Raw genomic sequence first — 57,671 nt, forward strand, 5'->3', positions numbered from 1 at the left:
TTGCCATAGGCATTGGCGCCAGCGAGGATGAGCGTGCCGGCGCCCTGCTTGAGGAGATCGCCGGCGCCGCTGATCGAACCCTGAAGGCCGAGGGTCACACCAGAGGCCACGTCGAAGCCGCCGCCGGTGCCGAGGGTGACCGTGCGCAGGCTGTCGAAGCTCGCCGTCGCCGCCAGCGTGCCGCCATTGAGGCTCAAGGCCCCCGATGCGGCGCCGAGACTGTTGTCGGCCGCGACCGACAGCACGCCGCCATTGATGGCCGTCCCGCCGCTGTAGCTCTTGGCGCCTTCGAGAACCAGCGTGCCGTCGCCGGCCTTGACCAGGCTGCTACCGGCGCCGTCGACGATGTCCGAGGCGATCGTCGCGGTGACGTCCCTGTCGATGTTGAAGGTGCCGCCGCCGGCAACCGCGATTTTCAGCGCATCGCCCTCGAGCCGGTAGCCGTCGGTCGAGAACTGTAGCGTGTCGAAGCTCTGCACACCCTGCACTGTCACCGTGCCGGCCGTGCCGGCGAAGATCCCGACCGAGCCCGCCCAGCTGCCATTGGCGCTGCCGTCGCTCGTGGTCCAGTTGCTGCCGAAGTTGCCCCAGGTGCCGGCTCCGCCATCCACACGGCCGTTCCCGGTCGTGTCGGCGCCGTCCCAGAACTGCATGGTCTGGCCGACACCGAGGACCGACAGGTTGACCTAGCCGGGTACGTCGTAGTGGAGATCGGCAACGCTGGTCGTCGGCAGGAAGCCACCGGTGCCGGTCACCGTTCCATCCGCAAAGGTTCCCGACAGGGCGCCGCCATAGTCGAACAGCCGGTAATAGCCGGCGGCGGCGACCTGGGCATCGAGCGACCCGCCGAGCGTCAGGTCGCCACTGACGACGACGCGATCGTTGCCGGAAGACCCGGGAGTGTTGAGCCGGAAGCGCGAGGTCGAGCCGGCATCGAGTGTGAGGTTGCCGTTGACGGTGAGCGTGCCGGCGGCATTGGCGCCGCCTGCCGCCAGCGTGCCGCCGGAGGCGATCGTCACCAGCGAGCCCGCTCCCGAGCCGACCGTGCCGGCGCCGCCGAGCGTGCCGCCCGAACCGACCGACACCGATCCGCCGAGCTTGCCGCCGGTGGCATTGCCGACCAGCAGCGTCGCGCCGATCACCGTGGTGGTGCCGAAAAAGTCTGTACTGTCGCCGGTCATCAGCACGCTCCCGCCGCCAGTGACGGCGAAGGCGCCGCTCCCGGAGAGGCTGCCGGCATAGGTGTCGGCGCTGCTCTGCTCGAAGGTCAATGTGGCGCCGCTGATGACCAGCGCATCGCCGGTGAAGCGGCCCGCCGCCGTCGCCAGCCCGCCGGCATTGATCTGCCACAAGAGCGACGACGTGCCGGTCAACGTCAGTGTGCCAGAGCCCTGCTTGAACAACGTGCCGTTGACGCCGCCGAGACCGGCGATGTTGCCGGCGAAGGCCGCATCGGCGGCCTGTACGAAGACCACCCTCCCGGCGTCGGCAATGTCGCCAGAGATCGACGCAACATTGCCGATCAGCGTGCCGGCCTCGACTCGCGTATTGCCATAGGCATTGCTGCCATTGAGGATGAGATCGCCGGCTCCCGCCTTGACGAGATCGCCGCGGCCGCTGACCGTGCCGTTGAGGGTGAGGCTCCCGCCGCCTGCGATATCGAAGGTGCCGCCGCCGGCCCCCAGGCTGACCGTGCGCGACGTGTCGAAGCCGGTCGTCGCTCGCAACGTGCCGCCGTCGAGGCTCAGGCCCCCAGATGCCGCGCCGAGACTGTTGTCGGCGGCGATCGACAGCACGCCGCCATTGATGGCCGTTCCGCCGGTGAAGCTCTTGGCGCCGGTCAGTACCAGCGTGCCGTCACCGGCCTTGACCAGCCTGCTGCCGGCGCCGTCGACGATGTCCGAGGCGATCGTCGTGGTGACATTCCTGTCGATGTTGAACGTGCCGCCGCCGGCGACGGCGATCGAGAGCGCATCGCCCTGCACCCGGTAGCCATCGGTCGAGAACTGCAAGGTGTCGAAGGCCTGCGTCCCCTGCACCGTCACCGTGCCGGCGGTGCCGGCGAAGACGCCGACCGAGCCGGACCAGCCGCTATTGGCGCTGCCGTCGCTCGTGGTCCAGTTGGTGCCAAAGCTGCTCCAGGTGCCGGCACCGCCGTCGACGGTGCCGTTTGCCGTCGTGTTCGCGCCGTCCCAAAACTGCATGGTCTGGCCGGCGCCGAGGACCGACAGGTTGACCTGGCCGGGCGTGTTGTAGCGGATGTCGGCGACGCTGGTCGCCGGCTGGAAGGTGTCGGTCCCGGTCACCGTTCCGCTCGCATAGGTGCCCGTCAGGGTACCGTCATACTCGATCAGCCGGTAATAGCCGGCCGCCGCGACACGGGCGTCGACCGTGCCGCCGAGCGTCAGGTTGCCGTTGACGTGGACGAGATCGTTGGCGGCGGCGCCGCTTCCGCCCGCCAGGCCAGGCGTGTTGAGCCGGAAGCGCGAGATCGAGCCAGCGGCGAGGCTGAGATCGCCGTTGACGGTGAGCGTGCCGGCGGCATTGGCGCCGCCCGCCGCGAGCGTGCCCCCCGAGGCGATCGTCACCAGCGAGCCCGTTCCGGAGCCGACCGTGCCCGCACCGCCGAGCGTGCCGCCCGATCCGACCGACACCGATCCGCCGAGCTTGCCGCTCGTGCCATCGCCGACCAGCACGGTCGCGCCGGTGACGGTGGTGGCGCCGGCGAAGCCCGAGCTGTCGCCGGTCATCAGCACACTGCCGGTGCCAGTGACTGCGAAGGCCCCGCCGCCGGAGAACACGCCGGCATAGGTCTCGGCACCGACCTGGTCGAAGGTCAATGTGGCGTTGAAGGCGCCGGCCTCGATCCTTGCATTGCCGGAGAAGCGCCCCGCCGCCGTAGTCACGCCGCCCTGGTAGATAGTCCAGTCGAGCGACGACGTGCCCGCCAGCGTCAACGTGCCCAGGCCCCCTTTGCGCACCGTACCGTTGACGCCGCCGAGGCCAGCGATGTCGCCGGCGAAGCGTGCGTTGGCGAATTGGGCGAAGTTGAGGGTGCCGGCGTTGCCGATATTGCCAGAGATCGATGCGGCATCGCCGATCAGTTCACCGGCCTCAATCTGCGTATTGCCGTAGGCATTGGCCCCATAGAGATAGAGGGTGCCGGCGCCCCGCTTGATGAGATCGCCGGGGCCTTTGACGGTGCCATGGAGCTGGACGGACCCGTTTCGGAGATCAAAGCTGCCGCCGTTCATGCCGAGGGTCACCGTGCGCGAGCTGTTGAAGCTGGCCGTCGCCGCCAGCGTGCCGCCGTCGAGGTTGAGCCCGCCCGATGCGGCGCCGAGGCTGTTGTCAGCCGCGACCGACAGGACGCCGCCATTGATGAACGTCCCGCCGGTGTAGCTGTTGGCGCCGGTCAGGGTCAGCGTGCCGGCGCCCACCTTGGTGAGAGCGCCGGCGCCGGTGACCGCGCCGCCGAGGCCGAGGCTCGCGCCGGAAGCGACATCGAAACTGCCGCCGCTCGCGCCCAAGGTGACCGAGCGCGAGCTGTTGAAGCTCGCCGTCGCCGCCAGCGTGCCGCCGTCGAGGGAGAGGCCGCCCGATGCAGCGCCGAGATTGCTGTCCGAGCTGACCGACAGGACGCCGCCATTGATGAAGGTGCCGCCAGAATAGGTGTTGGCGGTGCCCCCGAGAGTGAGCTGTCCGCCTGTGAGTTTGAGCGCCAGTGTCCCGGCGCCGCCGTCCGCGATCAGGCCCGAGAAGACGGTCGCTCCGACCCGCGACGTGTCGATGGTCAGGGTCCCGTCGGCGGTGCCGCCATTGACGATCTGGCCGCTGCCTGTCTGGTCGCTGGTCAGGCCGCCGACGGTCGTGCTGTTGCCATTCAGCCTGACCGTACCGCCAACGTCTCCGAGCGAATTGTCGAAATGGAGATTCGTCCCTGTCGTCAGCGCATTGTCAGCGAGGACGTCAAGCGTGCTATTCTTGTAGAAAGTCTGCTTCCCGCCGCTGACGGCGTTCGCGACCGACGCGTTGAGGATGCTGCTGTCGGTGAAAGCCTGGGTGCCGCCGCTGACGGCGTTGGCCGCCGACGCGTTGAGCTTGCTGGTGTAGATGAAAGTCTGTCTCCCACCACTGATGGCGTTCGCCGTCGACGCGTTGAGCGCGCTGCTGTCGTAGAAAACCTGCTCCCCGCCGCGGACGGCGTTCGCCGCCAAGGCGTTGAGCCTGCTGCTCTCGAAAAACTGCTGGACCCCGTTGGTGACGGCGTTGGCGACCGACGCGTCGAGCGTGCTGGTGCCGCTGAAACTCTGCGTTCCGCCGCTGAGGGCGTTCGCCGCCGACGCGTTGAGCGTGCTGGTGTCGAAGAAATACTGGGTACCGTCTCTAACGGCGTTGGCGACCGACGCGATGAGCAGGCTGCTGTTGTTAAAAGTCTGGGTCCCGCCGGTGACGGCGTCTGCCGCCGTCGCGTTGAGCGTGCTGTTGTCGTAAAAATTCTGGGTTCCGTCGCTGACAGCATCGGCGACCGACGCGTTCAGCGCGCTGTTGTCGCGGAAAGTCTGGGTGCCGCCGTTCACGCCGTTGGACGCCGCTGCTTTGAGGAAGCTGGTGTCGTTGAAAGTCTGCGTCCCTCCGCCGATGGCGCCCGCCGCCTTCGCGTCGAGGAAGCTGTTGCCAGAGAAATTCTGGGTTCCGTCGCTGACCGCGTTCGCCACCGACGCGGCGAGAGCGGTGTCTCCGCTGAAATTCTGGGTCCCGCCGCTAACGGCGTTTGCTGCCGTCGCGTTGAGCCAGCCCTCGTCGTAGAAATATTGGGTCCCTCCGCTAACCGCGTTCGCCGCCGTTGCGTTGAGCGTTGTGAAATTGATGAAGGTCTGGGTCCCGCCGCTAATGGCGTTTGCCGCCGTCGCGTTGAGCGTGCTGGTGGCGTTGAAATTCTGTGTCCCGCCGCTGACGGCGTCCGCCACCGATGCGTTGAGGATGCCGTGGTCGTAGAAAGTCTGTGTCCCGCCGCTGACGGCGTTCGCCGCGGAAGCGTTGAGCCGGCTGTTGTCGTAGATAGTCTGGGCCCCGCCGCTCACGGCGTTTGCGGCGGATGCGTTCAGCGTGCTGGAGTTGTAGAAAATCTGGGTCCCGCTGGCGATGGCATTGGCGATTGAGGCGTTCAGCGTGCTGCTGTCGTGAAAATTCTGCGTCCCGCCACTGATGGCGCCTGCCGTCGATGCGTTGAGTGCGACGCTATTGTAGAAGAGCTGCTGACCGCCGCTGACGGCGTCTGCTGCTGTCGCGTTGAGGGTGCCGCCGTAGAAAGTCTGGGTCCCGCCGCTGACGGCATGTGCCAGCGAGGCGTTGAGGACGCTGCTGTCGTAGAAAATCTGCATCCCGCCGCTGATCGCGTTGGCGACGGAGGCGTTCAGCGTGCTGCTGTGGTAAAAAATCTGCATCCCGCCGGTGGCGGCGTTCGCGGTCGACGCGTTGAACGCGCTGTTTTGGTAGAAATTCTGTTGGCCGCTCGCAAAGGGACCGCTGGTCGTGTCGTTTCCCGAGTAGTTCTGGGCCAGCGCGTGGGACGCGGGGACGAGGCAAGTGCCGAGGGCAAGCAACAGCCGCGCGGCGAGGGCCACGCGCCTCATGGTCTGCTTGATATCCAAAATACCGCCCCCGCTTAAGTCCTCCACAAACGAATTCGAGTAGCGGGACAAGGCAGCGCCGACATGATCAGAACTGACCATAGGCCGCGGGCTCCTCCGAACTTCCCACTGCCAGGAAACACTGACTCCACGACTGGCCCAGTGCCGTGCGCTCGACGCGCACGCGTGCATGAGCTGGACCGGCGTGCGAGAACACGGCGTAAGACGCTTATCGACCACTGCCCCTGAGCGACTAAGCGATTATGCGCCTGCCGCTTTGCGGCACCGCGGTTCCCGCTGCGCTGTTCGAGCTCGCATGCGGCTTCGGCCTGACCGAGGCGATGCACGTGACGGGGCCGAGAACCGTTTGCACAGATCTCCCCCTTGTCGGGGGGCGCCGATACGACTTTGCGGCGATGGGTTGTGGTTTCTCGATTGGGCGTCCCGCGCCTGTCGGAACCAGTCGCGACATCATTGAGCGAAACCGAGATCTGAAAGCCTCGCGGGATCTCGGCAGTCTTGCCGGCGATCCTGAGCGCCTTGCCACTGCGCAGGCCGGCGTGGTGGCGGCGTCGCAGACGGTGTTGATGATGTATCCAGTCGCTTGACCGATTTTGCGAGTTTCGTGGCGCAGGCTTTGTGACCGACGGTGCTGGCTTCTGCGACAACCGACATCATCGGTGTGTCGAACACCGTCCCAGGACAGGTCGCCATGCTCTTGAGAATTCGCAATCGCGAGCCGGATCGAGGCAGACAGGCATCTCATTTTGAAGGTGATGCCGACAGCGGCATCTCGGGCGGCGGCAGGACTTCCTTTCAGATCGTTGCAACCGCGTCTTCAGGACAGCGAACATGCCGACAGGCACTCTCAATGCGCAGTTCGAGCCAAGCCGCGTCAAACGCCTGATCGTCGCGACCGCCGGACACGACAGGCATCTCGATGCATTGAGCAGGGCTGCCGAATATCTCACGAGTCGCGAGCGCTATGGTCGCTTCCTGAGAGCTCAGCATCATTTTCATGCTGATGTCGACGCGCTCTATCGCGATCCAAGGCTTGGCCGGTTGATCCCGCACCTCGCCGATCAGCCGCGCCTGAGGGCGATCGAGCACGATCTGCTCGATCTCGGGCTCGATCCGGCCGAGGACATGTCGGTGCCTCAATTCGATGGCGCGGCCACGATCGATGTGCCAACCGCGCTCGGGTGGCTCTGTGTCGTCGAGGGCTCCAAGCTCGGCGCGGCCTTCCTCCTGAAGTTGACGAAGCGGCTTGACCTGTCGGAGTCCTTTGGCGCGAGTCATCTCGCGCCCGCATCCGGGCAAAATGGGCTCGACTGGACGACATTTACGGACGCCGTCGACGCGGTGCAGCTCTCCAATATCGAGGAACTGCGGGTCCTCGCCGGGGCACGCGCGGCCTTTGCCCGCGCCCAGGGACTTGCGGACGAGCTTCTGCCGCGGATCCCCTCGACGTGACGTCTCGGGGACGCGGTCGCAACCATGCACCGCCCGATAGACGATCGCGTCCTGTCGCTGCTCGCCGAGAAAAGGCCGTTGCGGGATCGACCGCGCCACGCGCTCCCACGCTGGCGGATTTCATAAATAGAATGACCGAGAGCTTATGACGCGCACGAAGTCGTCGCAGTAATACTATCTAAAAAGCCGCCAGGGACGAACGCCCGCATGCCGTTACTAACCTTGGCCCGTGTACCATCAACGCTGCGGGCCGCGCCGCACCCTGGCTCCGCAGCGTTGATGTGCACGACATTGACAGGCTTCGGTCGAGACGGGTTGGCGTCCTTTTCCCGGTAATATCGCAAAGCCGCCGATTCAGGCGCGGATCGCTCACTGCGCAGCACGGTTGGACTGAGACCATCCATCCCCAGCCTCGAATCGCCTCGACGAGGCCTCGGCGGCCAGCACGGCGCGCTACTCAGTGGGCGCTCTTGCTTTGTGTCGAGTTATTCTCGGCATCGGCGCGTTTGACGATCTCCCCCAAGGTCGCGATCAAATTGCGAACGCTGCCGATCGGCATCACGAGGCGCGCCCGGACCACGTTGACAGGGACGAGCGCCGGCGCCTCCTTCATCAAATTCGCGATATCGAGACGCGTATGGGTGAATGTCAGCGTCACCATGTTGGAGGTGATCGTCGCGTTGTAAGGTCCGATCGTCAGTGTTTCCTGGACATTGTCTGGATCAATCACCGCGATCTGGGTCTTCGTTGCCGGCTGATCTGCTTGTGGGACAGGCCGGAGGACTTGCGATGCTTGCTTCTTCTTCATCCGAAATCCGCCTTTATGAGAGCGCGAAACAGACAGCTGAGCGTGGTTTTGCAGGGACTGCTGCGCCCTGCCCCGTTGCCTAAACGCTCCCTGGGTTGACGATCGTCCCGCCCGATGCCGTAGGGTCACCACGCGCGCTCGGAGGGACGGGTGCTGGATCTGGTGCGGAGAGGTCCTGAGGATGCCGTTGCAACGCGCGCGACGTTGAAACGGCGTGCCCATGCGCTGCTTCGCGAGGGGCGCTCCGGCAGGCAAGCTCATCGCATGTCTGAAATTCGGCACCGACTTCGGTTTAATCTAATCGGCTCTGACCGATCACAAACATTGGGCCATCCATCTCATGGAATCGGCCATTCCGAGGGCAGGACTTGCAGCCCTCACGGAATCAGAATGCATCGCATGCGATGGGTCGAACGATTGATCCCTCACAATCAGGAAAACAGCGCCGGTGAGCCGCGTCGACGGCAACCGCACGGGCGTTCACAGGCGGCAATAGCAGCCGCCCTGATCCGGTCGACTCAATGGTCTGGTGCGTGCCGCGTTTCTCACTGTTGAGAGGTCGGAGCGAGAAAGGTGTCGACGAGTTCTTGGAAGCGGGAGAATGCGGCGCGGCCACCTGCAATCACGCGTTCGTCCTCGGCGTCGGAGAGCTCGACAGCGTCGAATGCGGCTGTGAACGTCTTCCAACGCAGACCACGCCCCTCGGGAGCGGCGGCGAGATGCCGTGCGCCAAAGGTTTCGGAGAGCCCTAGCGCTTTGGCCCAATTCAGCAGGATTGCCGCACCGAGCTTGGAGCCCTCGGCGACACAGAGCCAGCCCAGCGCCGTCGGCACGTCAATGCTGGCTGAATCGAAACGAGGCTCAGTGATGACGACGGCGGGATCGAGCCCGAGATCGAGCAGGTCCTGCTCGATCAGTCGCAGCCGCGCTTCGTCGGCGAGGTTCGGAATCAGCTGGCTAAGCCGGGACTCGACATTGAGCGTGTCGAGCTCGTGATGAAATTGATGCTGGATCTTGAGCAAGCATCCATAGCGTTCACGATTGGCGAAGGGCTGCGCGGCCCGAATCGATGCATCAAGCCGCTCGTGCTGACCGCTCGTTGCGGTAACCAGCCGCTTGACGCGGCTCGTTTCAAGACGTGGGTCGCCTTCGACTACGGTCATTTTGTTCTTCTTGGCCCGAGGTGAAATCGAAGGCGGTGAGCGACATGTCGTTGGGCGCATGCGCGTCGCCCGGTCTTCTCGACCGAGGCGCGTCGGTCTGGGGTGTCTCCGGAGGAAGCGGGGTCCCAGCTCGGCGGCGGCGGATAACGCATCGCAATGTCTCGCGTTGAAAGGATGATGGAGGCCTCGCCCCGGATTTGAACCAGAGCTGTGGGGATTTGCAGTCCCCCGCGTAACCACTCCGCCACGAGGCCAGGCGGTCTCCGTTTCGAGGCTGCCAAAGGACTTCCCGTCGTTTGCAATGCCAATAATGCCGTGACGCCGGGCAGCCGTTGCGCGGCATCGAACGCGCCGCTTCAGTCGCACCGGCCGCCCGGTTCCGCGAACGCAGCTCGGAGACGCGGCAACTCAGCATTGATAAAGGACCAAGCCACGGCCCATCACAATGATCGCGTCATGAAATCCATGAAGTCGGCCATATCGCGTCCCGGTCCGGCGCCGCTTCGTCAGCACCGGGAGGTCCTGCCGCGGCGGCGCGACAACGCGGCTCCTCTGGCCAGAGTCGGCGGGTTCGCGCAGTCAACCGCTTTGAGCCCGTGCCTCGTGGTTCGGTGGCCCGGCCGCCCGGAAGGCTCTCGGCGTCTGGCCAGTCATGCCTTTAAAGAAGCTGCAGAACGCGCTATCGCTGGCAAACCGGAGTGAGGTAGCGACATCCGTCGTTCTGTAATTGCTACTCAACATTTCGATGGCGCGGATGAGCCGCCAGCGCTGCCGCCACTGCTGATAGGCCATCCCGGTCTCGCGCTGGAAAATGCGACCGATGGTTCTCACGCTGGCGCCCCGACGCGCGGTAAACTCCTCGAGCGTGGGCGGCAGGTCTTCGAATTGATCAGGCGACAGCCCGATGCGCGGGTCGCGAGGGAGCGGCAGAATCATTTGCTCGTCCGGCGCTTCGATAATCTCGGACGCCGCCAGCGCCAAGAGGTGAGTCCATTTGCCGCTCGTCCAGTCCGTCGTCAAAGGTGCCGCTGCAATACGTTCGAGCGCCGCGCCGAGAAGGCCGTTTATTGCAAAGACTCGCGGTTGATCGGGGAGCGTCTCGTCGATCCCCGGATCGAACCAAACGGAGCGATATCCGACCATCCGGGCCACCCGCGTACGGTGGATCATCCCTGCGGGGATCCAGGCCGCCCGCCCCGGCGGCAACATGCACATCCAGCGGAGTTCGTCGAGATAGAGGCGAATGTAGCCGTGATGGATGAACAGCAGCTGCCCCATGCGGTGCTTGTGGTCACCGCCATCGCGACATCTGACGTCGGCAGCAACGCCGACAACAAGCTGGTTGAGCGCGTCGGGATCGAAGGAGTCGAGTGTGTCAAGCCAAGGCATGACGACACCGATTGGTCATGGGCGACGACAGATTTTCTTGGGCCAATGTGCAAGATGCGGAGCCGGGCGCGATCGTCTCGAACTGGCCGCCAACGGCATGCCGCGGCGCGCCAAAAACGCGAAAGCTAAGATCGGCATCAGCGATTGAACGCACTTACCCGGTCTCTGTCCTGTGAGGTGAAGGGCGAAGGCTCGGTTGGCCGTGGGGACAAAACGCAAGCCCCCAGAATGGCGGACTCGCCCAGAACAGCGCCTGCGGCAGCGGGCGTCGTGAGAACGGGGCGCAGGGTGCTGAGGGGCTGGAGGCCAGCACCCTGCGCCATTGCTCCCGCGGTACGGGAGGCTTTTGACGCCGGCGAGGTGTGCGCGGGACTCAACTCAGCACCGCCCGCTTGGCCGACGTCCGTTCAAGCAAGAACGACGAGTTCGACGCGTCGGGCAGGATTGCGTTGATCGAAGCGAGATCGCCATTTACGCCGCGAGCTTCCAACGCAAACTCCTCCCATTCCGATTCAAGCGCTCTTGCTCACGAATCCGTAGTCTGGCGTTCACCGTGGCGCATGATCAGAAGTGACCATCTGAAGCCGTGGCCTTTGTCGTCGTGGCGAGGCTGGTTCGGTTCCAGGGCGGGTGAGATGCCGCGATCGATCGTCCTGGGCGAGAGGATGGCTTCCAGCCGACGATTGCCGAGCCTGGGCCATATCTGGTTTTTCAGAGCGGCCTTTTCGGCAAAGCTAGGTGGGAACCACCGAGTAGTTCCCACTCCCGATGGTTTTGCTGGCGGGGCTGGTGGGCGCCGTGACCGGATGGTGGGCGGACAAGACAGCGCAATGACGCTCCTGTCGCCGCTTGCGAACAGACTGGCGCTCATGCGATCCGCCCGGCCACACGTGAGGCACGTCGTCGAGACGCCGGCGCAACGTCAAAACGGGAATGAGGTTGCTCCTCGCCTCATGCGCCCCCCGAAGGCCAGGCGATTCACGAAGGGACTACAGCCCCGGGGCGCGGAAGAGTGCCGCCGGACCGGCAAATCGGCGGGCCTCAGCCGTCACGCGACCAGACGGTTGAGCGCACAGCGCGACCAAAGCGCGTGCAGTCCGACGACGAGCCGGTCGATATCGGAATCCGAGTGCAGCGGCGTCGGCGTGATGCGCAGCCGTTCGGTCTTTTTCGGCACTGTCGGATAGTTGATCGGCTGCGCGTAGACCCCAAACTCATCGAGCAACTGATCCGCGATCGCTTTGCATTTGATCGCGTCGCCGACCATGACGGGCACAATGTGGCTAGGGTTGCGCAGGTGTGGAATGCCACGCTGATCGAGCAGCTGGCGGAGCCTGCGGACACGCTCCTGATGGAGGATGCGCTCGAACGGGCTCGCCTTCAGATGCTGGATCGAAGCCACAGCGCCAGCCGCGATCGCTGGCGGCAGCGACGTCGTGAAAATGAAGCCGGAGGCGAAGGAGCGGATGAAATCGCAGAGGGACGCTGAGGCGGCGATATAGCCGCCCATGACACCGAAGGCCTTGCCGAGCGTCCCTTCGATAATAGTCAGACGATTCATCAGTCCCTCGCGCTCGGCGATGCCACCGCCACGCGGACCGTACATGCCGACGGCATGCACCTCGTCGAGATAGGTCATGGCACCATATTCGTCGGCGAGGTCGCAGACGTCCTTGATCGGCGCAATGTCACCGTCCATCGAGTAGACGGATTCGAACGCAATGAGCTTGGGTGCATTCGGATCCGCAGCCGCCAGCTTGGCGGCGAGATCGTCGATGTCGTTGTGTCGCCACACGACCCGCTCGCACCTCGAATATCGGACGCCCTCGATCATCGAGGCGTGGTTCATTGCGTCTGAAAAAATGATGAGGCCCGGGATTTTGGCGCCCAGCGTTCCAAGGGTTGCCCAGTTCGAAATATAGCCGGAAGTGAAGATGAGCGCGGATTCCTTGCCGTGGAGATCGGCGAGCTCTCGCTCGAGCAACACATGGTGGTGGTTGGTGCCCGAAATATTCCGCGTGCCTCCCGCGCCAGCGCCACAACGATCGAGGGCCTCCTGCATGGCGTCGATCACCTTGGGATGCTGACCCATGCCGAGGTAATCGTTCGAGCACCAGACGGTCACGTCCTGTTCGCCTGACGTCGTATGGCGCGTGGCACGGGGAAAGTCACCGCAATTGCGCTCCAGATCGGCAAAGACGCGGTAGAGACCCTCCTGACGCAGAGCCTCGAGCGCGCTCTTGAAATAAGCCTCGAAATCCATGACGAGCCCCTAAGCTTTGACATCGTTTCGACCGTCGTCGGCCGGTCCGGCAATAATTGTCCTCGGCCAACCGGTCATATGATCGTTTGAGAAGCCGGATGTGTCCGGAGCCGCCATCCGCGGGCTGGTGGAACGATACTTTTGTGAAGCATCACTCACTCTGATCAGAACTGATCATTGCGGCCGCGAAACGCTGGTTTGCAGTTAAGGGTTCGTTATGGCCGTCGGTCGCCGCCGCAGGTGCCCGCTCGAATGACACCTGGGGTCGTGCCGTCGATCATGCGACGAGGTCGACGTGTGTGCCTGACGACAAAAGCGAATGCAGAGCGTCAATCAGTTGGTCGAAATCGCCGTCCGAATGCAACAGCGTTGGCGTAATGCCGAGACGCGCACTCCTTTGCGGCTCGCCCGGATGGTTGATGGGGAGGGCGTAGACGCCAAAGTCATCGAGCAATTGATCCGAGATCGATTTGCATTTGACAGCGTCACCGACAATCACGGGCACGAGGTGGCTGGCGTTTCGCGCATGCGGAATGCCCTGGTGATCAAGGAGCAGGCGGAGCTTGCGGACGCGCTGCTGGTGCATGATGCGTTCGACGGGGCTCGCTTTCAGGTGCCGGATCGAGGCGACGCCGCCGGCGGGAATTGCCGAAGGCAGCGAACTCATGAGGATAAATCGGGAGGCGGAGCTGCGGATGAAATCACAAAGGTAAGTCGAGGCCGCGATATAGCCGCCCATGACGCCAAAAGCCTTTCCGAGCGTGCCCTCAATGATGGTCAACCGATCCATCAAACCCTCACGGTCTGCGACACCCGCGCCGCGCGGGCCGCACATGCCGACGGCTTGGGCTTCGTCCAGATAGGTTATGGCATTGTATCTGTCTGCCAGGTCGCAGATCTTCTGAATAGGAGCGACGTCTCCGTTCATCGCATAGATCGACTCGAAGGCGATCAGCTTCGGGGCCGCCGGATCCGCTGCCGCAAGCTTCGCCTCAAGGTCGTCGACGTCATTATGACGCCACGCGACCTTCCGGCATCTCGCACAGCGAACGCCGTCCATTATGAAAGCATCGGTCAAGGCGTCGAAAAAGATGATGAGGTTTGAAAGCTTGGTGCCGAGCATTCCCAATGTCGCCCAGCTCGCCGCATAAGCCGACGTGAAGACCAGCGCGGCTTGCTTGCCATGCAGATTGGCGAGTTCCCGCTCGAGCATGACATGATAGTGAGTAGCTTCCCAGATGCGCCCCGCGCGCCTGCTGCGGACGCTACAGTAATCAACGGCCTCCCGCATGGCTTCGATCACGTTGGGATGCTGACCCATGCCGAGGTAATCGTTAGAGCACCAGATGGTCACCTTCTGCTCGCCGGCCGCCGTTTGCCGCGTCACATGCGGCAGGTCAGCCTGATGGCGTGCCAGATCGGCAATCACGCGGGAGCGCCCCTCCTGATCCAAGGACTGCAGCGCGGCGTTGAAGTATGTTTCGAAATCCATGACAAGGTCCGCTGCTGTGAAACACTTCCTTGGTTGTCGGCGGATGCGGCGGAGCGCTCGGATGCGGCCGGCAAGTGCGGCTTCCTCAAAGGGCTGTGCGTTCACCGCGAAAAGCGCGCGGTCCTGCGCACGCTGCGTCGTCGCGCAGCGAGGATTTTCTTTGAGGTCGGCGATTACTTCATCGACATCGATGTCACGCGGCGGCGTTGAGCGGCGGCGTGGCGTGACGGTCTCACTGACGATGAGGATTCCGACGGGCCGGTTCTGATCGGAGACGGCGCTGACTGGGATATCTGAACGCGAGCCGCTTCTGCGTATTGACCGTGACCGTTGATAGTGCTGAGGAACGCATGACAAAGCCCCAAGGTTCTGAGGGACGCGCGATCGGCGCGTTGGAAAACAAGTACTTTTGGGGACGTCACACGCCGTGATCAGAATTGATCATCGCTGTCGGGAAACGCTGACTTGAAGTTAAGAGTCAGTTACGCCAGCCGTTATGCCGTAACGCCGACCTTGGACATTGCAATGAGATCGGGCGCGGCCCGAACAACTCGGCATCGCAACGGGTTCGCTATCGACATGATGGTGCAGCATCGTGAGCCATCGAAGCGGGTGATGGGCGTCACGATTTCCGCCCTGTCGGAGAGAGTCATGCGGACGTCGTCTCCTTCAGGCGAGTGCGTAAACGACACCGACGCCGGGATGGCGGGCGGCAGGACTCGGCTGGCGCGTCATGATCGAGGCCGAGGCGTTCGCGCAGGGCCCTGATGGCATCGTCCTGCCATGCGAGCTTGCGCGATAGAGCGTCGATTTCCGTTTGGCGCTCGCCGGTGAGGGCCGCCAGTGTCGCGCGATATCGCGCAAGAAATGCGCGGGCGTCGGGCGGCCTGCTACGCCGATAGTGCGCATGCTTTTCACCAAGCGACGGTATCGCGGCCGTCATCCGTCGCGTGATCTCGCGGTCGATCATGTTGAGCTGCCGCTGCGTCTGACGCCGCGCGTCCTCCATGCGATCGAGCAGAAGACGACCTTCGGGATCGGGTGTCATGGCGCCCTCCCCGGCTGCCAGCCGATGAAGTCGGACGGCCCGCCATAGACCTGGTGTCGAGCCGGATCGACCACGAAGCCGAAGTGGCCGATGCTGTACTCCCCCGAAGGGACGAGGAAGCGGCGCTCCTCGACCCCCGGGCCGCGCTTGCCGCCGAGCGTGGCGACGACCTCGACGAAGCCGGGCTCGTGCTTCGACGTGATGGCCGACGCGACGACCCAATGGTCGGCATGCTCGCGCTCGAAAGCGCGCCGGTCCTTCTCACGGGACTCGCCGGGTTGCAGGATCGTGCCAAAGATCGCCTCCCAGGCATCCGGCCAGGAGTCCTTGATGGTGCGCTCGGCACAGCGACGTTCGAAGGCGGTGAAGAGATGCGGAAAGGTGATCGCGACGATCGCCCACGCAGCATCCTCCTCGTACCAGCCGCCGAGCGAGCGCAACATCGGATGGACCTTGCGGTTGCGGTCAGCCGAGAGCTTGAAGCCGCCATGTCCGGCCGTCGAATGCGCCGCCACGCCCTCGGCATAGACGGTTGCGCCCTGCGAGGAGCCCCACGGCGTAGGGACACGCGAGTATTCCTCGACACGGTTGAGCTTCTTGCGCTCGCGCTGGTGCTCGGCGTTTTCGAGCACGCGTGCCCGAAACGCCGCTTCGTCGGCAAGCTCGCCGGAATGTCCGTAGAATCGTCGCGCGTCCATTCGCCCATTGGACGCCCGAGGCGCCAGGCGGTGACGAGATAGTGTCGATCGCCACGCGCCATCGCCATGGCGAAGGCGGTGTCGCCGACCAGCGCGACAGGCATGCCGTCGGCGCTGCGGCCGAAAAAAACCCCCGGAAATCCGGGGGTCTCGATCTGGGAGCGAACAGGACGGGAAGTGCTCACGCCGCGGTCCTCCCCTCGACGATATCGGCACCGACCTCGTCGGCGGTCACCTCCTGGAGCACGGCGCGCGGATAACCGTGGCGTGTCAGCCACTCGCGCGCGTCAGCCTCGTTGGTCGCAAGGTAGACGAGCTCGGCGTCGTCGCCAGCACGGTCGAACACGCGGACCGATCCGAGCGCCGGGCGTGCGACGACGGTGAAAGACAGTCGCGAGTCGAGCGAGAACGTCCGGTGGATGCGGATCGCGATGACGCCGGCGGCGCCGTAGTCTCCCTCGTGCAGCGTGAAGCATGCGGACAGCGAGATGTTTCCGATACCGCGCGCGCCCTGTTTGCGGATCAGGCGGCCCCGGCTGTTGTTGGTCCGCCAGGCGCCGAGCTTTTTGTTGAAGCGCGCCGGTGGCTGCGGCGATCCGTCGGACCAGGCGATCAGCGACCCGATCGGTGCATTGTCGAAGATGGTATGTGCGGACATGGTGTCCTCCTTTTGGGCAAGCGTTGAAACAGAGCCGCCGCCGGCATGGCCGACGGCGGCGGATCGTTCGGAAGAAGGGAGCGCTGCTACTCGGCAGCTTCCTGGAAGGCTCCGGCCTCCTCGTCGGAGACGCCGTCGCGGATGCCGCTGTCGGCGTCTTCGTCCGTGTCGTCGTCCTCTGGAACGGCGCTAGACGACAGGAAGTCGGCGAGCTTCGCCGGGTCCGGCGCGAAGAGCGCGGCGGGGTGGACGAAGTGTCCCTCCCTGAAGTGCTCGACGAGGGCGGCGCGGGTGTCCTTCACGCGCTGGCGCGGCAGGACCGGCGTGTCCTTGCACGACGCCTCGAGCGCCGAGCGCGAGAGGCAGGCGAGGAAGTCCTCCGTGCCCATGTTCGGCAGGAAGGCGTCCGCGCCGACGACATCGCCGGCGACGCGGGCGACGACGCCGCTGTTGGTGGCGTTCTCCCGACACGAGAAGACGTCGACCAGCATGGTGCGCGCCGCGACACGAAGCGTATCCATGTCGAAGGAGAGCTTGCCGTCGCCGTCGAACAACACCGCTGCGTTTTTCGCCAGCCGGCTGTGGCCGTAATAGGTTCCACCGCCTCCTGTCGTCACGGAGACGTTCTGCCCGGCGAAGGCGAGGACGAGCAGCGCCATCAGCGTGTCGTCCTCGATCGGCGCGCGCCCAAGCGCTTCGCGCAGCGCGTCGGTGCGGAGGTCGCCGATCATCTCGACGCCCTTGCGCGTCACGTCGGGGCGCGGCTTCGAGACCTCGCCGACATCCTCGGCGGCGTTGTCCGGACCGGTCGCGCCCTTGCCCTTCGGCTTCTTCGCCGCCGGCATGCGGTAGTGAACGGTCTGTACACGGCCGTCGCGGTCGAGGTACATCGCCGTGCAGTCCGACTTCGTCGCCTTGCCGTAGACGCGCTCCGCCTTCGGCGGCAGCTTCACCTCGCCGTAATTCGTGACCTCTGCGATGATGCCCTTCTTGGGCAGGTTCGCCGTCATCCACTCTTGCTGCGCGCCGAGGAAGGCCTCGACATCCGTGGTGTAGCGGCTGTCCTCGTCCGCCGGAGCGAACAGGTCCTCGACCCAGGCAATGCCGTAGGCTTGGGCGAGATCGTCGCCGAAGCTCGCATGGCGCGCGAACATGCGCGTCTTCTGCAAGGCCTGGGCGACGCTCCACCACGAAACCTGCGGGTCGGCCTTCGATGGCTTGTGCTTCTTCCAGACCTCCCTCTGCTCGTCCGGGGACGCGGCCGCGATCGTGCGTAACTGCCGCTCGTCGGGCATATCGCCCTTGGCCATGTGGTCGAGCATCGCCGGCAGCACGTTGGCGAGCAGGCGCAGCTTGCGGATCTGGCGCACTGGCAGCGCCAGCGCGACGCCGATCGCTTCCTCGGTCCAGCCGAGCGCGACGAGGCGCTCGATCGCACGCCACTGGTCCACGGGGTTCAAGGGCTCGAAAGCGATGTTTGTGACCATCGACCGCATGGCGCCGTTGTCGTTCGCCACCTCGTCGACCAGTACATCGATTTCCTCGAGGCCGGCCGCGATCGCCTGCTTCACGCGGCGATGTCCTGCATCGATGATATAGCCGTTGCCGCCGCCGCTTTCGGGCGTGATGACCGGGGGCTGAACAATGCCGACGGCCTTGATCGTAGCGAGCAGCAACGCGTCGGCCTGCGGCGTCGATTTCGTCTGGCGCAGGCGGTCGGGATTTTCCTTCAGCGCGCGCGGATCGACCTTGATGAGATGCATGGGAATGCTCCTTTTGGGGTTGCGGACCGGCTTCCCGGCCCTTTCTCGTCTTCTTCCCGAAGACATCCCCCGGCCCGCGGAGCGGGCGGGCCGGTGCAACTGCTGCCGAGCATCCCTGCCCGGCGGGACCAGCAGGGCAGAAGCCCTGCGCAGGACGACGGGCCGGGATCGCGCAGGCGGCGGTTGAGCGTCAGTGTCGACGGCCCGGCCGATCTGCGAGCGGCCATTTTTCCCGTCTTTCCTCTCCCTTTTTCATTTCAGGCCGCGACAGCGATATCGTTTGCACGGTCGCCATCCTCCGACAGCGCCTTCTCCACCTCAGCGAGTTGACCGCGCTTCTCGGCAAGTTCGCCCGCGAACGCGAAGTCGCCATCGTCGCGCGACTGGTAGGAGGCAAGCCGCCTGCGCGCGTCCGCCAGCCGCTGGCGGAAGCGCTCGCGCTCGCCCTCGAAATCATCAAGCGCGTGCTCGAGACGGGCGATCGCGCCGAGTGGCGTGACCGTCACCGGCAGTTCGATTTCGTAGTCGGCGCCCGTTCGCTGCAACATCGTGGTGTAGCGGTAGCCATCGCGCCCGAAGCGTTCGCCGCTGTACTCGACGTCGAACCCACCGATAGCGGCGATCACGCTCTCGCCTTCCTGCTGGAGCTGGACCAGCGTCAGGATCTCCTTCAGGAGTGCGCGGCCTGCGAGCTTGCGCTCGCCATATGTGTCGCCCGTCACCGTCATCGTGAAGGCGTCGCCTGCGGTCGGGCGGCGGCGCGCGATGTCCTGGCCGATTTCACTGACCCGGCGCGTCGAATATTCGATGTCGCGCTCGGCGTCGCGAATCTGGCGCCGCACCGCGTGCTGATCATCGATATGGGCGGCGCGCAGGCGTTCGAGCCGTGCGATGTCGGCCTCAAGCCCGGCCTTCTGCATCAGGCGGGGATCACCCGACGCGATCGCCTTCGCCATGGCGAACTGGTTCGCCTGGGTCTCCCCCATGTCCTCGAGACGGCGGATCGAGGTGTCGCCTGAGAGGGCGGCGGCGATGAAGCGGGCCTTGCGCTCGTTGTTTTGCCACATCTGCGCGTCGAGCGAGCCCTCGGTCGCGTAGGCGTAGATGTCGACCTCGTCGTGCTGGTTGCCCTGGCGAACGATGCGTCCCTCGCGCTGCTCGATCTGCGACGGAAGCCAGGGCACGTCGAGGTGGTGCAACGCCTTCAACCGGAGCTGGGCGTTGACGCCGGTCCCCATCGTCTCCGACGAGCCGATCAGGAAGCGGACCTTGCCGGCGCGGACGTCGCCGAACAGGCGCTGCTTCGCCTCGGACTTCTTGTAGTCCTGCATGAAGGCGATCTCGGAGGCCGGCACGCCCATGCGGACGAGCTCGTCGCGGATCCAGCGATAGGCCGAGAAGCCGCGCGACCTCTCGACGCTGATGGTGCCGAGGTCCGAGAAGATCATCTGCGCGGCGCCGGGCAGTTCGAACGGTTTGCCATCGGAGCGGACGTAGGTGCTGTCGGCGGTCTCGCTCCAAATGCGGAAGGCGTTGCCGACGAGCTGGTTCAGCTTGTTGTCGGCCTCGTTGTCGTTGTCCGGGTCAACCAGGCGCAGGTCGATCGCCGCATGCCTGCCGTCGGTGATGACCGACAACAGGATGTCGTCGCCCGGCTCCGGCGCGCGGTCGCGTTCCTCGATCGCCTTGATGCGCTCGGCAAGCAAGGTCTGGTAGCGCTTGAACGCCGCCGAGGGCTTCGCGGTGAGGATCTGGCGCTTGCCGGTCGCAACCGCCGGGACCTTGACGTATTGCCGTAGGTCGTCCGGCATCACGACGTCCGCGAAGGAGCGGAACATGGCGATTAGCTCCGGCACGTTGACGAACGTGGCGAAGCGGGTGACGGGCTTGTATTTGCCGGAGGGCTGCAATTCGAGCTCCGTTGTGACGTCGCCAAACGTACTTCCCCAGGCATCGAATTCGTGCAGGCCACGTTCGAGCAACGCCGCGTATCCCAGATACCGCTGCACCGAGAACATCTCGCCGAGCGTGTTGGTGATCGGTGTGCCCGAGGCGAGGACGAGCGCGCGTCCCGGATTCTTGGTCTCGACGAAGCGGGACTTCACGTAGAGGTCCCAGGCGCGCTGCGAGCCGTTCGGGTCGACGCCCTTCAGCGTCGACATGTTGGTGGCGAAGGAGAGCTTCCTGAATTCCTGCGCCTCGTCGACGATGATCTGGTCGACACCGATCTCCGAAATGGTCAGCAGGTCGTCCTTGCGCGTCGACAGCGACTCCAGACGCTCCTGCAGACCCTCCTTCAAGCGTTCGAGGCGCTTGCGCGAGACGCGGTCGTCGCTCTCCACCTTCGTCAGCAGCGTCTCGTAGAGTTCCAGCTCGTCGTGGATCATCTGCTGCTCGAATGCCGACGGCACGGCAATGAAGCGGAATGCGGAATGCGTGATGATGATCGCGTCCCAAGTCGCGGTCGCCGCGCGCGACAGAAAGCGGTGCCGCTTGTCTTTGGTGAAGTTGGTCTCGTCGGCGACCAAGATGCGCGCATTCGGGTAGAGGGCCAGGAACTCGCGCGCAGCCTGCGCCAGGCAATGGCCGGGCACGACGAGCATCGCTTTGGCGATCAGGCCGAGCCGGCGCTGCTCCATCACCGCGGCCGCCATCGTCATGGTCTTGCCGGCGCCGACGGCGTGCGCGAGGTAGGTCGAGCCCGCCGAGACGATGCGCCAGATGCCGCGCTTCTGGTGTCCGTAGAGAACAAAGGCGCCAGAGGCGCCGGGGAGCTTCAGGTGGGAGCCGTCGAAGGCGCGTGGCGCGATGTTGTTGAAGCGGTCGTTGTAGACGCGCGCGAGGCGGTCGGTGCGGTCGGGATCGGACCAGATCCAGCGCTGGAACGCATCCTTGATCTTCTGGAGCTTCGTCTTCGCCGCTTCGGTGTCGACGACATTGAGCACGCGCCGCTCGCTGTCGCCATCCTTCACCGTGTCGAAGATCTGCGGCACTCGGCTGTTGAGCGCGTCGGCGAGGAGCTCACCCGCATGACGTCGGTCGGTGCCCCATTCCGACGTGCCCGCGGCGGTCCAGCCGAGTTGTCGCGCCTCCACGGTCCACGACGCGAGCTCCGGCATGTGGTGGATCTTGATCTCCACATCCATCGTCTCCTTCACGAAGGCGACGACGTCGGCGCTCGGAATCCAAGGCGCGCCGAGACGCGCCGTGATGTCGGACGGCTTGAGGTCGGCAGGCTGCACGCCCTGCAGCGCCGTCACGTTACGCGCATACTCCGGGTCGAGCGCAGCGGCTGCCTCCGCGGCCTTGAGTTTCTCGCGAACGGCCCCGGACAGGTAGGAATCGGCAGTCTGCCACGAGCCGTCGGCGGGATCGCGGAAGATCGCGCTACCGAGTTCGGCAACGACGTCCTCCGTGGCGCGGTGCAGCAGTTCGGCGATGTGGTCGACGTCGACGTGGCCCCGTTCGTTCAGCACGACGGCGAGCGCATCGGCGGCGCTGGTGATCACGGGCGCCGAAGGCGGCGCGATGACGCGCTCGGTGAAGAGCGGCCCGGGCTTCGCGGTATTGGTCTCGAGGTCGTAGTCCTCGATCGAGGCCACGAGCCAGCAATCGGGATCATCGAGGAAGGGCTGGATATTCGGCCGGCGATGCGTCTCGCGCACCTCGCCGGTCTCCTCGTCTTCCGCCAGCGAGACGGTCGTGAAGTTGATCGGGCCGAAATCCCGGACGAAGCTCGACCAAGCGATGCGCAGCCTGACCTGCGCGTCCTTCCAGGGCCGGTCGAGCTCCTGACACTTCAACACCTCGCGCACGGCGTCTCGGATCGGGATCAACTTGCGGATGATCCGGACATGCTTCTCGGGGATACCGTCGGCGCTGCGGCCCTTACGCGTTTGCACCGCGGCAGCTTCACCGTCGACGACCTGCTGCAGCCCCCGGGCCTTGTCGAAGAAATAGCTGCCCTCGCGGACCTGACGGTCGGAGGGCAAATCGGCATCAGACGGATCGTCGGCATCATCGAGATCCGTATCGACCGCCTCGGGCTCGCCGTCATAGACTCCTTGCGGCAGGAGATTGACGGCGGCTGCGAGCGTGACCCTAAGATTCTCGCCGGCGCGCGGTAGGCAAGTATAGGCCTCGCCGAAGGGACCCGACGTGAGCGCATGCGCGCCGAGCACGAAGTCGGGATGGAGCGCGAACCAGCGGTTCACGCGAATCGCGCTCTCGTCCTCCGTTGCCGGCCGGACATCCGCGAGGTCGAGCCAGCACAGGTCGCGCTCGGCGTCGCCAACTTTGCGCTTGCGGAAGAACAGGAGGTCGACGACGACGTCGGTCCCGGCCGCGGCACGAAAGCTGCCCTCGGGCAGACGAATGGCAGCGATGAGGTCCGCCGACTTGGCGATGTGTTCGCGCGCTGAGGAGTCCGCCTTGTCCATCGTGCCGTGCGAGGTGACGAAGGCGGCGAGAGCGCCGGGCTTCAAGAGGTCGATCGCGCGTGCGATGAAGTAATCATGCAGGCGGAAACCCTTCGATCGATATGTGCGGTCCGATCGGACAGTGCGGTCGGAAAAGGGCGGATTGCCGATGGCGAGATCGAAGGCGGCCGGCAACTCGGTGCGCGCGAAGTCGCCGGCGATGATCCGCGCCCGCGGCTGAAGCAAGCGGGCGATGCGCGCCGTGACCGCATCGAGCTCGATGCCGGTGACGTGCGAGACATCGCGCAAATCTTCCGGCATCAACGCGGGAAAGAGCCCCGTGCCGACGCCGGGCTCGAGCACGCGGCCGCCACGCCAGCCCAGGCGCTGCAGGCCTGCCCAGATCGCGCGGACAATGAACTCGGGCGTGAAGTGTGCGTACTGGGTGCAGCGCGAGAGCGAGGCGTAGTCGAGGTCGCCGACGGCATCTTCGAGCGAGGCGCCGAGCTCCTGCCAGCCGTCGCGGAAATCGGGTTCGCCGGGCCGGCGAAACACGCCGTTGGCCAGGTCGGAGGCGCCGAAGCCGGTGAACTGGATCAACTTCGCCTGCTCCTGCGGCGTGGCCGGGCGTTGATGGGCCTCGATTTCGGCCGCGAGCCGGATCGCGGCGATGCTGTCGCGGGCGCGGTCTTTCCAGCCCTTGGCGAGGGGACGGTCGCCGGCGAGGTACAAATTCATGCCGCGCGCAGGGCGGGCCGACGCTGCGGCACGCGCGGTGGCCGCGACCGGAAGCGCCGGAGCGGGAGTCGAGGGATCGGGCTCGTCATCGTCATCGTTCGCGAACGTTCCGCCGAAGGCGGTCACGCCGAGTCCGAGGCCCGATGAGAGCGCGGTATTGTTGAAGAGGTCGATGGTGAAAGGATCGTCTTGCGCCATTGTGATGACTCCTGTTGTGAAGGCGCGCGCCATCCACCCCGCCGGGGGATTCCAGCGGGCGCGATGGTCGCGAGGGGTTGCGGGAACGGGCCGCGAGACCTGAAAGGTCAGCGGCAGATTGGCGTGATCGACCAGGTGTCGTCGGTCATCGCGATAATGAGATGCGTGGCCGAGGATGCCTCGATCAGCTTCACGAGCATCTCGGCGTCGAGGAAGTCGATGCCGTCATCGCCGCCGAAATGCCGGCGCTTGTAGTGCCAGTAATCGACGTTAGTCTTCGGATCGCATTCCTCGGCATAGACGACGAGTGGACGCTGCTGTCCCTCGGCGAGCTTGCCGTTGGACATGATGTAGACGCCCTCGTCGCCGACCAGCCAGACGCCGGGCTTCTCGTCCTTGCCGGGCGCGAGGCCGTAGTGCGGGTTGCGGAAGCCGCCGTTCAGGAAGGCGTCGATGCGCCCACGCATGATCACGGCGCGGACGGCCGTCACGGAGAAAGTGAACACGGCGGCACCTATGCGGCGATCGCATCGGGCAGGTAGCGCAGATGCACGGGCAGCTTCGCCGAGATCTCCGCATCGGTGAGATGGTCGAGCAGCTTCAGCGTCGTGCCTTGGCGTCCGCCATAGAACAGGACCGTGCGTTTGCCGCGGTCCTGCGCTCGCCACTGCTCGCCTGCGTAACCGCGATAGTCGTCGTGAGTGCTCGACCAGATGTGCTCGAGGCGCTCCTCACGCGTCATCGCCCGAACCGGCCGTGACTCGCGCTCGACGATCGCCGTGCGCAACTGTTCGGGCGAGCCACGATCCGACAGATCGCAATAGCCGTGGAAGAAGCGCGCGCGACCGTCGATCGTCAACGCGAAGAAGATGCTGGTGATGCTACCGCTGAGGAATTCGCGCATGGCGAACATATCGCCGCGCATCCACAACGGCGGCAGGATCTCGAACATGTAGTCATGCTCGGCTGCGCCGATCTCGAACCACTCGCCCGCGTAAAGCGCGGTCGCGCCGTCGTCGGTGCGGTTCGGTCGCTCCTTATGCCGATCGAACATGCGAAACATCTGCCGGCGGTCGGCGGCGCCTTGATAGACCTTGCGGATCGAAGAGGGGGTCATGGCGGGCTCCTTTCAGCCTCGTCGGGCCGGAGCGCGGCTCCCCCTTCCGGTTCGCCATCCTCTTCGGCCCTTCTGACCCCTCCCTCGCGGCCGCCTCTCCGTTCGGGCGGGTCAAGGGCCGGCGCAGCCGGGCGAAGCTTCACCCTTGACGCGACCGACGGGCATGCGGCAGCCGGGTTTTCATTTTCTCCTCTCCGTCTTCGCCCCGCGAGTTAGGCGCAGTTGTTCATTCCAGTCGTCCAACGTCGGCCGCAATCGCTCAAAGGCGCAGCCCGCCTCGCGCGCGATTGCAGCGAGCCGATCGGCATAGACGTCGCCTTGACGATTGTTATCGGTCGCAGCGATGAGCTGCGCCGCTTGTCGGGCGCTCAGTTCGCGAACGGCAGCGACCGTGGCCGGTGCCCAGCCTCCGCCGGTGCTGAGATAGAAACTATCGCGCTGCTGATTTTCGATGGCGGCGAGGCTCATGGCATCGATTGCGGCCTCGGTGACGCAGAAGCGGACAGCGCTTGCAGGTCCGAAACGGAACAGCACCTTCGCCCCGCCTGTCGCGAAACCGCGCCACTCAGGGCCGCGCTCCTCCCAGCCGGTGACCACGCCATTCCCATCGCGATGAGCCGCCCACATGCTGCCATGCGGGCCTTCCCGCAGAACGTCACTTCGGATCGCTGCGCGGATGATTGCGTCGGGAAGCCCGCGCTCATCGCGCAGATAGCGCCAGGTCAAAGACCCTTCCCAGGGCTTGCGTCGCAATCCCCAGCGTTCGGTGATCCCGATGTCGGGAGCGTGAGAGCGCGCTTCGCGCTTCCAAACCGGCTCCGTCGGGACGAATCCAACCAAGTCTGCGACACGCTGTAGCGCCTCGGGGAATGCAAGGCGATGAAGGTGTTTGACAAGAGAGAAGACGTCACCCTTCGCGTCGCTTCGGGCGTCGAACCACCCCCTGCCCTCGTGAGTGACGATGGCAATGTCGTCGCCGCGACGATATTTGACGGCCTTGCGGGTGCTTTCCTTCAGATCGATCGCAAACCCGGCTTCCTCCAGCACGGCGGCGCAAGCCACGCGCTCCTTGAGGTCTTCAATATCTTTCTTGTCCATTTCTGTTTTCCGGGACTGTGCGCCGGACCTTTCTCGCTTGGGTTTGATTCTCCCGCAGCTTGCGGGACCCGCTTCGCCCGCCGCGAAGAGCGAAGGGGGCAAGGGCGCGGCTGGCAATTGCTGAATTGTGCGGGGTAATCGCCATCAACGGGGACTGCCGCGGCGCAGCCTCCCTTGCCGCCGCCCGCTCGCAAGCGGCAAAGGATGGCCACCGGCTTCAATGAGCCGGGCCAAGATGGTGGGGGTCGTATTCGTGGACGACCGCGACCTCGGCACCGTCGAGCTCGTCGCTCGGCATCACGCCATATTCGCCGTCGACCTCGAAGAGCGTGACCGGGACCATCAGGGTGCGGGCGAGCGCGAATGCATTGGACTGGGCAAGCGAAAGATCGTGCGACATCTGAGGACTCCATCGTGTGTGCGAGGCCGATCCCCGCTCGATGGCGTCCGTCAAAGTCCTCAATCGGCCGCGATCACCGCAAGCCAAGGGCACAGCGGCGGCATGTTCACATAGCCGACCCCTGGCGGGTTGATCGTGGAAGGCCGGGGAGGACCAGGAACGCCGTGCTAGAGAGCGGGCCGGGCTCGCTGCACCAGATGAAGACACTCCCGCACAGCGCCCTTGCCGTAGCCGGCTGATTGCGCCGCCGCCGCCAGCAAGTCGTTCGATCGAGAAAGATGTGACCGGGCGCTGGGAAGGCGCACCTGCCGGTCACCGCCATTGGGTGGACGCATCTCCGACCGCAGCGGGCAAGTTTCCGGCGAGCCGCACTGTCCTATTCGTGATGGGCGGCTTGCCTGGCCAAGTAACCTGACCGATTTCCGAAGCTTGTTGGCAGAACCTTTGTAACGCGCCTCAGCCTGTCCCGATAACACTCCGAACTTCCAAGCGCCTGGCGGCTGCTTGGAACTTCTGCTGACCGCCCCTCGGCGGAAGCCGAGCTGTCCGAAGGCAAATGGATCACTCTCGGGGAAGGGCTCATCATGCCGACCGAACTCCCAAGATTTCAGAGCCTGCAAATCCGAGACTTGCCACCAGACGACAGTCTAGCCGGAATGGACGCGCCGATGACAACCCCGGATTCGGATGACACATTCCGCGGCGGCGTGGTCCTGGTCATCAGCGCATCCGCGTTTTCAGGCGCAGTGATGGGCTTTTTTCTGGCTGGCGCGTTCAAGCTCTCGATCGCCGTCTTCATCGCAGGAATTCTGGGAGCGATCGCTGGCTGGTGGGCGAGCAAACTCGCGCAACTCGTGTCGTAACCCTGCGGAAGCAGGTGCTTTTCGAGCCGACCAGAACCCGAAGTTTCCGCAAAGATGTCCGGCGGAAGGTGCATTTCACGACGGTGCGACCTCGTGGCCATCCCAAGTTAGAGGGCAGGACATTCAAGGATCTTCGCAGTCGCGCTCCCTCAGAACTCGATCTGGGCACATCCTTGGCAAGCAGGCGCGCTCTATGAACTTCATCGTCACGGCGGCTCTCGCTTTCACAGCGACGTGTAGCGGGCAGTCCAACTCACCGATGCCGGATCAAGGAGGACGGGCGGGCCGGTCGACCTTCGGTGCGCGCGTTTACGTCATCGACGCCGCCCGATCGGAGGTCGCATGGGCTCTGTACGACAGCGGGTCTTCCAGCCTGGTTGCCTCGTTCGGCGCGTTGGCAGGCTCGCTTACCATCGACCCGATCGATCCTGCCGGCACGGCCATGGACTTCACCTTTGGGATCCGAAAACGGACTGCCGACGCTGCGGCATCTTCACCGCGGCTTCAATGGGCTGATCTCCTCGACAACGGCCGGTCTCCAAGCGCCCGTTTTCGATCCGTGTCCGTCGTACCGGGCCCGGAGAATACAGCAACGATCGTCGGTCATCTCTCGATCAATGGACAGACACGGCAAGTCGCCATCAAAACGACGTTCATCGGCGCTCGAGTCGATGCGAGGCAGAAGACATTCAAGATGGGCTTTGACGGCAGCGCCATCATCAAATGCAGCGATTTTGGTCTAGGAGCTGACGCGGGCCTCATTGCAGATTCGGTGCCCATCAGGATTCACGCTGGTTTGGTCGCTCCATTAACAGCGTCCTTGGTTCCGATTTGACCTTTGCTATGCCTAAGTAGCTGCCGAGAGGACGCGCATGACGTCCAATCATCGAAAATCTCGCGTCCTCACCTTGATCTCATCGAGATGGCCACCCGCGCAGGAGTTCCCTTGACCTTAAAGCGAGCTGAAAGGTTAGTATCACCCGAGATCGAGTGCCGATGCCCGGCACTTATATGTCCCCGCGAAGCGAAGTCGGCCAGCAACGTTGACAAAACGTATTCTTCATGTCGTCAGCAATGTTTCCCATTTTGCTGACCCAAATCACCCGACGGGCTTGTGGCTGTCGGAGCTGACGCATGCATACGATCTCTTTGCCGAACGGGGTTTCTCACAGCGCATCGTGAGCCCGAAGGGCGGTCGTTCACCGCTGGAGCCGCGCGCGCTCAAGTGGCCGCTGTTGGACGCGTCAGCGAAAGCCTGGTTGAATGCCCCGGAGCGTATGGCCTTGCTGTCATCGACGGCATCACCAGATCAGATCGATCCGTCAGAGTTCGATGCGATCTACTTCACTGGCGGCCACGCCGTGATGTGGGACTTTCCAGACAGCGAAGGACTGCAGGCGATCACGCGCACCATCTGGGAGCGTGGCGGAGTCGTCTCGACCGTCTGTCACGGCTATTGCGGTCTCCTGAACACGAAGCTCTCGGACGGAAGATTGCTGGTTGAGGGAAAGCGTCTCACCGGCTTTTCCTGGACGGAGGAAGTGCTGGCCGGCGTGGCGAAGAAAATGCCCTACAACGCCGAGGCGGAGATGAACCGACGAGGCGCTCGCTACGAAAAGGCGTTCTTGCCGTTCGTCTCCTACGCTGTTTCCGACGGTTACTTGGTCACTGGCCAGAACCCGTGGTCGGCAAAGGCGACCGCGGAGAAGGTCGCGGCGCTACTGTGAAGGTCCGGCATCGCGCCTAACTTGTCGCCGACTTTCGGCGGTCCGCTCGTTTCCGGCCAGTATTTCCTACAAAGTTCCCGTCCTCGGCTTCCATGTCTGGAAGGTTGGTTCTGCCAACAAGCATTCGCGACAACACCCGGCGCGCATTCTCCGCGCAGTCGATGTCGGCCGGCTTTCCCTCGATGTCTTTGATGAGGGCGATGAGTTGTTTCCTGCTTTTCGCCAACCGCGCCTGCAACGCCTCGATGTCAGCCACCTTGCGCTTCAGCGTTTCGAGCAGAGTGTCGTGTTGCCAGGTCTCAAGGTCGTGCGGCACGAGCGACCGGATTTCATCGAGGCTGAAGCCGGCCTGCTGCGCTGTGGTGATGAGCTCAAGTAGCACGATCGCTTCTCGCGGGTAGGTCCGATAGCCGTTCGGCCGCCGCTCCACCATCTTCAAGAGACCGATGCTCTCATAGAAGCGGATGCGTGATTGGGTGAGGCCAGTGCGCTTCGCCAGCTCGCCGATATTCATTCTCGAGACCGTCAAGATAGGGCTTGACCCTCAAGTTAACTTAAATGTTAGAGCATGTCCATCAGCCGCCCCCCCAGGCCCGACTTGGAGGGCGGCGTGTCCCGAACCATAGCGCCGGCCTCGCGGGTCGTCGCGATGCGCAAGATTGATTGCTGCTTGAACGCGATTGGCGCGTTGTCGCCAACGGAGGACGAGGCCGATGGCGGAACAGTTCACGGAGGTCGAGTTCGCGGGCCATAAGGTAAAGGTCCCGAAGGGCGGATACTACGACCGCTTCCACATGAATCCCGATCTCGACGAGGTCGCGAAGGATCCCGCCGTCGGCAATATCGACTTCTTCCGCCGCATCCCGAAAGTGATGACGCAAACGCGCGTCGGCCCGACCTGGGCACCAAACTTTTATTATCGTACCAGCAACGTGCAGGCGCTGATGCTGGCCCCAATGAAGCGGCTGCGCTCGATGTTGCCGACGCCGCTCGAACCGTTGCGGGCGCTCCCGGGCTATGGCCTCGTCGCGCTGACTTACTTTTCCTATGCGGTCTGCGACAACGATCCCTACGACGAGGTGTCGGTCGCCGTCATCATCCGCCGACCCAGCGCACGGGGATCGCAAGCGCTGGAACTCCTCGACTCGATACGGCGTCAGAGTTTCTTCGCGCATGTGCTGGCTCTGCCGGTCGATACGGAGATCGCCCGGGTGCGCGGCGTCTTCGGCTATCAATTGCCAAAATGGATTGCCGACATTCGGCTCGACATTTCGAGCACGGTGTCGGCCAGCATTGCGGCAACCGACGGATCTCCGGATGTGACGCTGACCGCGCCGTTACCTGCGTTGCGTCGCGTGCCTTCGCAATCGCACATTTCCACCAACACTTCGATCGGCCTGGTCGATGGCGAATGGCGGCAAACCTCGTTTCAGACCAACCCGATGGAATTCGCGCAGACCCTGTTTCCGCGTGACGTGAAGCTGGACCACGCGGGCGGGCCGATCAGTCAGTTGCTCGCGGGACTGGGCGCAGAAAAGATCGTTCGGTTGGATGTCGTCAAGGACGCGCAGATGGTTCTGTACATGCCGCGCCCATTGCAAGGGCATTTGGCCGCGTAACGGGCGGGGGCTCAATAGGCCAGAAGCAGGAAGGAAGTTGCCATGACATTCGTTACAACGAAGGACGGAACGAACATCTTCTACAAGGACTGGGGTCCGAAGGATGCGCAGCCGCTCGTTTTCCATCACGGCTGGCCACTCTCGGCCGACGATTGGGACAACCAGATGCTGTTCTTCCTTGCGAAAGGCTTTCGCGTCATCGCGCACGATCGCCGCGGCCACGGCCGTTCGAGCCAGGTCAGCGAAGGCCACGATATGGATCACTATGCTGCGGATGCCTCGGCGGTGGTCGAACATCTCGATCTGAAGAACGCCGTCCACATCGGCCATTCGACCGGTGGGGGCCAGGTTGCAAGATATGTCGCCAAGTATGGCCAACCGCAGGGGCGCGTGTCCAAGGCGGTGCTGATCAGCTCTGTCCCCCCGTTGATGGTGAAGACGGAGTCCAACCCAGGCGGCACGCCGATCGAGGTGTTCGATGACTTTCGATCCCAGCTTGCCGCCAACAGATCGCAGTTCTACCTCGACGTGCCGACGGGACCGTTCTACGGCTTCAATCGTCTCCTCGCCAAATCCTCCGACGCCATTATCCGGAATTGGTGGCGTCAGGGCATGATGGGAAGCGCCAAGGCCCACTACGAAGGGATCAAAGCCTTCTCTGAAACCGACCAGACCGAGGACTTGAAGTCGATCACCGTGCGGACCTTGGTCCTCCAAGGCGACGACGATCAGGTCGTGCCCTACAAGAACGCGGCGCTGCTGCAGGACAAGCTACTGCCGAACAGCACGCTCAAAGTCTATCCGGGCTATCCGCACGGCATGCACACAACGAATGCCGACGCGATCAATGCTGATCTACTCGCCTTCATCCGAGGATGAACTGAACCCGAGGGGCGAGACGAACCGACTGCCGGCGCCATGAGAGCCCGCTCCGGCGTCGACAGCCGCCACCCCATCTCGGCACGCCGAGGGCTCTCGTCACCCGGTTGGCAGTTCGGATGCCGCAATTTCAAAAGGCAAGCGCGTGCAGACGATCCTTGGTGCGAATGGTCAGATTGCAGTAGAGCTGGCGCGGGAGCTCCGACGTGCCTACACGAACGACTTGCGGCTCGTAAGTCGTAGACCGCGCAAGGTGAATGACACCGACAGTCTCATCTCCGCCAACCTCCTTGACCCGCAGCAGACGATGGAAGCTGTCAAGGGAAGCCGCGTCGTCTACTTCACTGCCGGCTTGCCGCCGGACACGCGGATTTGGGAGACACAGTTCCCGGTGATGCTGAAAAACTCACTGGATGCCTGTCGCGTGGCAGGCGCCAGCTTCGCCTATTTCGACAACACCTACATGTATCCGCAGGATAGCCGGCTGCAGACGGAGGAGACGCCATTCGAGCCGGTCGGACGCAAGGGCAACGTGCGCGCGACCATGGCGTCCATGGTGCTCGAGGAGATGGCGCGAGGAGACATTCCCGTGCTCATTGGCAGGGCGCCCGAATTCTACGGACCCGGCAAGACGCAGAGCTTTACGAACGCTCTGGTCATCGACAGACTCTTGAAGGGAAAGAGGGCTTTAGTGCCCGTGCGCGCCGATACGCGGCGCACCCTGATTTGGACACCCGATGCGAGTCGTTCGCTGGCTGCGTTGGGCAATGCGTCGGAGGCGTTCGGACAGACATGGCATTTGCCCTGCTGTGATGATCGGCCGACCTACAAGGAGCTCGCCACCACGGCAAGCTCGGTTTTCGGAAGCAAAGCTTCCTACGGCGTTGTTCCGAAATGGGCCTTTGTCGTTGCCGGCGTCTTCTCTCCGCAAGTGCGCGAAATAAGGGAATTACTGCCGCGATATGAGCAGGACAACTTGTTCGACTCAGCGAAGTTCAAGCGCCGGTTTCCCGACTTCGACGTGACGACGTATCGCAAGGGCCTGGATCTGATCCATCAGGAATGGTCGACCGAGGCACAGCGGAAATCGGGCATTCCGCAAAGTGACGCTTTCTGAACTATGCCGAATTCCGTTGGCGATCCTTATCGGAAATCCCGCGGTTTGATCATGATGCTCGGCATAGTCTCAGGCTCGGGATAAGACCCCTTATGCCGAGATCGGCATAACGGGTCCACGAGGTTGCGCGGCTTGGGCAATCCGCGCGGATCGGGAGCCGGCGAACCATGATGGAATTCGTCACCGCGGCCATGCGGAAGCGGAAACGCCGCTTCACGGGCGCCCACGCTCGCGAGCTCTCCTGAAAGGTCGGTCAGATGGTGCGCGACAACGTGGACCACCTCGCCCTCGCATTGAACCCTGCCTCTGACACCGATCATGCCGGCGCCGAGCACGACGCGACGATATTTTTCGAATACAGCCGTCCAAATGACGAGATTGGCGACGGCGGTCTCATCCTCGATGGTCATGAACATGACACCTTTCGCGGACCCTGGCCGCTGGCGCACGAGCACGAGACCCGCGACGTCGACCCAGCGTCGATCGCGACAGGCCACGGCGTCAGCGCAGGTCATGATGCGCCGACGGGCAAGGTCGGCGCGAAGGAAGGACACCGGATGCTGGCGCAAGGTCAGTCCGGTATGGCCATAATCCTCCACGACTTCGCTGCCTGCCGTCATCGGCCGCAGCGACACGACCGGCTCCGTCTGCTCGGCGATCGGTTCGGCTTCGCGGATTGAAGCGGCCGCGAACAGCGGAAGCGGGTCGTCCCGCAATGCCTTGATCGCCCAAAGGGCCTCGCGCCGCGCAAGGCCGAGCGAGGGTCGGAACGCATCGGCGTGGGCGAGCTCCACCAGAGCGGCCGCGGGAATGCCGGCCCGCCGCCAAATGTCATCGACCGAGGCGAAGGGCTTGTCTGCACGACAGGCGATGAGACGCGCAGCCTCGGCGTTGCCGAGCCCCTTCACCAGCCGCAATCCGACGCGGACGGCGAAGCGGCCGTCGTCGCCATCATGCGGTTCGAGGATGGAATCCCAGCGTGAGGCATTGATGCAAACCGGGCGGATGTCCACGCCGTGCTGCTGCGCGTCGCGCACGATCTGCGCTGGTGCGTAGAATCCCATCGGCTGCGCATTGAGCAGTGCCGCGCAGAACACGTCGGGGTGCCAACATTTCATCCAGGATGACGCGTAAGCGATCAGCGCGAAGCTTGCGGCGTGCGATTCCGGAAAGCCATAGCTGCCGAACCCTTCAAGTTGCGAAAACGTCCTTTCGGCAAAGTCGCGGGCGTAGCCGTTGGCCACCATGCCGGCAATCAGCTTCTCTCCGAATTTCGAGACACCGCCCGTATGCTTGAATGTCGCCATGGCGCGGCGCAATTGATCGGCTTCGCCTGCGGTGAAGCCGGCGCACTCGATCGCCACCCGCATCGCCTGTTCCTGAAACAGCGGAACGCCGAGCGTCTTGCCGAGCACGGCCTCAAGCTCAGGTTTGGGATAGACGACGTCCTCCTTGCCTTCGCGGCGGCGAAGATAGGGATGGACCATGTCGCCCTGAATCGGTCCCGGACGGACGATCGCGACCTCGATGACGAGATCGTAGAAGGTGCGCGGCTTGATGCGCGGCAGCATCGCCATCTGCGCGCGGCTTTCGATCTGGAACGTGCCCAGCGTATCCGCTTTGCGGATCATCGCGTAAGTGCGTGGATCCTCGGCCGGGATGGTCGCCAGATCGAGGCGAATGTCCTTGTGCTCGGCGAGCAGGTCGAAGGCGCGTCTCAGGCAGGACAGCATGCCCAGCGCCAGCACATCGACTTTCATGAACTTCAGGCTGTCGATGTCGTCCTTGTCCCATTCAATGACTTGGCGGTCTTGCATAGCGGCGGGCTCGATCGGGACGAGTTCGTCCAGCCGGTCCCGCGTCAGCACGAATCCGCCGGGGTGCTGCGACAAATGCCGCGGCGTGCCGACGAGCTGGTGCGCGAGTTCGAGGGCAAGCCGCAGCCGCCGGTCCGCCATGTTGAGATTGAGGCCTTCGGCGTGTTTCGTCTCGACGCCCTCAGACCAGCCCCAGACCTGCGAAGACAGTGTCTTGGTGAGGTCTTCAGGCAGGCCGAGCGCCTTGCCGACATCGCGCAGCGCGCCCTTGGCGCGATAGCGGATGACGGTCGAGCAAAGCGCCGCGCGATCGCGGCCATAGGTCTCGTAGACCCACTGGATCACTTCTTCGCGCCTCTCGTGTTCGAAATCGACATCGATGTCAGGCGGCTCGCGGCGCTCTTCGGAGACGAAGCGCTCGAAGAGCAAGTCATTGCGATCGGGATCGATGCTGGTGACGCCGAGCACGTAACACACGGCTGAATTCGCCGCCGAGCCCCGGCCCTGGCAGAGAATATCCTTGGAGCGCGCGAACCTGACGATGCTGTTGACGGTGAGAAAGTACGGCGCATATTGCAGTCGCTCGATCAGACGCAGTTCGTGCTCGAGGTTTTGACGGACCTTGTCCGGCAGTCCTTCCGGATAGCGTGCGGCCGCTCCCTCCCATGTCAGCTTTTCGAGCGCCTGCTGTGGCGTCAGGTCGGGATAAAGCTTTTCCTCCGGATATTGGTATGCGAGCTCGTCGAGCCGGAATTTGCAGCGCTCCATGATCTCGACGGTGCGGGCAAGCGCCTCCGGGTAGCGCGCGAACAGGCGTTTCATTTCTTCCGGCGGCTTGAGGTAGCGGTCGGCGAAACGTTCGCGGCGATGGCCTAGCTCGTCGATGGTGACGTTGTGCCGGATCGCGGTGACGACGTCCTGCAGGAGCTGCCGCGCCGGCTCATGAAAGAGCACGTCGTTGGTAACGACGGGGGCGACCTTCGCCGCGGTCGCCATCGTCGACAGTTGCCACAGGCGAAGCTGATCATTGGGGCGGCGCCGCAGCGTCAGCGCCAGGTAGGCACGATCGCCGAAGGCCTCGCGCAGGCGCCGGAGCTGCATCGCGCAGGTCTCGTCGGCAACGTCCGGCACCAGGATGATGAGCAGCCCGTCGCCAAAGGCGACAAGGTCGGCCCAGTCGAGATGGCACTTCGCTTTGCCGCCGCGCTTCTTGCCGAGCGATAGCAGCCGGCACAATCGCGCGTAAGCCGGTCGATCGGTAGGGTAGGCAAGAACCGACATGCCATCGGCGAGATCGAGCCGGCAACCGACGACGAGGCGAATGCCGGTTGTCCGTGCGGCCTCGTGCGCACGCACCACGCCGGCGAGAGAATTGCGATCAACGATCCCGAGTGCCTCGATGCCCATCAAGGCGGCCTGCGCGAACAACTCCTCGCAGCTGCTCGCCCCGCGCAGGAACGAGAAATGCGAAGTCACCTGCAGTTCGGCGTAATGCGGACCGCTCATCCGAAAACCCCGTGGATGAACCATCGCTGGCTGCCGGTCTCCGGATGCTCGCCGTCGCCGGAGCGGAACAGCCAGTAGCGTTCGCCGGCATCATCCTCGACCCTGTAGTAATCGCGGATCGCAGCCAGCTCGGCATCGCGCTTCCACCACTCTCCCCGAATGCGTTCCGGCCCGTCGGCGCGACGGATGCGGCGGCGCACGCCGCGCCAGGTGAACCAGACCGGCGGCTGATCCGGCAGCAGCGCCATCGTTACGATCGGCTCGGGCGGGGCAAGGAGCCGCGGCGGCCGGGGCCAGTCTCCTTGCCAGGTGGCGCCGGTTTCCGGCGCGAGCGGCGGGATGCTCGCGATCGTGCGTTCCGGCACGTCGCTCGCAACCGGGGTGAAGCGGCAGAGCCGATGTTCGCCGACGCGGTTGGCAAGCACGTCGATCAGGCCGGAGATGTCAGGATCCGGCGCCTGCACGAGAGAAGACACGGTCTGCCTGGTGTCGAGCGGCTCCGCGAGCACTGCCGCAAGATCCATGATCTCGATTCCGAAGCCTGGATCGACGGCCTCGATCTTGTCGCAAAGCAGACGCGTCAGGCGCTTCACGTCGCGCACCGGCTGCGCCGTGCCGACACGTATCGCCTGGCTCGTATTGTCGACACGATGGAAGAGCAAGTCGAGGCGACGGGCGCCAAGACCCCTGCCCTCAAGATCGGCGCACAAGGCTTCGACGAGATGGGCGGTGTAGCGGGCAATCGTTTCCGCCGCACCGATCGGCTCGGGAAAGGTCCGCCGAACCTCGATGATGGCGGTGGCACGGAACGGCTCGATCGGTTCGGCCGCATGGCCGAGAGCCTGGTCGAGCCGACGACCGATCTGCGGCCCGAAACGCAAGGTCAGCGGCGCGCGCGCCTGATCCAACAGGTCACCGATCCGCTCGAAGCCGAGCGTGCGCAGGCTGGCGACCATCTCAGCGTCGAGCCGAAGCGCGGCGATCGGCAACGGTCGCAACATCGGCTCGAGGCCGCCGGATGGAACGACAAGCGTCGAACGCGAGAGAAATCGCGCCGCGGCGTGGGCCGCACCCCAGGTGTCAGCGATCGCTGCACGCGCCTCGACGCCGGCAGCAGCGAAGCGCTCGGTGAGCGCTGCCAACATCGCCGCTTCACCGCCATGAAGATGATCGGCGCCCGTCGTGTCGATGACCAGCCCATCCGGCGCATCGGGCATGACGATCGGCGAAAGGCGCTGCAATGCCCACAGCGCCAGCTTGTCGAGGCCTTCGGCATCGCCACGCAGGTCGGCATCCATGATGACGAGATCCGGCGCGAGCGCCTGCGCCTTCGCGACCGCCATGCCGGCGCGGAGCCCCAGGCGCGCGGCGTTGGCGTCGAGCGCGGTGACGACACGCCGCCTGTTATCGCGGCTGGCGAGAATGAGCGGCGCATCACGCGGAGGCGATGCGTCGCCCGATGTCCTTCTGAGGCGGTCGGTTGGCCACCTCGGAAGGAAGAGCGATACGACCCGTGACATCGCAAGCTTCCACTTCGAAATCCGCACTTTCTCCGGCCTTGCACCGGATCAGCTCGAGCAGCCATCGCGAGCGGCCGAGCCCCGGCACCGGCAGCGGCGCGGACGGCATGACCGAAACACGCCAGCGGGTGGCGCTCGCCGTCGGCTGTCCGAAATCGCCGGCCTCGGTTTGTCGACGCCAGCGCCGGATCGCGATGCCGATCGTTCCCGAGCTTTCGGCCGCCAGTTGCAAACGCCGCGACGCTGTCATCGACAGGCGCGCGGTCTCCGCGACCACGGCGCCGAGACCGCCATGGCGCAGACCTTCCTCGCAACAGGCGAGGAGCGATTTCTCGTCGCCGGCCTCGACATGGATCAGTCGGTCGGGGTGCAGCCCGGCCTGCGCCAGCGCCGGCATGAACAGGTCGCGCCGCGTGACGATCCAGAGCACCTTGCCCTTGGTCCGCGCCGCGATCCCGGCGGTAAAGAGCGCCGCGGCCGCGCCGTCGACGGCGCCGTTGCCGCCGCCGGCCACCTCATGCAGGCAGCCGAGTGCCAGCCCTCCTCCCGGCAGACGGCGGTCGATCTCGTCGGGGCCGAACGGAAGAAATTCCCGCGCCCGTGCCGATCCGCTTTCGAGGCGTGCGATGCGCCCGCGAAGCTCGGCAATAACAGGACTGGCCGCACGATCCGGCATGGGCGAACGGGTTCTCCGAAGGGCTTTTCAACGGCGCCGTGCGCTGTTATGTTCTTTATTTGTTCTCTCGCGGGAAATGAGTCAATCGGAGTCTTTTCCGAACGGGACGGAACAAGATGAGAGACAGGGTGCGCAGCGTCCGTCGTGTCGCGGATGATCCTTGATTCTGAAGCGGATATCGGGCGGCGGAGATGAATGCGGCGCATCTGGAAAAATTGAACGACAGACAGCGCGCCGCGGTCGAGCACGGCGTCGGCCTGGCTGACGGCAAGACTGCAGGCCCGTTGCTCATCATTGCCGGCGCGGGTTCCGGCAAGACGAATACCCTGGCGCATCGCGTTGCCCATCTTATCGTGCACGGCAGCGACCCGCGTCGCATTCTGTTGATGACGTTCTCGCGCCGTGCGGCATCGGAAATGGCGCGGCGCGTCGAACGGATCTGCGCGCGCGTGCTCGGCGACAAGGCAGGCGTCCTGACGGATGCACTGGCCTGGGCCGGCACGTTCCACGGCATCGGCGCCCGCATCCTGCGCGACTATGCGGCCGAGATCGGCCTCGATCCGCAATTTACGATTCACGATCGTGAGGATTCCGCCGATCTGATGAACCTTGTCCGGCATCAGCTCGGTTTCTCCAAGACCGAGAGCCGGTTTCCGGCCAAGGCAACATGCCTTTCGATCTATTCGCGTGTCGTCAACGCGGAGGCCCCTCTCGCCGAGGTCTTGCGCAGGAATTTCCCATGGTGCGCGCCATGGGAGAAACAGTTGCGCGAGTTGTTCGCGGGCTATGTCGAAGCCAAGCAAGCCCAGAACGTTCTCGACTACGATGACCTCCTGCTCTACTGGGCCCAAACGATGAGCGATCCGGCGCTTGCCGATGACATCGGCAGCCGTTGGGACCACGTCCTGGTCGACGAATACCAGGACACCAACCGCTTGCAGGCGACCATCCTGACCGGTCTGAAGCCGGCCGGACGCGGGCTCACTGTCGTTGGCGACGATGCGCAGGCGATCTATTCGTTTCGCGCCGCGACCGTGCGCAACATCCTCGATTTTCCGAGCGAGTTCTCGCCGCCGGCGAGCGTCATCACGCTCGATCGCAATTACCGCTCGACGCAGCCGATCCTCGCTGCGGCCAACGGCGTGATCGGCTTGGCGAAAGAGCGTTTCACCAAGAACCTCTGGACCGAGCGGGAGTCGCAGGCGCTTCCCTGCCTCGTGACGGTCCGCGACGAAGCCGACCAGGCGCGCTTTGTCGCCGAGGGCGTATTGGAAAACCGCGAGACTGGAATGCGCCTCAAGGAGCAGGCCGTGCTATTTCGCGCGAGCCACCACAGCGGTCCGCTCGAAGTCGAGTTGACCCGACGCAACATTCCCTTCGTCAAGTTCGGCGGGCTCAAGTTTCTCGACAGCGCCCATGTGAAGGACCTGCTTGCAGTCTTGCGCTTCGCGCAGAACATGCGCGATCGCGTCGCCGGATTCCGCGTCATGCAGCTCCTGCCCGGCGTCGGCCCGTCGACGGCGCAGACGGCGCTCGATGCCCTCGCTGAAAGCCCCGAGCCAATCGAGGCGCTCACGGCACTGCCGACGCCGCCACGCGCCTCGGCCGACTGGCCGGATTTCGTCTCGATGCTTTGCGGCTTGCGATCGCGCGCCGCCGGATGGCCGGCGGAGGTCGGACAGGTTCGCGCTTGGTACGAGCCGCATCTCGAGCGCATTCACGAGGATGTCGAGATGCGCCGCGCCGACCTGCTGCAGCTCGAGGACATCGCCGCCGGCTATCCGTCGCGGGAGCGGTTTCTCACCGAGCTTACGCTCGACCCGCCGGACGCGACGTCAGGGCAGGCGGGCGTGCCACTGCTCGACGAGGACTATTTGATCCTGTCGACGATTCATTCCGCCAAGGGACAGGAGTGGAAATCCGTCTTCGTGCTCAATACGGTCGACGGCTGCATTCCGTCAGATCTCGGCACCGGGACTTCCGAAGAGCTCGAGGAAGAGCGGCGTCTTCTGTATGTCGCGATGACGCGGGCCAAAGACAGCCTCAACCTCGTCGTGCCGCAGCGTTTCTTCACACATGGACAAACGCCGACGGGAGATCGCCACGTCTATGCGTCGCGCTCGCGCTTCATTCCGAATAGTCTGCTGCGGTATTTCGCGCGCCGATCATGTCCGATTGCGGCCGCGTCGCAGGAACAGGCAGCGCAGCGCGGGGTTCGCATCGATGTCGGGGCGCGGATGCGCGGCATGTGGCGATAGGAGAGCGTCTGTGTGCAACTTATACAACCTCACCACCACGCGCGATGCCGTGATGCAATTCACCAAGGCCTTCCGCGACAAGGCGGGATGGAACGCCCCATCCTTTGACGTCTATCCGAACACCCTCGCCCCCATTGTGCGCGTCGGCGAGGATGGGCAACGCGAGATCGTGCGCACGACCTGGGGCATGCCGACGCCTCCGGCCTATATCAAGGGCAATTACGACCCTGGCGTCACCAACATCCGCAACGTCAACTCGCCGCATTGGCGGCGCTGGCTTGGCCCGACCAGCCGCTGCGTCGTGCCGTTCACTTCTTTCGCTGAACCCGACCCCGCCAGCAAGGTGCCAGGCGGAAGAGTCCCGAATGCGTGGTTCGCGCAGAACCCCGATCGGCCTCTGATGTTCTTCGCCGGATTCTGGACGCCATGGAAGGGGGTGCGGAAGGTGAAAGACGGCGAGCGGGAATACGAGCTTTACGGATTCCTGACGACCTCGCCGAACGGCATCGTCAAGCCGATCCATCTGAAGGCGATGCCGGCGATCCTGACGACGCCAGAAGAAGTCGAATTGTGGCTGACGGGATCATGGGAAGACGTGAAGCAGCTCCAGCGTCCGTTGCCCGACGACATGCTTGTCATTGTCGAGCCACCCGCGAAACTCAAGGAAGACACCCTGTTGTGACATTGCGCATCGGCAGGATCGCCAAGGCCATGGTTTGTCGATGTCACGCAGCGGCGTGGCGATGATGCTGAGCGAAACGACGCCATCTGACGATCATGCTTCCGCTGGGAGCGAGCCGACTCCCGGTACATCGGCTCGCAAGATCATCCATGTCGACATGGATGCCTTCTACGCCTCGGTCGAACAGCGCGACAATCCCGAACTGCGTGGCAAGCCGGTCGCCGTCGGCGGATCGGCCGCGCGTGGCGTGGTCGCCGCAGCGAGCTACGAGGCGCGAGCCTTTGGCGTCAGATCGGCCCTTCCGTCCGTCACCGCAAAGCGGCGTTGTCCGCAACTGATTTTCGTGACGCCGCGCTTTGAGGTCTATCGCGCGGTATCGGCCCAGATCAGGGAAATCTTCGCGGAGCACACCGATCTGATCGAGCCTTTATCGCTCGACGAAGCTTATCTCGACGTCACTGAGAACAAACAAGGTATCGCCATCGCGACGAAGATCGCGACGATCATTCGGGCCCGGATCAAGGATGTGACCGGACTGAATGCGTCGGCTGGCATCTCCTATTGCAAATTTCTTGCGAAGATGGCGAGCGACCTCAACAAGCCGAATGGCCAGGCGGTGATCACGCCGCGGATGGGGCCGGGGTTCGTCGAAGCGCTTGCCGTGAAGAAATTCCACGGCGTCGGTCCGGCGACGGCGGCGAAGATGGAGCGACTCGGCATTTTGACCGGCGCCGATCTGAAGGCGCGATCCTTGCCCTTCCTGCAAGAGCATTTCGGAAAGTCGGGAGCATGGTACTACCAGATCGCACGCGGGATCGATGAACGGGCAGTCCAACCAGACCGGCCGCGCAAGTCGGTCGGGGCGGAAGATACGTTCGATGCCGACATTGTCGATCTCGATGCTGCACGGACTGAACTCACACCTCTGGTGGCAAAGATTTGGCGTCATTGCGCAGCGAAGCAACTGCGGGCACGCACTGTGACGCTCAAGGTCAAGTATAGCGATTTCGAACAGATCACCCGCAGCCGAACCGTCGCCGAACTCATTCCATCTGCCGAGGAGGTCGAGGCGATGGCTCGCGGGCTTCTTGATCCATTGTTTCCGGTCGAGAAGGGTATTCGCCTGCTTGGAGTGACGTTGTCGTCATTCTCGGACGAGCATGACGCCGTCGAAGAGCAGTTGCGACTGAAGCTCTAAGCGGCAGGACCATGATGGCCTTCGCGATCGGCTTGCGCGGGCAGCCTTGCCGATTTGCAGCTCAGGCACTGGCGCAGCGCTCCCGTCTGATCGTTTCGAGGCGCAGACCCGAGATCATTGTGGCGTCTGCGACGGGCTGCGGCGCATTGCGTCACGGGTGTGGAACCTGACGTTTGACAAGCCGGGCCGGCTTGTCTTCTCGCTCGCCTTCGTAAGAGACGTGCCGCAAGAGGTTATCTTCAGTCCAGGTGAGATAACTGACCTCGACGACCACCTGCGGTTTGACCCAGTGCACGCGCGACAGTTCCAGCGGCGAGCCGAACCGACTTGTTCTGGGGGGCGGGATATCGAGGGGCATGCGCGTCGCCTTCAGCGGCGCCAGCCGACGCGACATTCGTTTCAGCTCCGCGACGGCGAGGCCTGCGCCGACACGACCGGCGTATCTGAGACTCCCGTCGTCAGTGTAATAGCCGAGAAGAAGCGAACCGATGTGGGGGCGGCTTCCTTTCGGGTCGGTCCAACCGACGACCACGAATTCCTCGCGATTGAGACATTTCGATTTGACCCAAATCCCGCGGTCGCCGGGTGCGTAGGCCCGATCGACTCGCTTGGAAACCGTTCCCTCAAGAGCCATCCGGCACGCGTGCTCATGAAATCTAGGGCCATCGCCGACGATGTGTTCGGTGAAATGCACGCCCGGGGTCGGCTTTGCAAACACGGCTTGCAAGCGCGTCTTGCGTTCGACGAGAGGCAATTGTGTCGTGCTCTCTCCATTCAAGAACAGAAGATCGAACGCATAGAAAACCAGATCACCGGTGCGGCCCTCGTCCATCGCCGCCTGTAGCCGACTGAAAGACGTCACCCCGTCGGGGCGGACCGCGCAGAGCTCGCCGTCCAGGTAAGCGGTCTTCACCGGGAGATCGCGGAGCGCCGAGATGGTGGCCCGATAGCGATGGCTCCAGTCGAGACCCGTGCGGGTCAGAAGACGGATATCGTCGCCGTCGATGCGCGCGTGCATTCGATAGCCGTCGAATTTGATCTCGTGAAGCCAGTTTGGTCCCTCGGGGGGCTGGTCCACAAGCCGCGTCAGTTGTGGTTTGACCCAGCTCGGCGGAGCCTTGCCTTGAGGATTACGACGTGTGTCTGCTTTCCGCGGCATTCCGGTTTCTCCGCGCTGATGGCCGCGGGCGTAAAGCAACAGCCTGTCGCTAGGGCCCTCTTCAGGGCATTATGGAGCGACGCGTCGAGCCTGACCAATTTATATATTTCGATCGCAGCGGGAACCTTTCATTGCTTGTCTCGCGTCATGGAGCCGCCGGCGCGGAATGGGATCATCGGCCAGGCGCACCGCCAGACGGCGAGCACGGGTGATGGTTCAGCGGGCCGTTGCGACTATGGCGGCGGCGTCCAAGGGCTGGAGCGGCGACGCCGCTTCAGACCATTCGACATCCGGCTCTTTCTCGCAGACCTGTCGTTGCGCAAGCAGTGCCGGCACCTCGTCCCCCGGAACGGCCTTGCTGATCAAGAACCCCTGGGCTTCGGTGCAACTGTGGCGCTCGAGGAATGCGAGCTGGGCCTCCGTCTCGACGCCCTCACCCGTCGTGCGCATCCCAAGCCCGTTGCACATTGTTATGATCGATCGGAGAACGACGTCGCTCTGGTCGCATCGCTCGATCTCGGCAATGAGCGATCGGTCGAGCTTCACCTTGTCGAACGGGAATTTCAACAAGTAGCTGAGCGATGAATACCCCGTTCCAAAATCGTCCATTGCGATGCTGACACCCAATTCCCTCAGCCGTTGCAGTATCGACAAGGTCTCTGCAACATCCTCCAACAACGATCCTTCGGTAATTTCGAGTTGCAGGCGCCCCGCCGCCAGACCGGACTCGGTGAGGGCATTGCGGACGGTATCCACCAAATCCTGTCGTGCGAACTGGACCGGCGACAGGTTCACAGCGATTGAAATCTCGGCCGGCCATGTCGCGGCCTGCCGGCAGGCCGTCGCCAATGCCCATTGACCGAGCGAATGAATCAGGCCCATCTTTTCCGCAGCCGGAATGAAGTCACTGGGCGATACAAACGAGCCGTCGGCCCGGCGCCAGCGTAGCAGGGCTTCGAACGCACAAATCCGTCCCGACCCCGCATTAATTAGGGGCTGATAGAAGACCGCGATTTCGTGGTTCGCCATGGCATATCTGAGGTCCAGATCTAGCACGCGCCGCCGCTGCAACACGTCGTGGAGTTGAGGTTCGAAGAAGCGGAAACAATTGCGACCGTCCGCCTTGGCTTTGTAGAGCGCGAGATCGGCACATTTCAGCAAACTTTCGGCGTCCGTTCCATCATCGGGGGCGAGGGCGACACCGATACTGCAGCCGATATGGAGCTGGTGTCCGGCGATCTCAAAGGGTCGGCTCAATCGGGCGACAATGCGCTCGCACAGCACCTCCGCTGCCTCGAGCCCGCGGGTCAGCGGCTGGATGATTGCAAACTCATCACCTCCGAGCCTGGCGATCGAATCGCTTGTGCGACAGCAACGCCGGATGCGGGAGGTGACCGCCTGCAACAGCGCGTCTCCAACCTGATGCCCCCAGGTGTCGTTGACATTCTTGAAGTAATCCAGATCGAGAAACAGCACCGCGTGCGGCAGGCCTTGAGCAGCAGCGCGGACAGCATTGTCAAGGCGCTCGCGAAACTCCGTCCGATTTTTCAGACCGGTCAAGCCATCGTGACGCGCCATGTGGAAGATCTGCGCTTCAGCGCGGCGCCGTTCGGTAATATCCACGGCCGTCATCAGGCAGCCGTCGTCCGGGCTGCGGTCGAAACCGACGAGCAACGAGCGATGATTGTTGATGTCCCACGTGGCAGACATGGCCTCGGAGGCGTCTTCATTCATGTTGAGTGACGCCTTGAGACGGCGGACATTCTTCATCGTGACCGAACCACTCGCGATTGCTGCACGCACAACAACGGCGAGCGAGCAGCCGGTTTTCACTCGCTCGGGGGAGAGACCGAAGACCTCTCGGAAGCTGGGGTTGATGACGATCAGCCGATGGTTGCGGTCGAACATGATCAGGCATTGCGCCATTGCGTTCACTGCGATGGTGAAACGCCTGTTCTCCGTCGCAACGGCGCGGTCGATCTCGGCTTTGACAAGCGACGCCTCCAGGCTCTTCAGCCGGTTGCGCCCTTTGATATAGCGAAAGACGACGAAGAGCCCGAGCACGACGGCCAAATCCAGCAGGACGGCGATAAACGCAATGAAACGTTGTTGCTCGCGCAATGGCGCCAGCACGGCGTCGATCGATCGAGAGATGCTGACGATGATCGGGTAGTGCGGAAGACGATCAAAGGCGAAGATGCGGTCCATGCCATCGATCGCACTCACGCCCCGCGTGGTGCCGCGGTCCCGCCCCTGCTGCCACAACTGGCGGGAGACCGAGTTTGGCACCGTTCCCACAGCGCCCTCGATTTCAGGATGCCGAACGAGCAGCACGCCTGTGAGGTCGAACATTGACACGACCGCATCGGGCTGCTGCGCAATGACCGAGAAGTATCGCGCGAAATAGGAGAACCTCATTTCGCCGAGCAGCACGCCGAGAAAGACGCCTGTTGGCGAGGTGATCCGCCGCGCCACATAGATGGTCCATTCGCCATTCGCGCGGTTGACCAGAGGCTGCGTTACGAAGCGATCCGGTCCCTCTGCGCTGCTGATGACGTGAAAATACTCTCGGTCCGATAAATCTCGATATGGCATGGGCCAATAATACGTCGAGTTCACCAGCATGCCGCGGTTATCGACAAGCGTAAGACCGCCGATGAAGGGAATCGCGCTGACGCGCGCCGTCAACATAGTGTGCATGGTCGATGTTGAGGCCATGTCGACGAACTGCTGTTCTGCCGCGACGTTGTCTGCACGCAGTTGGGCCAGCACGCCATCCTGAACCGCCTCGAGCACCGCGAAGGAACTCTCAAGATGCGCCGATAACAGCGTCGCGTATGTCGCAAGTTCGCTTGTGTTGTCGGAGATCTCGCGATCGCGCAGATGCCGCACCAGCAGCATGGCCGCAATCGTGATTGAAACAGCCAGGCAAATGCCGGTCACTGCCGCGATCGTAATCGGACGCGACGAGATGAGGCGGTAAAGGAAAGAACGAACAGCGACGGGCATGGAGCGATATCGGAGTGAGGATAGATTGCTCTCACTGTTGTAGTGCACGCGCCGAAATACCCGGTTAAATGAGGTTGGCGAAAGCAACGGATGTGATCGGCCAATGGTGACGAAATGAAACGCTCCGCCGCGCGACGTGACGAATTATGCGTTGTTCTTGCATCACCCGCCTAACAACTTTGCGGAGACCGCCAAGTCGCCGCGGCCTGAGATCGGCTTGTTGATGAGCGACACTGGGCGGATTGGCCTAAGCCGCATCAGCTCAGTCGCAGGGTGAGCGGACGTCGATTTGAAGCCCGGACCGCGGGCCGTCTCGATCGCGCGCGTTTCCTTGCATCTGTGGAGCGTGGAGAGAGGCAATTTTTCGACGCGAAAGCCTTTGCGTATCGACCGCATGCGGTCGCGCTGCACGGCGCAAGGACGCGAGCATCGACGTTGCCCTATCCTCATCTGCCGTCGCGCGAGAGGCCGCGGGTGTCGATGCTTACGCGCGGCGGCGCCGGCTGGCGATTTCGTGGGCAATGCGGATGGCGGCGATCAGACTGTCGGGTCGGGCAACGCCCTTCCCGGCCACGTCGAAGCCCGTGCCGTGGTCGGGCGAGGTCCGCACGATCGGCAGGCCTAAGGTAATGTTCACGCCGCTCCAGAAGTCGAGCATCTTGACCGGGATCAGGGCCTGGTCGTGGTACATGCAGACCGCTGTGTCGTAGGTCCTTCGAGCCTCCGCATGAAACAAGGTGTCGGCGGGCTTTGGACCCACCGCATCGATGCCAAGGGCTCGCAGCTGGGTCACCGCGGGGATGATCACCTCGATCTCCTCACGCCCGATCTGGCCGCTCTCGCCGGCGTGCGGATTGAGCCCGGCAACCGCGAGGCGCGGACGGGCGATGCCGAAGTCGCTCTTCAGAGCCTCGGCGGTCACCGCGGCGGTGTGGACGATGCGCTCGACGGTCAGCAGCGAGGGGACTTTCGCGTAGGGTTCGTGGATCGTGACGAGAACGGTGCGCAGATCGCCCGAGGCCAGCATCATCACCGGGCCGCGCCTGGTCAGGCCCAAAGGGCTTGGGATCGGTTTGCCCCGCGTCAGCTCGGCGAGGAATTCGGTATGACCGGGGAATTTGAACCCCGCCTCATAGAGTGGCGCCTTGGCGATTGGCGCCGTGACGACGCCCGCGGCCTCGCCCGCAAGGCACAGCTCCACCGCGCTCTCGATCCAGGCGACGATCGCCGGCGCATGGTCGGCGGAGGCTTGGCCAGCTGACACCGGCGCCCGCACCGGCCGGTCCAGGACCGGCAGCGCGTCAGCAAAGCGGGCCGCCCCTTCGGACATGGTGGACACGCCGTGCACCGGTGCGCCTTGCGCCACCAGGACAGCGGCGTCTCCGATGACGGTGAACGCGGGCCCTGTACCTTTGAGCGCCGCCCACGCCTTGGCCACGATTTCCGGCCCGACCCCGGCGGGGTCGCCGAGCGTCAGCGCCAGAGGCTTGGTGCAGCGATCTGGAGTGGCACCTCCGTCGTGGTGACGGACAGCTAAATCGACCTCGGACATTGGCTCTACGCCTCAAGCGCCGTGTGAAACATTCCGTGCGGGACGGCGCATGTTGATGTCGCGGGCACGGGGGACATCCGGCGCTCCTTCAGTGGAGGACGATTTGGGCTGCGAAGTCCAGCAAGCGGTGGGCATAGCCCCATTCGTTGTCGTACCAGGCGACCAGCTTGGTCAGCCCGGCAGAGCTCTGCATCCCGGCCAGGGCGTCGAAAATGGCGCTGTGAGGATTCCCGCACATATCGATCGAAACGACTGGCTCATCGCAATATTCGATTATGCCCCGGTAGGAGTGCGCCGCCGCTTCGCGCACCGCGGCGCAGATGTCTGCGTAGGACGTCTTGGATCGCAGCCGGCAGGTCAGGTCTATCATCGCCACGTTCGCTGTGGGCACGCGCACCGCTATGCCATCCATGCGTCCGCGAAGAGCCGGAATGACCCTGCCGACCATGCGGGCTGCACTGGTCTTCACCGGGATCACATTGTTGAAGACGCTGCGCCCGTAACGCCAGTCGTCAGGCGCGGCGCCGTCCACGGTATTTTGGGCCGCCGTCACGCCGTGGACGGTCAGCATCAGCGCTTCCTCAAGCCCGAAGAGATCGTTGACGAGCTTGGCCAACGGCGCCACGCAATTGGTGGTACAGGACGCATTCGAGACGATGGCCTGCCCGGCATAGTCCGAAGCGTTCACTCCCATGATGAACACCGGCGTATCGTCTTCCGGCGGTGCCGAGAACAACACCTTCGCCGCGCCCGCCTGTAAGTGGCGCTGCGCTTGCGCCGAGGTCAGGAAGCGCCCGGTCGATTCAATGACGAGATCTATTCCCGCATCGCTCCACCCGATGGCGCCTGGGTCCTTTTCCTTGAACGCGACAACTTCGCGCCCATCGACGCACAACGAGCTTTTGTCTGCAGCGACCTGTCCGTTAAAGCGGCCATGAACACTGTCATATTTCAGAAGGTAGGCCAGGTGATCGATGGGGAGCAGGTCATTGACGGCGACGATCTCGACATCCTCCCGAGTCATTGCGGCCCGAAAAACCATACGCCCAATGCGGCCGAAGCCATTGATTCCGACCCGAACCTTGGACGTCAATTCCGAGCCCTCATCTTCGTCATCACCAAGCGGGGAGCGAGGAAGAGTGCGCATGTCGGCACTCCGATCCTCGCTCCGCGATATCCCCGTTCAATTTTGGAAGCGGACTTTCATTCAGGGCGCGAGCGCGGCCTTGTACGACGCAATGGCGCTGGCGAAGCCCATCTTCAACGCGTCGGCGGTCAGTTCGTGTCCGATGGAGGCTTCTGCGATCGGCGGCATCGCTGCGATCAGATCGGGAAGGTTCGCAAGATTGAGGTCGTGTCCGATGTTGACTCTGAGGCCTGCGGCATGGAGAGCGCCTGCCGCCTCTGTCGCGACAGCGAGGATCGGCCCGGGGCCGCCAGCGCGATGCTCGGCCGCGTAGGAACCCGTATAGATTTCGGCGCCATCGGCTCCGCTTCCGAGCACGCCCGCGACCACGGCAGGATCGGGATCGATGAACACGATCACACGGCCCGACACCGTCTTGAATCGTGCGACCAGGTCCCGCGCCGATATCGGTCCATCTCGCTCATCAAACTTCCAGCCGTCCTCGGACGTGAATGCGGAAGGCAGATCGGGGACGAGCGTGCATTGATGCGGGCGCACGGCTGCGACAATCTGGAACATCCGATCGTCGGGATAGCCCTCGATATTGAGCTCGAAGGTTGACCGGAGAGGTGCGATCCATTGCGCAAGAGCGTGGACGTCTTCATCGCGAATATGGCGCTGGTCGGGCCGCGGATGAACGGTGACCCCGTCTGCGCCTGCGTCATAAGCAAGCTGAGCGAATGTAAGTAGATCGGGCACCCCTGTTCGCCGCGAGTTTCGCAGCAGGGCGACCTTGTTGAGGTTCACACTCAGGCGAGTCGGCATATCGCTCCCCTCGTCGGCCAGTCCCCGTAAGCTGCCGACTGGCGGATTCACGCATTCTCGACCATTCGGATTTGTGAGTTGACCGCCTAGCGGATTCGGCAGTGCCGCGCATGATTAGAACTGCTCATGAAGGTAATGCGCTATCGCGCTAATGGCTGATCGCTTGCCTGCCGGGGCCATCCGGGGTCGCCCCCCGAACGAATTGAGGCGAACGTTTCATCTCACGTCGCCAGTATCGGCACTTGCCGCGAAGCGCGTCGGCGATCTTGATGGGCTTGTTGCGACCGAGGTCTTTGGGGAAGTCATCTGCATGGCGCTGTCGGCGTTCCGGGCGGAGATACTAACGGTCCCGCACGACCCGGCCCTTGCTGGCGAGGGTGGCATCCGGCACTGGCCGGATGGTCTTCTGGTCGTCGAGGATGGGCTCGTTGTTGCCTGCGGCGCGTTCGCGGAGCTCGGTGCGCGCTTCGCGGATATTGCGGTCGAGCGGTTCGATGGCTTGCTGGTGCCAGGCTTCGTCGACACGCATGTGCATTATCCGCAGACCGATCGGATCGCGGCGCATGGCGGGCACCTCTTGGAATGGTTGGACCGGCACATCTATCCGGCGGAGGCCGCCTTCAGTGACCGGGGCCATGCCGATGACGTGGCAGCATTTTTCCTCGATGAGCTTCTGCGCAACGGGACCACCAGCGCGCTGGTATTTGCTACGTCGCACGTCCAGTCCGTCGACGCACTGTTCACGGCGGCACAGGCGCGCAACATGCGGATCGTGTCCGGCAAGACGCTATCGGATCTCGCCCCGGGCAATCTGGCGGACGACGTCGTGTCCGGCCGGGCCGACACCGAAGCGCTGATCGCGCGCTGGCGTGGTCGCGGCCGGCTGGGCTACGCCGTGACGCCACGCTTTGCGCTTGTCTCGACCGACGCGCAGCTCGCGAGCGCCGGTGACATTCTGGCGAGGCATCCCGAGGTCTTGCTGCACACCCACCTGGCCGAGACCGCGCAGGAATGCGCCGCGGTCGCCGCGCGCTTCACCGATGCTGTCGATTATCTCGACGTCTATGACCGGTTCGGACTGGTCGGCCCGCGCTCGATTTTCGCTCACTGCGTCCATATCAGCGACCGTGCGCTCGGCCGAATGTCTCAGGCCGGGGCCGGTATCGCGCACTGCCCGACCAGCAATTTCTTCCTGGGTTCGGGCCTGTTCGATCTCGCGCGGGCGGACGAACACGGCGTGCGTGTCGGGATCGGAACTGATGTCGGCGCGGGCACCAGTTTCTCGATGCTGCACACCATGGGCGAGGTCTACAAGGTGGGGCAACTGCGTGGCCATTCCTTCGACCCGTTTCGTACACTTCACCTTGCGACCGCTGGGGGTGCGCGCTTGCTCGGCGCAGGCGATCGCATTGGGTCGCTTTCCGTCGGCCAGGAAGCGGACTTCGTCATATTGGACTGCGCCGCGACCCCTCTTATGGCCCGCCGGACGGCTGGGAAACGCTTGGCCGAGCGTCTGTTCGCGCTGCAGATCCTCGGAGATGACCGCGGGGTCGCCTATACCTATATCGCGGGCTGCCGCGCTCACGCGCGAGCGCTACTTTGATGGCTCCTGGGCCCTCACCTTCTTGAAATCAGGTCGACACCAACTGAACCACAATTTCCACCAGCCGTTGGTACCTCCACAGAAAACCCATGGAGGACGTCGATGGCAGACAATAAGTCGAAGCGCGGCAAACAAGACCGGGCCCGGGTTGCAGGCAATGAGGGCTACGAAGTCAGCTATTTCGCCCGGAAGCACGGCATTTCCGCCGAGCAGGCCCGAAACTTGATCAAGAAGATCGGCAACAATCGAGAGAAGCTCAACAGGGCCGCCGAAAAGCTCTGAGTTCGACAGCGCGGGGTAGCGATGCCGATCAAGGACCAGATCAAGAATTACGCCAAGAAGCTTGTGGAGGACCGTCCCGATCGCGGCTCGCTTGAGACGCTGGTCAGGCCCCGCAAGCCAATGGCTTTGCGGTTCGCTGACGACGGGATCGTGCCCAATAATCCGCGGTTTCCCCTGCTGATTTATCGCGGCGCAATCTCAGCCCGCTCTCGAACGTTCGCCATGGCGACCGTCATCGACACGGTGTTCGAGGCGAATGGGTGGGGAAGGTCTTGGCGCGATTCCGTGTATGACTTCGTCCACTATCATTCGCAGATCCACGAGGTGATGGGCGTTGCGCGCGGTGACGCAAAAGTCGAGTGCGGCGGGGTGAAGGGACGCATCGTGTCGCTGAAGGCCGGCGATGTTGTCGTGCTACCGGCGGGCACGGGGCACCGCCTGATCGAGGCTTCTCGCAACTTTCTCGTGGTCGGCGCCTACCCCAAGAGCGGCACCTATGACGAGTGCACCGACAGCCGAGACCGCCCGGCCGCCATCAAGCGCATCGCGAAGGTCGGTCCCCCGGGCACAGACCCGGTCTATGGCAAGAATGGACCATTGACAGAGCTGTGGCGCGGGCGCGGAAAGCGCGGCTGAGCGGTAAGGTCCGTCCATCCGACCGGGATTCTCTCCTCTCCAAATATGCCACCCGTCTGGCCTCAATCCCGAGTGCAGCGCGCACGGCTGATCAACCCGATGCGCACTCTCACGCATCATTGACCTCGATGGCGCACACTTGTCGCAGCCTTTGAGCTGCGCTCGGCGGCAAGCTGCGGCGCGCTTGATTTCAGCAAAGGCGAGAGATGATCAGTTCTGACCATGTACCGGTCGCCATGATGGATTAGCGGGTGCAACACCTGAGCCGGTGCATGAGCGCGCCTGACGCATTTTGACCCATTCATATTGAGGAGTCCGCGCTGACGAACCGACTGCCCCTCCTGATCTTGGCCGGTATGGTCCTTGGCGTAATGGCGGGGCTCGGCGCCAATATTTCGACTGCCGGGAACGAGGCAACGGCCAAGGACGTAGCGGGCTATTTCCACCTGTTCGCCGACATCTTCCTCCATCTGGTGAAGATGATCATCGCCCCCCTGGTCTTTTCCACCCTGGTGGCCGGCATCGCTCATATGAATGATGGAGCGGCGCTGGGTCGGATCGGCGGGCGCGCGATCGCCTGGTTTATCGTCGCAAGCCTTCTCTCCCTCGCACTCGGCTTGGTCTTCGTGAACTTGTTCGAGCCTGGTGACGGCCTCGGCCTCACGCGCACCGGCGGCGCGGCCGACGTCCCAAACGCGACGCTCAACTTACGCGACTTCGTTATGCACATCTTCCCCACGTCCATGGTCGGGGCGATGGCGGAGAATTCGATCCTTCAGATTGTCGTCTTCTCGCTGTTTGTGGGCGTCGCGCTCACAGCGATCGGCGAAAAGGCCAGGCCCATCGTCGCGCTCGTCGAAGCCATCGTCGCGTTGATGCTTCAGGTGACGAGCTATGTCATGCGCATCGCCCCGCTGGCCGTGTTCGGTGCGCTTGCCTCGTCGGTGACGGTGCAGGGCCTGGGCGTGCTCGTGACTTTCGGCAAATTGATAGGCGAATTCTACGTTGGGCTTGTGGCTCTCTGGCTGCTGCTGGGCTTCGCCGGCTTTGCGGTGCTAGGCCGGCGAATGCTGACACTGGCGGGGTACATCCGCGAGCCGGTGCTGATCGCCTTTGCGACAGCGTCTTCGGAAGCGGCCTATCCCAAGATGCTTGAACAACTCGACAGGTTCGGCGTGCCGCGCAGGATCTACAGCTTCGTATTGCCGTTGGGCTATTCATTCAATCTCGACGGCTCGATGATGTACGCGACCTTTGCGACCCTCTTCATCACTCAGGCCTATAATATCGACCTCAGCCTTGGCACCCAGATCGTGATCTTGTTGGCGCTGATGGTGACGAGCAAGGGCATCGCCGCCGTACCGCGCGCAAGTCTTGTGGTCGTCGCCGCCACGCTCGGCCAGTTTCATCTTCCGGTCGAAGGCGTTGCCTTCATCCTGGCCATCGATCATTTTATGGACATGGGTCGAACAGCCACCAACGTGTTTGGCAATGCGATCGCGACGTCGGTCGTTGCCAAATGGGACGGGGTGCTGGGCGAGCTCGCGCCTGTCGGCAAGGCTGACCTCGGCACGCCGCTGCATTCAGCGGCTTCCTAGCGAACGAGCAGGATGCGGGCGGTCCGATCATTCGTGGTCGGCGCAGGGCTGTGCCGATGCACCGCATCGGATCACACCGCCGCCCGGCCCGCCGGCAGCAACAGAAGGTTGGCCAATTCTTTGGGAGCGTCGATCATGATGTCGTGGCCAGACTCGACCTCAAACACAGTCCAGCCCTCACGCTGTTTCGCGAGTTCGTACTGCTTGGTGATTTGAGGATTCCCCCAGTTTGTAGCGTAAATGTAGGTGTGGGTGGGGATGCGGTCGCCGTTGTTTCCGATCCTGATCTTCTCTGTCAGGGTCGCATATGGCTGCGAGGTGAGACGACGGTTGACCATGGCTTGGTCCGCTTTGTTCACCTTGAAGAACCAGGCTGGCGGCGGCGGCGTCAGTCTGCAGCCCCGACCAAAGAGCCAGACAGAAATCATGATCGGGAGGAGCCGCCACCCGGGGAAGACGTAATCGTTCATGGACTTGCCGCTCTCAGGCACGACAGCGTCGAGAAAGACGAGATTGCCGATCCGGTCCGGGATGCGGTCTGCGACGCCGCTGATGACCATGCCACCATAGGAGTGGCCGCACAGGATCACGTCTCGGAGGTCTTCCCGTTCAAACAGTGCGACGATTTCGTCGATATGGGTCGTCAGGTTGATGCGGCGCGCGTCCATCGAAGCGCGTTCCGCCAGCCCCGCGAGCGTCGGCGCAAACACCTGATTCCCCTGTGATCGCAGGATCGCCGCGACACGGTCGTAGCACCAGCCGCCGTGGTTGGCGCCGTGAATGAGAACAAAGATCTTGTCAGGCTGGGACGGGGTGGTCATGGGCACCTCCGAAACCTATCAGCAAGGACTGACGCTCTGACTTGACCCGGCGCTAGAATGTCAGCGGCCGATACACCGGACGGTAGTCGCCAGCCAACGTCATGCGCCTCTCTTTGACGAAGGAGGCCAGCAGCGTGTCGATGCATGCCATCAACTTCGGATCACCGCGTATCTCGAAAGGTCCCAGTGTTTCGACTTGCTTGATGACGGGGGCTCGTACATTGCCTGCCACCAGAGCGGAGAACATGCGACGCAAATTGGCGGCTCGCGCATGCACGGGCTGATCCAAACTCAACTCCAGCCCCGCGACGGCATCGTGCGTCACCTCAAAGGGCGTCTGCAAAGCGGGGGGCACCCGGAGATTCCAGTTGAAGTTATAGGCTTCGCCTGTCGTCTTGCGATACTCGCGGACCCGTTCGACGCCCTTCAACATCGCGCGCGCTACAGCGAGTGGATTATCGATGATGATGCTGTACCGCTTTTGTGCTTCCGGGCCGAGCGTCAGGCCAATGAAGTCGTCCACGCGTTTGAAATAGGACTGAGCTGAAGCCGGACCTGTGAGAACCAGAGGCATGGGCTGATCTGCGTTCGCAGGGTCCAGCAACAATCCCAGCAGGTAAAGGATTTCCTCGGTCGTGCCGACTCCGCCTGGGAAAATGATGATGCCATGGCCGAGACGCACGAAAGCCTCGAGGCGCTTTTCGATGTCAGGCAGGATCACCAGTTGATTGACGATCGCGTTGGGTGGCTCCGAGGCGACAATGCCGGGCTCGGTCAGGCCAACATAGCGAGCATGAGGAATGCGTTGTTTCGCGTGTGCGATCGTGGCGCCCTTCATCGGCCCCTTCATTGCGCCAGGCCCGCAGCCGGTGCAGATGTTCAGTCGCCGCAAGCCCAGTTCGTAACCAACCTTCTTGCTGTAGTCGTATTCTTCTCCGGTGATGGAGTGCCCGCCCCAGCAGACGACGAGGTCGGGCTCCGTTTTAGCACCGAGCGCATGAGCATTGCGCAGGATGTGGAATACAGCATTCGTGATGTCGTCGGGATCAGACAGGTTGAAACGGCCGCTGTCGACAATTTCGTTGGCCGTGTAAATGATATCCCGCAGCACCGCTGAGAGATGCTCCTTCACGCCGTGGATCATCTCGCCGTCGACAAAGGCTGTGCCGGGCGCGTGATGCATTTCCAGCTTGATGCCCCACGAGCGCTGCACGATTTTCACTTCGAAATCGCGATATTGCTCCAGGAGAGAGCGCGCATCATCGCGGTAGCTGCCCGAACTCATGACAGCGAGCGCGCATCGGCGGAAAAGCGGATAGAGGCCGCCCTGGCTGCGATCCAGCAGCTTGGCCACCTCTCCATGGGATAGATTTTCAAGGCTGCCGCGGGGCGCGACGCGAGCGTTCACAAAGGTAATGGCGTCGACGTCAGCCTGCGCCCGTTCGACCGTCAGGGGGAGAAGCGTGATCTTGCTCGTCGTGACTGCGACCGGTCCACTCACAAAGCCCGCGCCTCCGTGCCATCCTCGTCCGGAAATCGAGCGGCGTGGATACACCCTGAGATGGCGTGTGGCATGATCAGAACTGATCACGCCACACCTTCATTGCAACGATCTCACGGGCGGTTCTTTGGACGCGCCGTCCGCCTGAGGGTCACTCGATCAGCAGTCGCTGGAGGCCAGGTCGACAGCGCGTGTCGGGCGATCGCCATCAATGCTGGGCGTGACAGTCCGGCCTTCGCCTGGACCGCGAGGCCGTGGGTGACGGCCATGATGTAACCCGCGAGCATCGCGCAGTCCGCATCCGCTCTCAAATCGCCCTCTGCCTGTGCGCGCGCGAGGCGGTCCTGAAGCGCCTGCTGGGCAGCATCGCGCCGCTTGAAGAGTTCGTCGCGGATGCTGGCGGAATGATCGGAGCAGCCAAGCGCGCCGTTGACGGACATGCAGCCGGGGCTCTTCGCATAGCAGGTGACGAGGTTGACGCTGCCTTCGAGGATGTGCCGGGCCACCTCCTTCGCGGTCGGCTGCGCGAGCGCCTCGGCGAAGTAAGCCGTGTAAGTGTGGTCGTAACGATCGAGCGCCTTGAGGAACAACGCTTCCTTATTGCCGAAGGCCGAATAGAGCCCCGGCCTCACGACACCCGTGGCCTCGGTCAGATCGTCGAACGACGTCCCCTCATAGCCCTTTTCCCAGAACACCCGCAGCGCGGCTTCGAGCGCCACGTCCAGGTCGAATTCGCGATGCCGGCCCATCGTCCGCTTAGCCTCACCTCTTTTTGATACTGCCCATTATAAAATTCTTGACGGCATTTGTCGAGATACGATATCGCTCAATACCATAACATTTAGTATCGTATTGGAGCCTGCATGAGGGGCGTCGATAAGTCAGAGGATCAGCGGGCGACTCTGACGGGATGGGCCGGGGTCGGTTCGGTTGCGGCAGGTACGTTCCTGCTGGTAACGACGGAGTTCCTGCCCATCGGCCTGCTGTCGCCGCTCGCCGCAGACATGCAGGTCTCGGAAGGAGTGGCCGGTCTCTCCGTCACGGCGCCGGGATTTGTCGCGGCCTTCGCCGCTCCGCTGCTGACCATGCTGGCACGCGATGCCGACCGCCGGATCGTCGTGCTGGCCCTCACGGCCGCGATCGTCGTCTCCAATCTCATCGGCGCGCTCGCTCCGAACTTCGCCGTCTTCCTGGTCGGACGCCTCGTGCTGGGCCTCGCCGTCGGCGGCCTCTGGTCGTTCGCCGTCGCGGTCGGGCGGCGGCTGGTGCCGGAAAGCGCCGGGGCGCGGGCGACCTCGATCATCTCTCTCGGCATCTCCGCCGGCACGGTCTTTGGAATG

The 57,671-nt window shown here is 63.6% G+C and carries 44 protein-coding genes, 1 tRNA gene and 1 pseudogene (1 of these 46 running past the window's edge); 17 read left to right on the forward strand and 29 right to left on the reverse strand.

The genetic code is table 11. The annotated features are described in order from the left end of the window. The coding region (locus QM712_RS20580) for an autotransporter-associated beta strand repeat-containing protein (protein ID WP_415024972.1) at positions 1-653 on the reverse strand (653 nt) is incomplete at its 3' end. A 33-nt stretch (positions 654-686) separates the two neighbouring features. Beyond that, on the reverse strand, positions 687-5,735 hold the full coding sequence (locus QM712_RS20585; RefSeq protein ID WP_415024973.1) for a beta strand repeat-containing protein: 5,049 nt from the start codon (positions 5,733-5,735) through the stop codon (positions 687-689). A 161-nt stretch (positions 5,736-5,896) separates the two neighbouring features. Here QM712_RS20585 and QM712_RS20590 point away from each other — a divergent pair, with 161 nt between their 5' ends. Then, positions 5,897-6,241, forward strand: a complete 345-nt coding sequence (locus tag QM712_RS20590; protein ID WP_415024974.1) for a hypothetical protein — start codon at positions 5,897-5,899, stop codon at positions 6,239-6,241. Positions 6,242-6,485: 244 nt separating this feature from the next. Then, the gene (locus QM712_RS20595; RefSeq protein WP_415024975.1) at positions 6,486-7,106 is read left to right on the forward strand and encodes a biliverdin-producing heme oxygenase; all 621 of its coding nucleotides are present in this window, start codon (positions 6,486-6,488) and stop codon (positions 7,104-7,106) included. Positions 7,107-7,563: 457 nt separating this feature from the next. Here QM712_RS20595 and QM712_RS20600 read toward each other — a convergent pair whose 3' ends face one another. The 6 genes from QM712_RS20600 to hemA (QM712_RS20625) form a co-directional block, all read right to left on the reverse strand. Then, complete coding sequence (locus tag QM712_RS20600; RefSeq protein ID WP_415024976.1) at positions 7,564-7,914, reverse strand: hypothetical protein; 351 nt, start codon at positions 7,912-7,914, stop codon at positions 7,564-7,566. A gap of 545 nt (positions 7,915-8,459) precedes the next feature. Beyond that, positions 8,460-9,077 carry a biliverdin-producing heme oxygenase gene (locus QM712_RS20605; protein ID WP_415024977.1) on the reverse strand — a complete coding sequence of 206 codons (618 nt, stop codon included), beginning with the start codon at positions 9,075-9,077 and terminating at the stop codon, positions 8,460-8,462. A gap of 178 nt (positions 9,078-9,255) precedes the next feature. Continuing rightward, positions 9,256-9,331 (reverse strand) — tRNA-Cys (locus tag QM712_RS20610). A 325-nt stretch (positions 9,332-9,656) separates the two neighbouring features. Continuing rightward, a complete protein-coding gene (locus QM712_RS20615; protein WP_415024978.1) occupies positions 9,657-10,466 on the reverse strand; it encodes an AraC family transcriptional regulator in 810 nt (269 codons plus the stop codon). Positions 10,467-11,514: 1,048 nt separating this feature from the next. After that, the gene (gene hemA / locus QM712_RS20620; protein ID WP_415024979.1) at positions 11,515-12,729 is read right to left on the reverse strand and encodes a 5-aminolevulinate synthase; all 1,215 of its coding nucleotides are present in this window, start codon (positions 12,727-12,729) and stop codon (positions 11,515-11,517) included. Between the two features lie 277 nt (positions 12,730-13,006). After that, complete coding sequence (hemA, locus tag QM712_RS20625; RefSeq protein ID WP_415024980.1) at positions 13,007-14,221, reverse strand: 5-aminolevulinate synthase; 1,215 nt, start codon at positions 14,219-14,221, stop codon at positions 13,007-13,009. A gap of 33 nt (positions 14,222-14,254) precedes the next feature. Between hemA (QM712_RS20625) and QM712_RS20630 the strand changes: the two genes are divergently transcribed. Continuing rightward, complete coding sequence (locus tag QM712_RS20630) at positions 14,255-14,431, forward strand: hypothetical protein (RefSeq protein WP_415024981.1); 177 nt, start codon at positions 14,255-14,257, stop codon at positions 14,429-14,431. Positions 14,432-14,870: 439 nt separating this feature from the next. On the opposite strand, the gene QM712_RS20635 is transcribed toward QM712_RS20630, so the two are convergent. From QM712_RS20635 to QM712_RS20675, 9 genes and pseudogenes are all read right to left on the reverse strand, one after another. Beyond that, positions 14,871-15,269 (reverse strand): hypothetical protein, encoded by a 399-nt coding sequence (locus QM712_RS20635; RefSeq protein WP_415024982.1) that lies wholly within the window; start codon positions 15,267-15,269, stop codon positions 14,871-14,873. Next, positions 15,266-16,071 (reverse strand): annotated as a pseudogene (locus tag QM712_RS20640) (DUF7007 domain-containing protein). The gene QM712_RS20635 and the pseudogene QM712_RS20640 overlap by 4 nt, the downstream one beginning before the upstream one ends. A 77-nt stretch (positions 16,072-16,148) precedes the next feature. Then, the gene (locus QM712_RS20645; RefSeq protein ID WP_415024983.1) at positions 16,149-16,625 is read right to left on the reverse strand and encodes a hypothetical protein; all 477 of its coding nucleotides are present in this window, start codon (positions 16,623-16,625) and stop codon (positions 16,149-16,151) included. An 86-nt stretch (positions 16,626-16,711) separates the two neighbouring features. Next, a complete protein-coding gene (locus QM712_RS20650) occupies positions 16,712-18,388 on the reverse strand; it encodes a ParB N-terminal domain-containing protein (protein ID WP_415024984.1) in 1,677 nt (558 codons plus the stop codon). A gap of 257 nt (positions 18,389-18,645) precedes the next feature. Continuing rightward, positions 18,646-23,742: an Eco57I restriction-modification methylase domain-containing protein gene (locus QM712_RS20655; protein ID WP_415024985.1), complete on the reverse strand. Its 5,097-nt coding sequence runs from the start codon at positions 23,740-23,742 to the stop codon at positions 18,646-18,648. Between the two features lie 107 nt (positions 23,743-23,849). Next, a complete protein-coding gene (locus QM712_RS20660) occupies positions 23,850-24,248 on the reverse strand; it encodes a DUF3085 domain-containing protein (protein WP_415024986.1) in 399 nt (132 codons plus the stop codon). A gap of 8 nt (positions 24,249-24,256) precedes the next feature. Next, a complete protein-coding gene (locus QM712_RS20665) occupies positions 24,257-24,859 on the reverse strand; it encodes a DUF1419 domain-containing protein (protein ID WP_415024987.1) in 603 nt (200 codons plus the stop codon). 180 nt (positions 24,860-25,039) lie between these two features. Next, on the reverse strand, positions 25,040-25,957 hold the full coding sequence (locus tag QM712_RS20670; RefSeq protein WP_415024988.1) for a DUF3991 domain-containing protein: 918 nt from the start codon (positions 25,955-25,957) through the stop codon (positions 25,040-25,042). Between the two features lie 217 nt (positions 25,958-26,174). Continuing rightward, positions 26,175-26,357: a hypothetical protein gene (locus tag QM712_RS20675; RefSeq protein WP_415024989.1), complete on the reverse strand. Its 183-nt coding sequence runs from the start codon at positions 26,355-26,357 to the stop codon at positions 26,175-26,177. A 584-nt stretch (positions 26,358-26,941) separates the two neighbouring features. On the opposite strand from QM712_RS20675, the gene QM712_RS20680 reads away from it, so the two are divergent. The 3 genes from QM712_RS20680 (at position 26,942) to QM712_RS20690 (ending at position 28,947) form a co-directional block, all read left to right on the forward strand. Then, positions 26,942-27,220 carry a hypothetical protein gene (locus QM712_RS20680; protein ID WP_415024990.1) on the forward strand — a complete coding sequence of 93 codons (279 nt, stop codon included), beginning with the start codon at positions 26,942-26,944 and terminating at the stop codon, positions 27,218-27,220. A 193-nt stretch (positions 27,221-27,413) separates the two neighbouring features. After that, on the forward strand, positions 27,414-28,055 hold the full coding sequence (locus QM712_RS20685) for a YceI family protein (protein ID WP_415024991.1): 642 nt from the start codon (positions 27,414-27,416) through the stop codon (positions 28,053-28,055). A 208-nt stretch (positions 28,056-28,263) separates the two neighbouring features. After that, positions 28,264-28,947 carry a type 1 glutamine amidotransferase domain-containing protein gene (locus QM712_RS20690; protein ID WP_415024992.1) on the forward strand — a complete coding sequence of 228 codons (684 nt, stop codon included), beginning with the start codon at positions 28,264-28,266 and terminating at the stop codon, positions 28,945-28,947. A 16-nt stretch (positions 28,948-28,963) separates the two neighbouring features. Here QM712_RS20690 and QM712_RS20695 read toward each other — a convergent pair whose 3' ends face one another. Next, complete coding sequence (locus QM712_RS20695; protein ID WP_415024993.1) at positions 28,964-29,461, reverse strand: MerR family transcriptional regulator; 498 nt, start codon at positions 29,459-29,461, stop codon at positions 28,964-28,966. Positions 29,462-29,660: 199 nt separating this feature from the next. Here QM712_RS20695 and QM712_RS20700 point away from each other — a divergent pair, with 199 nt between their 5' ends. The 3 genes from QM712_RS20700 to QM712_RS20710 all read left to right on the forward strand — a co-directional run bounded on the left by QM712_RS20700 (position 29,661) and on the right by QM712_RS20710 (position 32,562). Beyond that, positions 29,661-30,566, forward strand: a complete 906-nt coding sequence (locus QM712_RS20700; protein ID WP_415024994.1) for an acetoacetate decarboxylase — start codon at positions 29,661-29,663, stop codon at positions 30,564-30,566. Positions 30,567-30,608: 42 nt separating this feature from the next. Beyond that, on the forward strand, positions 30,609-31,445 hold the full coding sequence (locus QM712_RS20705; RefSeq protein ID WP_415024995.1) for an alpha/beta fold hydrolase: 837 nt from the start codon (positions 30,609-30,611) through the stop codon (positions 31,443-31,445). Between the two features lie 145 nt (positions 31,446-31,590). Continuing rightward, positions 31,591-32,562 carry an NAD-dependent epimerase/dehydratase family protein gene (locus QM712_RS20710; RefSeq protein ID WP_415024996.1) on the forward strand — a complete coding sequence of 324 codons (972 nt, stop codon included), beginning with the start codon at positions 31,591-31,593 and terminating at the stop codon, positions 32,560-32,562. Positions 32,563-32,588: 26 nt separating this feature from the next. Here QM712_RS20710 and QM712_RS20715 read toward each other — a convergent pair whose 3' ends face one another. Genes QM712_RS20715 through QM712_RS20725 form a run of 3 tightly spaced genes read right to left on the reverse strand, consistent with a single transcriptional unit; the run spans position 32,589 to position 38,081 of the window. Continuing rightward, complete coding sequence (locus QM712_RS20715) at positions 32,589-35,885, reverse strand: error-prone DNA polymerase (RefSeq protein ID WP_415024997.1); 3,297 nt, start codon at positions 35,883-35,885, stop codon at positions 32,589-32,591. Beyond that, entirely contained in the window at positions 35,882-37,405 is a 1,524-nt protein-coding gene (locus tag QM712_RS20720) for a Y-family DNA polymerase (RefSeq protein WP_415024998.1), read from the reverse strand. Before QM712_RS20720 ends, QM712_RS20715 begins: the two co-directional genes overlap by 4 nt. Next, complete coding sequence (locus QM712_RS20725; protein WP_415024999.1) at positions 37,320-38,081, reverse strand: ImuA family protein; 762 nt, start codon at positions 38,079-38,081, stop codon at positions 37,320-37,322. Before QM712_RS20725 ends, QM712_RS20720 begins: the two co-directional genes overlap by 86 nt. A gap of 191 nt (positions 38,082-38,272) precedes the next feature. Here QM712_RS20725 and QM712_RS20730 point away from each other — a divergent pair, with 191 nt between their 5' ends. The 3 genes from QM712_RS20730 to dinB all read left to right on the forward strand — a co-directional run bounded on the left by QM712_RS20730 (position 38,273) and on the right by dinB (position 42,219). Then, on the forward strand, positions 38,273-40,339 hold the full coding sequence (locus QM712_RS20730) for an ATP-dependent helicase (RefSeq protein WP_415025000.1): 2,067 nt from the start codon (positions 38,273-38,275) through the stop codon (positions 40,337-40,339). A gap of 10 nt (positions 40,340-40,349) precedes the next feature. Then, entirely contained in the window at positions 40,350-41,021 is a 672-nt protein-coding gene (locus tag QM712_RS20735; protein ID WP_415025029.1) for an SOS response-associated peptidase, read from the forward strand. A 157-nt stretch (positions 41,022-41,178) separates the two neighbouring features. Next, positions 41,179-42,219: a DNA polymerase IV gene (gene dinB, locus QM712_RS20740; RefSeq protein ID WP_415025030.1), complete on the forward strand. Its 1,041-nt coding sequence runs from the start codon at positions 41,179-41,181 to the stop codon at positions 42,217-42,219. Between the two features lie 151 nt (positions 42,220-42,370). Here the strand turns inward: dinB and ligD are convergent, their stop codons facing one another. The 5 genes from ligD to QM712_RS20765 all read right to left on the reverse strand — a co-directional run bounded on the left by ligD (position 42,371) and on the right by QM712_RS20765 (position 49,890). Then, positions 42,371-43,378 carry a non-homologous end-joining DNA ligase gene (gene ligD / locus QM712_RS20745; RefSeq protein WP_415025001.1) on the reverse strand — a complete coding sequence of 336 codons (1,008 nt, stop codon included), beginning with the start codon at positions 43,376-43,378 and terminating at the stop codon, positions 42,371-42,373. Positions 43,379-43,594: 216 nt separating this feature from the next. Continuing rightward, positions 43,595-46,387, reverse strand: coding sequence for an EAL domain-containing protein (locus QM712_RS20750; protein WP_415025002.1), 2,793 nt, complete (start codon positions 46,385-46,387; stop codon positions 43,595-43,597). A gap of 484 nt (positions 46,388-46,871) precedes the next feature. Then, complete coding sequence (gene pdxA, locus QM712_RS20755) at positions 46,872-47,939, reverse strand: 4-hydroxythreonine-4-phosphate dehydrogenase PdxA (protein WP_415025003.1); 1,068 nt, start codon at positions 47,937-47,939, stop codon at positions 46,872-46,874. Between the two features lie 88 nt (positions 47,940-48,027). Further along, entirely contained in the window at positions 48,028-49,086 is a 1,059-nt protein-coding gene (gap, locus tag QM712_RS20760) for a type I glyceraldehyde-3-phosphate dehydrogenase (RefSeq protein ID WP_415025004.1), read from the reverse strand. A gap of 60 nt (positions 49,087-49,146) precedes the next feature. Beyond that, positions 49,147-49,890 carry a pyridoxine 5'-phosphate synthase gene (locus tag QM712_RS20765; protein WP_415025005.1) on the reverse strand — a complete coding sequence of 248 codons (744 nt, stop codon included), beginning with the start codon at positions 49,888-49,890 and terminating at the stop codon, positions 49,147-49,149. 310 nt (positions 49,891-50,200) lie between these two features. Between QM712_RS20765 and guaD the strand changes: the two genes are divergently transcribed. From guaD to QM712_RS20785, 4 genes are all read left to right on the forward strand, one after another. Beyond that, positions 50,201-51,493, forward strand: a complete 1,293-nt coding sequence (guaD, locus tag QM712_RS20770; protein WP_415025006.1) for a guanine deaminase — start codon at positions 50,201-50,203, stop codon at positions 51,491-51,493. Positions 51,494-51,595: 102 nt separating this feature from the next. Next, a complete protein-coding gene (locus QM712_RS20775; protein ID WP_415025007.1) occupies positions 51,596-51,775 on the forward strand; it encodes a DUF3606 domain-containing protein in 180 nt (59 codons plus the stop codon). A gap of 21 nt (positions 51,776-51,796) precedes the next feature. Continuing rightward, the gene (locus QM712_RS20780; RefSeq protein ID WP_415025008.1) at positions 51,797-52,411 is read left to right on the forward strand and encodes a cupin; all 615 of its coding nucleotides are present in this window, start codon (positions 51,797-51,799) and stop codon (positions 52,409-52,411) included. A gap of 320 nt (positions 52,412-52,731) precedes the next feature. After that, entirely contained in the window at positions 52,732-54,009 is a 1,278-nt protein-coding gene (locus tag QM712_RS20785; protein WP_415025031.1) for a dicarboxylate/amino acid:cation symporter, read from the forward strand. A 71-nt stretch (positions 54,010-54,080) separates the two neighbouring features. On the opposite strand, the gene QM712_RS20790 is transcribed toward QM712_RS20785, so the two are convergent. From QM712_RS20790 to QM712_RS20800, 3 genes are all read right to left on the reverse strand, one after another. Next, a complete protein-coding gene (locus QM712_RS20790; RefSeq protein ID WP_415025009.1) occupies positions 54,081-54,830 on the reverse strand; it encodes an alpha/beta fold hydrolase in 750 nt (249 codons plus the stop codon). Between the two features lie 52 nt (positions 54,831-54,882). Then, complete coding sequence (gene ppnN, locus QM712_RS20795; protein ID WP_415025010.1) at positions 54,883-56,331, reverse strand: nucleotide 5'-monophosphate nucleosidase PpnN; 1,449 nt, start codon at positions 56,329-56,331, stop codon at positions 54,883-54,885. Between the two features lie 113 nt (positions 56,332-56,444). After that, a complete protein-coding gene (locus QM712_RS20800) occupies positions 56,445-57,080 on the reverse strand; it encodes a TetR/AcrR family transcriptional regulator (RefSeq protein ID WP_415025011.1) in 636 nt (211 codons plus the stop codon). A gap of 114 nt (positions 57,081-57,194) precedes the next feature. On the opposite strand from QM712_RS20800, the gene QM712_RS20805 reads away from it, so the two are divergent. After that, positions 57,195-57,671, forward strand: partial view of an MFS transporter gene (locus QM712_RS20805; protein WP_415025012.1) — the start only. Its footprint extends 738 nt past the window's final position; 477 of the gene's 1,215 nt are visible here — the first part of the coding sequence; its start codon is at positions 57,195-57,197; its stop codon lies beyond the right edge, outside the window.

The sequence above is a fragment of the Bradyrhizobium sp. genome, from assembly GCF_047605465.1.
GTDB lineage: Bacteria > Pseudomonadota > Alphaproteobacteria > Rhizobiales > Xanthobacteraceae > Bradyrhizobium.

Coding starts and splice junctions, on each gene's coding strand:
- QM712_RS20675 (WP_415024989.1), bottom strand. CDS start 26,357: ATGTCGCACGATCTTTCGCTTGCCCAGTCCAATGCATTCGCGCTCGCC.
- dinB (WP_415025030.1), top strand. CDS start 41,179: ATGGATGCCTTCTACGCCTCGGTCGAACAGCGCGACAATCCCGAACTG.
- QM712_RS20750 (WP_415025002.1), bottom strand. CDS start 46,387: ATGCCCGTCGCTGTTCGTTCTTTCCTTTACCGCCTCATCTCGTCGCGT.
- QM712_RS20695 (WP_415024993.1), bottom strand. CDS start 29,461: ATGAATATCGGCGAGCTGGCGAAGCGCACTGGCCTCACCCAATCACGC.
- hemA (WP_415024980.1), bottom strand. CDS start 14,221: ATGGATTTCGAAACATACTTCAACGCCGCGCTGCAGTCCTTGGATCAG.
- QM712_RS20665 (WP_415024987.1), bottom strand. CDS start 24,859: ATGACCCCCTCTTCGATCCGCAAGGTCTATCAAGGCGCCGCCGACCGC.
- QM712_RS20720 (WP_415024998.1), bottom strand. CDS start 37,405: ATGTCACGGGTCGTATCGCTCTTCCTTCCGAGGTGGCCAACCGACCGC.
- pdxA (WP_415025003.1), bottom strand. CDS start 47,939: ATGTCCGAGGTCGATTTAGCTGTCCGTCACCACGACGGAGGTGCCACT.
- QM712_RS20670 (WP_415024988.1), bottom strand. CDS start 25,957: ATGGACAAGAAAGATATTGAAGACCTCAAGGAGCGCGTGGCTTGCGCC.
- QM712_RS20725 (WP_415024999.1), bottom strand. CDS start 38,081: ATGCCGGATCGTGCGGCCAGTCCTGTTATTGCCGAGCTTCGCGGGCGC.
- QM712_RS20650 (WP_415024984.1), bottom strand. CDS start 18,388: ATGCATCTCATCAAGGTCGATCCGCGCGCGCTGAAGGAAAATCCCGAC.
- QM712_RS20600 (WP_415024976.1), bottom strand. CDS start 7,914: ATGAAGAAGAAGCAAGCATCGCAAGTCCTCCGGCCTGTCCCACAAGCA.
- gap (WP_415025004.1), bottom strand. CDS start 49,086: ATGCGCACTCTTCCTCGCTCCCCGCTTGGTGATGACGAAGATGAGGGC.
- guaD (WP_415025006.1), top strand. CDS start 50,201: ATGGCGCTGTCGGCGTTCCGGGCGGAGATACTAACGGTCCCGCACGAC.
- QM712_RS20585 (WP_415024973.1), bottom strand. CDS start 5,735: ATGGTCAGTTCTGATCATGTCGGCGCTGCCTTGTCCCGCTACTCGAAT.
- QM712_RS20655 (WP_415024985.1), bottom strand. CDS start 23,742: ATGGCGCAAGACGATCCTTTCACCATCGACCTCTTCAACAATACCGCG.
- QM712_RS20730 (WP_415025000.1), top strand. CDS start 38,273: ATGAATGCGGCGCATCTGGAAAAATTGAACGACAGACAGCGCGCCGCG.
- QM712_RS20775 (WP_415025007.1), top strand. CDS start 51,596: ATGGCAGACAATAAGTCGAAGCGCGGCAAACAAGACCGGGCCCGGGTT.
- QM712_RS20635 (WP_415024982.1), bottom strand. CDS start 15,269: ATGACACCCGATCCCGAAGGTCGTCTTCTGCTCGATCGCATGGAGGAC.
- ligD (WP_415025001.1), bottom strand. CDS start 43,378: ATGCCGCGGAAAGCAGACACACGTCGTAATCCTCAAGGCAAGGCTCCG.
- QM712_RS20705 (WP_415024995.1), top strand. CDS start 30,609: ATGACATTCGTTACAACGAAGGACGGAACGAACATCTTCTACAAGGAC.
- QM712_RS20645 (WP_415024983.1), bottom strand. CDS start 16,625: ATGTCCGCACATACCATCTTCGACAATGCACCGATCGGGTCGCTGATC.
- QM712_RS20680 (WP_415024990.1), top strand. CDS start 26,942: ATGCCGACCGAACTCCCAAGATTTCAGAGCCTGCAAATCCGAGACTTG.
- QM712_RS20700 (WP_415024994.1), top strand. CDS start 29,661: ATGGCGGAACAGTTCACGGAGGTCGAGTTCGCGGGCCATAAGGTAAAG.
- QM712_RS20615 (WP_415024978.1), bottom strand. CDS start 10,466: ATGCCTTGGCTTGACACACTCGACTCCTTCGATCCCGACGCGCTCAAC.
- QM712_RS20685 (WP_415024991.1), top strand. CDS start 27,414: ATGAACTTCATCGTCACGGCGGCTCTCGCTTTCACAGCGACGTGTAGC.
- QM712_RS20790 (WP_415025009.1), bottom strand. CDS start 54,830: ATGACCACCCCGTCCCAGCCTGACAAGATCTTTGTTCTCATTCACGGC.
- QM712_RS20765 (WP_415025005.1), bottom strand. CDS start 49,890: ATGCCGACTCGCCTGAGTGTGAACCTCAACAAGGTCGCCCTGCTGCGA.
- QM712_RS20800 (WP_415025011.1), bottom strand. CDS start 57,080: ATGGGCCGGCATCGCGAATTCGACCTGGACGTGGCGCTCGAAGCCGCG.
- hemA (WP_415024979.1), bottom strand. CDS start 12,729: ATGGATTTCGAGGCTTATTTCAAGAGCGCGCTCGAGGCTCTGCGTCAG.
- QM712_RS20780 (WP_415025008.1), top strand. CDS start 51,797: ATGCCGATCAAGGACCAGATCAAGAATTACGCCAAGAAGCTTGTGGAG.
- QM712_RS20715 (WP_415024997.1), bottom strand. CDS start 35,885: ATGAGCGGTCCGCATTACGCCGAACTGCAGGTGACTTCGCATTTCTCG.
- QM712_RS20590 (WP_415024974.1), top strand. CDS start 5,897: ATGCGCCTGCCGCTTTGCGGCACCGCGGTTCCCGCTGCGCTGTTCGAG.
- QM712_RS20605 (WP_415024977.1), bottom strand. CDS start 9,077: ATGACCGTAGTCGAAGGCGACCCACGTCTTGAAACGAGCCGCGTCAAG.
- QM712_RS20595 (WP_415024975.1), top strand. CDS start 6,486: ATGCCGACAGGCACTCTCAATGCGCAGTTCGAGCCAAGCCGCGTCAAA.